This is a genomic window from Mucilaginibacter sp., assembly GCF_964263795.1.
Classification (GTDB): Bacteria; Bacteroidota; Bacteroidia; order Sphingobacteriales; family Sphingobacteriaceae; genus Mucilaginibacter.
In genome coordinates, this window is the sequence record NZ_CAXVWK010000055.1 from 57,672 (window position 1) to 107,254 (window position 49,583).

Annotated in this window: 34 protein-coding genes (1 of these 34 only partly in view); 29 read left to right on the forward strand and 5 right to left on the reverse strand. The window is 42.5% G+C overall.

The window, feature by feature from the left end:
- From ACE5CV_RS09375 to sprA, 12 genes are all read left to right on the forward strand, one after another.
- Positions 1-212, forward strand: the 3' portion of a protein-coding gene (locus ACE5CV_RS09375; protein ID WP_374949906.1) for an acylphosphatase. 70 nt of this gene lie to the left of the window's left edge; the window shows 212 of its 282 coding nt (coding positions 71-282); the start codon falls outside the window, past its left edge; the stop codon is at positions 210-212.
- Positions 213-232: 20 nt separating this feature from the next.
- The gene (locus tag ACE5CV_RS09380; RefSeq protein ID WP_374949907.1) at positions 233-1,735 is read left to right on the forward strand and encodes a lipopolysaccharide biosynthesis protein; all 1,503 of its coding nucleotides are present in this window, start codon (positions 233-235) and stop codon (positions 1,733-1,735) included.
- A gap of 37 nt (positions 1,736-1,772) precedes the next feature.
- Positions 1,773-3,509 (forward strand): tetratricopeptide repeat protein, encoded by a 1,737-nt coding sequence (locus ACE5CV_RS09385; protein ID WP_374949908.1) that lies wholly within the window; start codon positions 1,773-1,775, stop codon positions 3,507-3,509.
- Positions 3,487-4,281, forward strand: a complete 795-nt coding sequence (locus tag ACE5CV_RS09390) for a DUF4292 domain-containing protein (RefSeq protein ID WP_374949909.1) — start codon at positions 3,487-3,489, stop codon at positions 4,279-4,281. The genes ACE5CV_RS09385 and ACE5CV_RS09390 overlap by 23 nt, the downstream gene beginning before the upstream one ends.
- A 19-nt stretch (positions 4,282-4,300) precedes the next feature.
- Positions 4,301-5,611 carry a murein hydrolase activator EnvC family protein gene (locus ACE5CV_RS09395; RefSeq protein WP_374949910.1) on the forward strand — a complete coding sequence of 437 codons (1,311 nt, stop codon included), beginning with the start codon at positions 4,301-4,303 and terminating at the stop codon, positions 5,609-5,611.
- A gap of 54 nt (positions 5,612-5,665) precedes the next feature.
- A complete protein-coding gene (locus ACE5CV_RS09400; RefSeq protein ID WP_374949911.1) occupies positions 5,666-6,124 on the forward strand; it encodes a twin-arginine translocase TatA/TatE family subunit in 459 nt (152 codons plus the stop codon).
- A gap of 37 nt (positions 6,125-6,161) precedes the next feature.
- Positions 6,162-6,350 carry a twin-arginine translocase TatA/TatE family subunit gene (gene tatA, locus ACE5CV_RS09405; protein ID WP_374949912.1) on the forward strand — a complete coding sequence of 63 codons (189 nt, stop codon included), beginning with the start codon at positions 6,162-6,164 and terminating at the stop codon, positions 6,348-6,350.
- A gap of 98 nt (positions 6,351-6,448) precedes the next feature.
- Positions 6,449-7,873, forward strand: coding sequence for an Asp-tRNA(Asn)/Glu-tRNA(Gln) amidotransferase subunit GatA (gene gatA, locus ACE5CV_RS09410; RefSeq protein ID WP_374949913.1), 1,425 nt, complete (start codon positions 6,449-6,451; stop codon positions 7,871-7,873).
- Between the two features lie 59 nt (positions 7,874-7,932).
- Positions 7,933-9,195 carry a transglycosylase SLT domain-containing protein gene (locus ACE5CV_RS09415; protein WP_374949914.1) on the forward strand — a complete coding sequence of 421 codons (1,263 nt, stop codon included), beginning with the start codon at positions 7,933-7,935 and terminating at the stop codon, positions 9,193-9,195.
- A gap of 108 nt (positions 9,196-9,303) precedes the next feature.
- Positions 9,304-11,601, forward strand: coding sequence for an NADP-dependent malic enzyme (locus tag ACE5CV_RS09420; RefSeq protein WP_374949915.1), 2,298 nt, complete (start codon positions 9,304-9,306; stop codon positions 11,599-11,601).
- Positions 11,602-11,612: 11 nt separating this feature from the next.
- Positions 11,613-12,197, forward strand: coding sequence for a Holliday junction branch migration protein RuvA (gene ruvA / locus ACE5CV_RS09425; protein ID WP_374949916.1), 585 nt, complete (start codon positions 11,613-11,615; stop codon positions 12,195-12,197).
- A 21-nt stretch (positions 12,198-12,218) separates the two neighbouring features.
- A complete protein-coding gene (gene sprA / locus ACE5CV_RS09430) occupies positions 12,219-19,406 on the forward strand; it encodes a cell surface protein SprA (RefSeq protein ID WP_374949917.1) in 7,188 nt (2,395 codons plus the stop codon).
- 4 nt (positions 19,407-19,410) lie between these two features.
- On the opposite strand, the gene ACE5CV_RS09435 is transcribed toward sprA, so the two are convergent.
- Positions 19,411-21,249, reverse strand: coding sequence for a hypothetical protein (locus ACE5CV_RS09435; protein WP_374949918.1), 1,839 nt, complete (start codon positions 21,247-21,249; stop codon positions 19,411-19,413).
- Positions 21,250-21,403: 154 nt separating this feature from the next.
- Here ACE5CV_RS09435 and miaB point away from each other — a divergent pair, with 154 nt between their 5' ends.
- The 9 genes from miaB to ACE5CV_RS09480 all read left to right on the forward strand — a co-directional run bounded on the left by miaB (position 21,404) and on the right by ACE5CV_RS09480 (position 31,996).
- A complete protein-coding gene (miaB, locus tag ACE5CV_RS09440; RefSeq protein WP_374949919.1) occupies positions 21,404-22,885 on the forward strand; it encodes a tRNA (N6-isopentenyl adenosine(37)-C2)-methylthiotransferase MiaB in 1,482 nt (493 codons plus the stop codon).
- 72 nt (positions 22,886-22,957) lie between these two features.
- Positions 22,958-24,199 (forward strand): sigma-54 interaction domain-containing protein, encoded by a 1,242-nt coding sequence (locus ACE5CV_RS09445; RefSeq protein ID WP_374949920.1) that lies wholly within the window; start codon positions 22,958-22,960, stop codon positions 24,197-24,199.
- 6 nt (positions 24,200-24,205) lie between these two features.
- Entirely contained in the window at positions 24,206-24,733 is a 528-nt protein-coding gene (locus ACE5CV_RS09450; protein WP_374949921.1) for an LptE family protein, read from the forward strand.
- 22 nt (positions 24,734-24,755) lie between these two features.
- Positions 24,756-26,657, forward strand: a complete 1,902-nt coding sequence (locus tag ACE5CV_RS09455; protein ID WP_374949922.1) for a hypothetical protein — start codon at positions 24,756-24,758, stop codon at positions 26,655-26,657.
- A 12-nt stretch (positions 26,658-26,669) separates the two neighbouring features.
- Complete coding sequence (gene secG, locus ACE5CV_RS09460; RefSeq protein ID WP_374949923.1) at positions 26,670-27,017, forward strand: preprotein translocase subunit SecG; 348 nt, start codon at positions 26,670-26,672, stop codon at positions 27,015-27,017.
- A 239-nt stretch (positions 27,018-27,256) separates the two neighbouring features.
- Entirely contained in the window at positions 27,257-27,550 is a 294-nt protein-coding gene (groES, locus tag ACE5CV_RS09465; protein WP_374949924.1) for a co-chaperone GroES, read from the forward strand.
- A gap of 130 nt (positions 27,551-27,680) precedes the next feature.
- A complete protein-coding gene (gene groL, locus ACE5CV_RS09470; RefSeq protein WP_374949925.1) occupies positions 27,681-29,321 on the forward strand; it encodes a chaperonin GroEL in 1,641 nt (546 codons plus the stop codon).
- A gap of 352 nt (positions 29,322-29,673) precedes the next feature.
- Positions 29,674-30,459 (forward strand): mechanosensitive ion channel family protein, encoded by a 786-nt coding sequence (locus tag ACE5CV_RS09475; protein WP_374949926.1) that lies wholly within the window; start codon positions 29,674-29,676, stop codon positions 30,457-30,459.
- A gap of 109 nt (positions 30,460-30,568) precedes the next feature.
- Positions 30,569-31,996: an L-serine ammonia-lyase gene (locus tag ACE5CV_RS09480; RefSeq protein WP_374949927.1), complete on the forward strand. Its 1,428-nt coding sequence runs from the start codon at positions 30,569-30,571 to the stop codon at positions 31,994-31,996.
- A gap of 107 nt (positions 31,997-32,103) precedes the next feature.
- Here the strand turns inward: ACE5CV_RS09480 and ACE5CV_RS09485 are convergent, their stop codons facing one another.
- From ACE5CV_RS09485 to ACE5CV_RS09495, 3 genes are read right to left on the reverse strand one after another with little or no spacing between them, the layout of a single operon-like run.
- Positions 32,104-32,796, reverse strand: a complete 693-nt coding sequence (locus tag ACE5CV_RS09485) for an SGNH/GDSL hydrolase family protein (RefSeq protein ID WP_374949928.1) — start codon at positions 32,794-32,796, stop codon at positions 32,104-32,106.
- On the reverse strand, positions 32,793-33,527 hold the full coding sequence (gene lipB / locus ACE5CV_RS09490; protein ID WP_374949929.1) for a lipoyl(octanoyl) transferase LipB: 735 nt from the start codon (positions 33,525-33,527) through the stop codon (positions 32,793-32,795). Before lipB ends, ACE5CV_RS09485 begins: the two co-directional genes overlap by 4 nt.
- 1 nt (position 33,528) lies before the next feature.
- Complete coding sequence (locus tag ACE5CV_RS09495) at positions 33,529-34,167, reverse strand: 4'-phosphopantetheinyl transferase family protein (RefSeq protein ID WP_374949930.1); 639 nt, start codon at positions 34,165-34,167, stop codon at positions 33,529-33,531.
- A 443-nt stretch (positions 34,168-34,610) separates the two neighbouring features.
- Between ACE5CV_RS09495 and dcd the strand changes: the two genes are divergently transcribed.
- From dcd to ACE5CV_RS09510, 3 genes are all read left to right on the forward strand, one after another.
- A complete protein-coding gene (dcd, locus tag ACE5CV_RS09500) occupies positions 34,611-35,147 on the forward strand; it encodes a dCTP deaminase (protein ID WP_374949931.1) in 537 nt (178 codons plus the stop codon).
- 68 nt (positions 35,148-35,215) lie between these two features.
- Positions 35,216-37,642, forward strand: a complete 2,427-nt coding sequence (locus ACE5CV_RS09505) for a TonB-dependent receptor plug domain-containing protein (RefSeq protein ID WP_374949932.1) — start codon at positions 35,216-35,218, stop codon at positions 37,640-37,642.
- A gap of 63 nt (positions 37,643-37,705) precedes the next feature.
- Positions 37,706-37,987 carry an ATP-dependent Clp protease adaptor ClpS gene (locus ACE5CV_RS09510; protein ID WP_374949933.1) on the forward strand — a complete coding sequence of 94 codons (282 nt, stop codon included), beginning with the start codon at positions 37,706-37,708 and terminating at the stop codon, positions 37,985-37,987.
- A 162-nt stretch (positions 37,988-38,149) separates the two neighbouring features.
- Here ACE5CV_RS09510 and ACE5CV_RS09515 read toward each other — a convergent pair whose 3' ends face one another.
- The gene (locus tag ACE5CV_RS09515) at positions 38,150-38,812 is read right to left on the reverse strand and encodes a hypothetical protein (protein ID WP_374949934.1); all 663 of its coding nucleotides are present in this window, start codon (positions 38,810-38,812) and stop codon (positions 38,150-38,152) included.
- A gap of 594 nt (positions 38,813-39,406) precedes the next feature.
- Between ACE5CV_RS09515 and ACE5CV_RS09520 the strand changes: the two genes are divergently transcribed.
- The 5 genes from ACE5CV_RS09520 to ACE5CV_RS09540 form a co-directional block, all read left to right on the forward strand.
- Complete coding sequence (locus tag ACE5CV_RS09520) at positions 39,407-40,624, forward strand: phage integrase SAM-like domain-containing protein (RefSeq protein WP_374949935.1); 1,218 nt, start codon at positions 39,407-39,409, stop codon at positions 40,622-40,624.
- Between the two features lie 377 nt (positions 40,625-41,001).
- The gene (locus ACE5CV_RS09525; protein ID WP_374949936.1) at positions 41,002-41,385 is read left to right on the forward strand and encodes a hypothetical protein; all 384 of its coding nucleotides are present in this window, start codon (positions 41,002-41,004) and stop codon (positions 41,383-41,385) included.
- Between the two features lie 34 nt (positions 41,386-41,419).
- Entirely contained in the window at positions 41,420-42,544 is a 1,125-nt protein-coding gene (locus ACE5CV_RS09530) for a hypothetical protein (RefSeq protein ID WP_374949937.1), read from the forward strand.
- A gap of 167 nt (positions 42,545-42,711) precedes the next feature.
- Positions 42,712-46,011, forward strand: coding sequence for a hypothetical protein (locus tag ACE5CV_RS09535; RefSeq protein WP_374949938.1), 3,300 nt, complete (start codon positions 42,712-42,714; stop codon positions 46,009-46,011).
- A gap of 5 nt (positions 46,012-46,016) precedes the next feature.
- The coding region (locus ACE5CV_RS09540) for a DUF6443 domain-containing protein (RefSeq protein ID WP_374949939.1) at positions 46,017-49,583 on the forward strand (3,567 nt) is incomplete at its 3' end.

Here is a 49,583-nt window from a genome sequence, read left to right on the forward strand (position 1 = left end):
CCGTTGCCGACCAGTTAGGCGTTAAGGGCTTTGTAAAGAATGAGCCTAATGGCGACGTTTACATTGAAGCCGAAGCTGATGACACCTTTATGGAAATGTTTTTGGACTGGTGCCACGAAGGGGCAGAACATGCTGTAGTAACTGCTGTTGAAACCCATGAGGGCGAATTAAAAAACTATCGTAATTTTGAGGTTGTAAAAAAGAGTTTATAAGTACACTTAACTTTCTTTAATTGTCAACCGCTAAAAAATTCGCCGGGCAAACAGCTATATATGGTTTAAGTACTATAGCAGGCAGGGTGTTAAGCTTTTTCCTTACACCGGTATATACAAGGGCTTACTCCGCCAAAGTTTACGGTATTTTTGGTAACCTATACAGCTATGCATCTATGCTTAACGCACTCCTTGCATTCGGTATGGAAACCACCTTTTTTAGATACCTTAATAAAAAGCCCGAGAGTAAACAGCTTGTTTATAATAATACATTCGGCGCTATCCTTTGCATATCGGGATTGTTTTTTTTACTCACTTTTCCGTTCGCTAATTTTATCACCGGATTTTTGCGTATCGACTCCAGCACCCCATTTGCCGAATATGTGTTGTACACAAAATACTTCATAGGCATTTTAATTGTAGATGCTTTATGCGTTATCCCTTTTGCAAAGATCCGCGCTGATGGCCGGCCAGGTCGGTACAGCCTGGTTAAATTTTTAAATGTAGTAATTTTTGTAAGCTTAAACCTGTTTTTTATTTACGGGCTGCCTTTTTACATTAAGCATAATTTGCCTGGTACAGTGTGGGTAAACAGCTGGTATATCAAAGGCTGGTTAGGCTATGTGTTCATGTCTAACTTAATTACAAGTGTAATAACCCTGCTCATGCTCATGCCGGAGTTTATGAAACTGAGGCCCAATTTTAGTAAAGCCTTGTTTATGGAAATGCTGGTTTACAGTTGGCCTGTACTTGTTGCCAATTTTTCGTACCTCATAAATGAAAATCTTGATAAGATATTATTAGGAAAACTGCTGCCGGTAAATGAAAGTGCTACGCAGGTGGGCATTTATACCGCATGTGCAAAAATTTCTATTTTCCTCAGCATTTTTGTCAATGCATTCCGGTTGGGGGCCGAGCCTTTCTTTTTTAGTCATGCTAAAAATAAAAATGCTACGCAAACCTACGCCCGTATCATGAATTATTTTGTAATCGCTGTATGCCTGATCTTTGTAGCGCTTGTGGCTAATATTGAAATACTGAAGTATTTTATAAAGGGTAAAAATGCTGCACAAGCAGCTATATATTGGTCGGGTATTAATGTAATCCCTGTATTGTTGTTCGGGTATGTAAGTTTAGGAATCTACATGAATTTATCGGTATGGTATAAACTTACCGATCAAACTAAATACGGGTTATATATTTCTGGAGCGGGTGCCTTAGTTACCATAGTGCTTAATGTTATTTTTATTCCTCATTACGGCTACATCGCCTCCGCATGGATCTCATTGATCGCTTACTCCAGCATGATGGTGTTATCATACATCTGGGGACAAAAAAACTATCCCATCCCTTATAACATTAAAAAGAACAGCGCTTATATTATTATTTCGGTTGTGCTCGTTTATTTATCATTCAGCATATTTAAGCGCAATATTTTTATAGGGAATGGCCTGCTGATTTTATTTGGGTTAGGCGCATTGTATAGTGAACGGGTAGAACTCAGAGCGCTGTTAAAACGATAGTAATTATAGGCGCTTACTTTTCGCAGATACCATATATATGAAACGTATAGCACTAACATTTATAGGATTGAGTGTGTCACTTGCCGGCTTTGCCCAAAGCAAACCAGGTAAGGATAATGCTGCTATTGTTATTGCAGCCAGGCCGCTTACTTATGCCGATAGCGGATTGGTTAGGCAGCTGTTCTTTTCGGCCCTGCGCGAAAAAACTGTAGATAATTACAAATTAGCCACTGAATTTTTTAACCGGGTGCTGCAGATAGACCCTGCCAATGATGCTTCGATGTTTGAGCTGGCTAATCTGGAAAAAGCGCAGAATAACCCAAAAGCTTCACGCGTTTTGCTGGAACGGGCTGTTACCGTAAACCCCGATAACGAATGGTACTGGGTAGCACTTGCCGATAGCTACGAGAAAACGAATGATATTGCCAAGCTGGAGAATGTTTTTACCGAGTTGATTCAGATCAACCCAAATAAACCTGATTACTATTACGATAAGGCAAACGCTTACGCTATCCAGAAAAGATATGACGAAGCGCTTAAACTTTTTGACAAAGTGGAAGATTTGGCCGGCCCAAGCGACGACCTGCTTAGCAACCGTCAAAAAATTTATCTTAAACAGGGTGATATAAAAAAAGCAGCCGCTGATTTAGAGAAAGCTATCGCGAGCAACCCCGATCAGTTGCGTTATTACCTGATGCTAGCGGATATCTATAATTCAAATAATCTGAATGATAAAGCTACCGCTGTTTTAGAGCGTGCAAAAAAACTCGACCCTAATAACGGGACGCTGCACCTGGCCCTTGCCGATATGTATCGCGAGAAAAAAAATTATGAGGCTAGTTTTAATGAACTGAAAATTGCATTTGCTGTCCCCGATATTGATATCGAGCAAAAGATCAAGATCATAATGGGTTATTCGCCGCAATTTCCTGACCCTAACGCAAGACTGAGCGCACTGGAATTAGGTAAGATCATCGCGGCTACGCATCCAACAAATAATAAAGCGTTTGCCATTTACGGCGATATGCTGCTGCAAAACGAAAAATTTAAAGAAGCTAAAGAGGCTTATAAAAAATCAATTTATTTGAACAGCCAGGCTTACATTGTGCACGAGCAACTGGTAAGGTTAGAGTTGGGCGATAACGATTTTGAAAGTGCCATCCGCGATGGAGAGAACGCCCTTTCTTACTTTCCTAACCAGGCATGGATGAATTACCTGGTTGGTGTTGCCTGGATGCAAAAGAAAAATTTTAGCAAAGCGGTTGGATATCTTAAAAATGCGTCATCACTGGAGGTGCAGGACAATGAGTTGTTGTCGCAAACTTATTCTGCTTTGGGCGATAGCTATCATTCCCTGAATGATAACAAAAATTCGGACGTAGCTTATGACAAGGCGTTGAGCTATAATCCGGATAACGCATTTACACTCAACAATTACGCTTATTATTTGTCGTTAAGGAACGAGCAACTGGATAAAGCCGCCCGAATGTCTAAGCATAGTAACGATTTACTGCCTAACACCGCATCGTTTGAAGATACTTATGCGTGGATCCTGTTTAAACAAAAGGATTACGCGGGCGCTAAACTTTGGATAGAAAAATCGCTCTTACATGATAAAGAAGCCAGCGCTGTTAAAACAGAGCATTATGGCGATATCATGTACTTACTTGGCAACGCGGATGCTGCGCTTAAACAATGGACCAAGGCAAAAGCACAAGGTGGCGCATCGGCTGTTTTAGAACGAAAGATCAATGAGAAGAAATATTTGGAATAAAATTGCATGCATCGGATTGCTCATTATCGCATCCGGTTGCGCATCAAAAAAACTAATGGTAGTAAAGCGCCCAACGGCCGATTCTGCAGCGGTTGTTAAAACTAATGATTTGGCTGCCAGGGTAGCGGCCATCCGTTCAAAGCAAGTAAGCTTTAATACCTTCTCCGGCAAGGCCAAAGCAAAGCTGGTAGTTAATGGCAATGATAATGATGTTACGCTAAATATCCGCATCAACCGGGATCAAAAAATATGGATCTCTATTACTGCTATAGCTGGTATTGAGGTAGCGCGCGCGCAGATCACGCCGGATAGCTTATTGGTAGTAAACCGGCTGCAAAGCGTTTATCTTAAAAAGCCGTTCAGCTATATTTACGGTTACGCCAGCAAGCAGGTTAATTTTAAAACTGTACAGTCTTTGTTGGTAGGTAATGCCATTGGCGAGTTGGTTAACGAGAACGCCACTTACACACCAGAAGGTAACAATACGGCGGTTACCGGCAATTTGCAGGGTTTACTTTATAAGCTGCTTTTAGGTGCCGATTTAAAGGTTACCCAAACCAATCTATCCAACAACGCCGGCCGGCAATCATTACAGGTTGCTAATAACGTGTTTATACAGGCTACGAACCGGGTGATACCTTCACAAATAGATATTTTATCTACAGCAGGCAACAATAAGATACAGGCTAACTTACGTTATACCAAAGCCGATTTCGACTTGCCTTTAGAATATCCTTTTAGTATCCCAAAAAGTTACGAGCCCGCTAATTAAAAAATTATATTTTTGGTGGATGAAATTTTTTAGAACCGCCTTCTTTCTATTCTGCGTATTTGCGGCTACAGGTGTATTTGCACAAAGCAGCTCGGAGTTAAAACGCAGGCGCGATAAATATACAGAAGAGCTGGAGCAGCTTAACCGTGAATATCAGGAAACGGCCAGCAATAAAAAGGTTTCATTAAAGCAATTAAACATTCTAAAGGCGCAGATCAACCTTAGGGAAGAGAAGATAGCCAACATCAACTCCGAGGTACGTAATCTCGATAACCAGATCTCGCAAAGCAATAATACCGTACGTACCTTACAAAGCCAGTTAGACCAGCTTAAAAAAGAATATGCAGGTATGGTGCTGTTTGCCTATCGCAACCAAAGTGCCTACAACAAGCTGATGTTTATTTTTGCAGCAAAGGATTTTAACCAGGCCTACCGCCGTTTAAAATACCTGCAGCAATTTGGTACCTATCGCGAGCGCCAGGCAGGTTATATTCAGGGTACGCAAAAGGACCTGAACAATAAGATTGTTGAGCTCGACAGGAATAAAAAGCAAAAGAATAATCTGCTTACCGAGCAGGAAAAGGAAAAAGAAACGCTAGGTAAAGAGAAAACCAACCAGGTGAAGGTGATTGTAGACCTGTCTAAACATCAGGGCGAGATTAAAAAGCAACAGCGTGATGTGCAAAAACGGATAGCGCAAACCAGGCGCCAGATAGATATTGCCATCCGTAAAGAAATTGAGGATGCCCGGCGCGAGGCCGAAGCAAGGGCAGCTGCCGCGGCAAGAGCAGCGGCGGCAGCTGCCGCAAAAGCAAAGGCCGAGAACAAAGAAGTTGTTGGTCCGTCGGTCAGTAAGAAAACAATAACCAAAGCATCAACAAACAGCGAAGTGCTTAATGCAACGCCAGAGGCTACACGTCTTTCTAACGACTTTTTGGGTAACCGCGGCCGTTTACCATGGCCGGTAGCCAATGGCCAACTGGTGCATGGTTTTGGCACTTACACCGATAGCGAGGGCATCCGTAATGATAACCCGGGTTATGAAATAAGAACGGCTAACGGTGCCGCCGTAAGGGCCGTTTTTGAAGGCGAGGTGGTTAAAGTGATGGATGTGAGCGGTACTTATCTTATCATCATAAAACATGGCGAGTACTTTACTGCATACTCCAACCTACGGTCGGTAAATGTGGCTAAGGGGCAAAAGGTATCAACCAAGCAAAGTATCGGCACGGTTGCTACAGACCCAAGCAGCGGCGAGGCCGAGGTGATCTTTGCGCTTTATCAGGGTAAAACTGTTGTCAATCCTAAGCTTTGGCTGGCAGACAATTAGTAGAACTTTATAGCGTTGTAATTGTATATATTTGTAACTTTAATTATTACCGGAATGTTAGGTACAGTTTTTTTATTTTTGAATATAGGTGGCGGCGAAATGATATTGATCGTGTTTGCTGCACTGATGCTGTTTGGGGGCGAAAAACTTCCGGAACTTGCGCGTGGGTTAGGTAAGGGCATCCGTGATTTTAAGGATGCATCTGAAGATGTTAAGCGCGAGATCAACAACCAGATCAACAACTACGAGGAAAAGAAAACTGAACCGCAAAAAAGCTTAGAAGAAGAAAAGTTACAGGGATACGAACCGGTTGCCGGTACATTGCCTGCTTTTGAAGGCCATTCCGCCACAGATGCTATTGAGGAGACCGAGTTGCAAAATCCGGAAGCGCCTGAGACTTATGAGGACACACAATTAAAGCACCCGGTAACAGGCCATTATGATAGCCCGGCTGCGGAGCAGGTTACACAGGAAAAGCCGGAACAAAAAACCACCATTGAGCAATACAAGTAGTCATAAAATATTAACATAACATAAAATTTAAATCATCATGGGTGGATTAGGCGCACCAGAAATTATTCTGATCATCGTTGCAATATTAATTATGTTCGGCGGTAAAAAAATTCCTGAACTAATGAAAGGTTTGGGCAAAGGTGTAAAAGAATTCAAAGACGCGCAAAACGGTGAAACCAACACCGCCAGCACTACAACGTCTGCAGAAGATAAACCTAAGGTTTAGTCTTTACAATATTAATGCGGTCATAATGGCCGTATAGCTTATAAACTTATCTGTTGAAATATTTATGCTTCAACGGATAAGTTTTTTATTTTTAGCCCATGTCTATACATTATTCCTCTTATAGCGAGATTAAGAGCGGACTGCAAAATGGGGAGATCACGGCTGAAACCCTGGTACAGGGTTACCTGCAGCAAATTACAACACATACACGGTTAAATGTATTTAACGAAGTTTTTGATCAGGAAGCCACCGCCGCCGCAAAAGCTGTAGATGCTAAAATAAAAGCCGGTACCGCGGGTAAACTGGCGGGGATGGTTATCGCTATAAAAGATAACATCTGTTATAAAGATCATAAGGTTACAGCATCTTCAAAGATCCTGGAGAACTTTACTTCTATCTATTCATCAACAATAGTTGAGCGTTTACTTGCAGAAGATGCCATAATTATAGGCCGTTGTAATTGCGATGAATTTGCGATGGGTGCCGCTAACGAAAATTCGTATTTTGGTGCTGTTAAGAATTTTGCGGATGAAACAAGGGTATCGGGTGGCTCATCGGGCGGCTCGGCAGTGGCGGTACAGGCGCGTATGTGCCATGCAGCCATTGGTACAGATACCGGCGGCTCCGTTAGGCAGCCGGCAGCCTTTTGCGGCGTTGTAGGGCTTAAACCTACTTACGGGCGTATTTCCAGGTATGGTATAATCTCATACGCTTCCTCTTTTGATCAGGTGGGCACACTTACTCATTCAGTAGAAGATGCAGCCCTGCTTTTACAAGTAATGGCGGGTGCCGATGAATTCGACAGCACATTATCTCATCAGCCGGTTCCGGAATTCACAGTCGACGGTAAACAGCCAAGCAAAAAGAAAATTGCTTATCTGCAAAAGGCCTTGTCCAGCCCGGGAGTTGACGCTGAGGTGAAAAGCGGCCTTGTCGAAGCCATTGAAAAATTACGGGCAGATGGCCACGAGGTAAAACCGATCTCTTTCGATTATCTGGATTACCTGGTCCCTACTTATTACATTCTTGCAATGGCCGAGGCATCGTCAAATCTGGCACGTTATGATGGCGTACATTATGGCTATCGCAGCCCTAATGCAACTGATTTAGAGTCGACTTATAAGCTTTCCCGGTCAGAGGGGTTTGGTAAGGAAGTGAAGCGCCGGATTATGCTTGGTACCTTTGTGCTTAGCGCCGGCTATTACGATGCTTATTACGCCAAGGCCCAAAAGGTACGCCGTTTAATCCGTAATAAAACCAACGAGCTGTTAGAAGAGTTTGATTTTATACTAACCCCAACCGCTCCTGAGCCGGCGTTCAGTATCGGTAAAGAGGAGAAAGACCCGGTTGTTACTTACCTATACGATATTTTTACAGTGCAGGCGTCGCTGGCAGGTTTGCCGGCAATTTCTTTACCGGTAGGCAATAACAGCAAAGGTTTGCCGTTAGGTTTGCAGTTATTATCCAAAGCCTTTTCCGAAACCGAACTGTTAAATTTTTCAGAATATTTCCTGAAGCTATAGCAAATCAGTATTTTAGCGTAACCTATTGCCTCCTCGAAATTATTTTTTTGACGTAAAGTATGAAGAGACTGTTTACTTTTATTATTTGTATTCTTTTACTGCAAATAGTTAAAGCCAATGCTGCCACCACGTTTCAAAACGCAAAACCGCTGATCGACCTTGCCGATACTACAGTATTGTTACCTGTTGCACAGGTGCCGGTATCCATTTACCAGAACGTGATCTTTAAACGGCGGTTAGATTCTATCCAAAAGGATGTCCCTTTAGACTATAATGAGTTTGTACAGGGTTACATTGATAACTACATGGGCCGGCGTGACGAGATGAGCCGCATCCTGGGACTGACTAAATATTACTTCCCCATTTATGAAAAGGCGTTCCGCGAGGTTGGTATCCCTGACGAAATAAAGTATCTTTCGATAGTGGAATCGGCTTTAAACCCTAATGCTGTTTCAAGAGTTGGCGCTGCCGGCCCATGGCAATTTATGAGCGAAACAGCTAAGATCTACGGGCTTAAAATGAACGATTATGTGGATGAGCGCCGTGATCCGGTACAGGCAAGCTACGCTGCAGCGGCCTATTTAAAAGATGCTTACCAGCAATTTGGCGACTGGCTGTTAGCAATCGCCTCATATAATTGTGGTAAAAGCAATGTCGAAAAAGCGTTGGAACGCACAGGTGCGCACGATTACTGGTCTATCCGGCAGTACCTTCCTGCAGAGACTCGGGGCTATGTGCCAGCATACATCGCAGTAAGCTATGTAATGAATTATTATAAAAGACATAACCTGACAACCTACGCAAGCAGCATAAGCACCCAAACGGATACCGTTACGGTAAAAAAATATGTGCCGATGAGTAAAATTGCTCAGGCATTGGGCATCAGCCTTAAAGATATCAGCGTTTTAAACCCTTCTTACCGCATGTCCGTCATAAATGGCACTGATAAAGCGCCGCGTAAGTTGGTCATTCCCCAAACTATTAAAGAGCGTTACGCTGCACTTAATACTGTTTTAAATAATCCGGAAGGGCCGGTACCGGTAGTCAATGTTCCGGTTTACACTGCGTCTGTTCAGCAAAGGCAAATTGTTGCATCAGGGCAGGCTAATGGCGTTGGTTACACGCAGGGCAACCCAGCGGTACCCGGCGCGCCGCATTTTGTTCCAGCCTATCATACCACGCAAAAAGGCGATACATTTACCTCTATTGCAGCAAAGTATGGCGTTAATGTAGATGAACTGCTAAAACTAAATGTAGAATTTGGTAACAGCAAAACAGTTCACCTGCAACCCGGCCTAACAGTGAAAGTAACAAAGGGTTAAAGAGATATTTTACTAAGCCCGGTTTTGATGTAATTCGAAGCCGGGCTTTTTTATTGCCCGGTTTCGTAAAAAGTAATGTAATTTTGGGCGCTTGAATTTGAGAGAACCATGAATAAAACCAATCGTAAACAGGAAGCCTTAAATTACCACTCAAAAGGCCGCCCCGGTAAAATACAGGTAGTGCCAACCAAACCTACCAATTCACAACGCGATCTTACAATGGCTTACTCGCCTGGTGTGGCCGAGCCCTGCCTGCGTATAGCAGAAAATGTAGACGACGTGTATAAATATACTGCTAAGGGAAACTTAGTTGCAGTGATAAGTAATGGTACTGCGGTGTTGGGCCTGGGCAACATTGGCCCCGAGGCCAGTAAGCCGGTAATGGAAGGTAAAGGCCTGCTGTTTAAGATCTACGCGGATATTGATGTGTTCGATTTGGAGGTGAATGCTAAATCGGTAGATGAGTTTGTTAACATAGTTAAAGCGCTTGAGCCAACTTTTGGCGGCGTTAACCTGGAGGATATATCTGCACCAACCTGTTTCGAAATCGAGCGCAGGCTAAAGGCGGAGATGAAGATTCCCGTAATGCATGATGATCAGCATGGTACGGCTATAATATCCGGCGCTGCGCTGATGAACGCCTGCGAAATTCAGGGTAAAAAGCTGGACAAAATAAAAATGGTAGTGAACGGTGCAGGTGCTGCAGCTGTGTCATGTACTAAAATGTACCTTTCATTAGGGGTAAAAAAAGAGAACCTGGTAATGTTTGATATAAACGGCCTGCTTACACCAGACCGTACCGATCTTGACGAAATGCGCCTGCAATTTGCAACACATCGTACAGATATTACCACTTTGGCTGATGCCATGAAAAACGCCGATGTATTTGTTGGCCTGTCGGCAGGTAATGTGGTTACACCGGCAATGCTGGTAAGCATGGCTAAAAATCCAATTGTTTTTGCCATGGCTAATCCCGAGCCAGAGATCAACTACGACATTGCCATCGCTGCCCGTAAGGATATCATCATGGCAACCGGCCGTTCTGATTTCCCTAACCAGGTAAACAACGTTTTGGGTTTCCCGTACATATTCCGTGGTGCTCTGGATGTTAGGGCGACTGCAATTAACGAAGAGATGAAGATCGCAGCGGTACATGCCATCGCCGAAATGGCCAAAAGGCCTGTCCCAGAAGCTGTGAACATGGCTTACAACATCACCAACCTTAAATTTGGCCGCGATTACATCATCCCTAAACCGATGGATCAGCGGTTGATAACAGAAGTGTCATCGGCTGTGGCAAGGGCGGCAATGGAATCGGGCGTGGCGCGTAAAGCCATTACAGATTGGGATGCATATAACGAAGAACTTTTGTCGCGCTTGGGCAATAACAATAAGTTAATGCGCGATATTACCAATAAAGCCAAGCAGGAGCCAAAACGTGTGGTTTTTGCCGAGGCAGATACCTATAAGATATTGCGTGCCGCGCAGATTGTTAAAGATGAAGGCATCGCTATTCCTATTCTTTTAGGAAATATCCAAAAAATTAAACAGATCATCAAGGATAATGAATTGGAGCTTGATGATGTGGAAATGATTGATACCCGCGACGATTGCGAACGGTCGCATGAATTTGCAGAGTTTTTATTTAAAAAGCGCCAGCGCCGTGGTATTACCATGCTTGAGGCAAAAAAGCTCATCATTGACCGTAATTATTACGGCGCATGCATGGTTCAGTTTGGCGAAGCTGATGCACTGATCTCCGGCCTGACAAAAAATTATGTATCGACCATTAAACCTGCACTTCAGATCATCGGTACTGAAGAAGGCGTAAGCAGAGTGGCGGGTATGTATTTAATGATAACTGAAAAAGGCCCGGTATTTTTTGGAGATACCACCGTGAACGTAAACCCAACAACGCAGGAACTGGTAGATATAACCGTATTGGTGGAGCGTTCGGTTACCCGCTTCAATATTAAACCAAGGGTAGCGTTACTCTCATATTCTAATTTTGGTTCTAACGAAGGCGAGATCCCTGAAAAGACGCGCGAAGCAGTACGGATCTTACATGATAAATATCCTAATATGGTAGTAGATGGCGAGATGCAGGCAAACTTTGCTTTAAACTCATCATTACTGAAAGAGAATTTTGAATTCTCAACATTAAATGGCAGCCCGGCCAACACTTTGATTTTCCCTACGCTCGAGGCCGGTAACATTGCTTATAAGCTGTTGCAGGAAATTGGCGGTGCCGAGGCAGTTGGCCCTATCCTGTTAGGTTTAAAGAAACCGGTACATGTACTTCAATTAGGCAGTTCGGTACGCGAAATTGTAAACATGGTGACTATCGCCGTTATTGATGCGCAGGCCAAAGCCCGTGACGCGCAGGCAAAAACTAAAAAGAAATAAATCTTATATACATGTACGATTATATTGATGGTAAATTAGCATTTAAAAGCCCCGCCCATGTTGTTATAGATGCGGGTGGGGTTGGTTATTACATTAATATATCGCTTAACACCTACTCCCAAATAGCTGAGGGCGAGCACTGTAAGCTTTTTGTTTGGCTGCATGTGAAAGAGGATGCACACACCCTTTATGGTTTTGCTACAGAGGGCGAGCGCAGGCTTTTTCAGCATTTGATCTCCATATCCGGTATTGGCCCCAATACCGGCCGCATGATGCTCTCATCTATCACCCCTGCCGAGATCCAGGCGGCAATTGTACAGGGCAATGTTGCGCTTATTCAGCGCATAAAAGGCATTGGCCCTAAGTCGGCACAACGGATAATTTTAGAATTGCAGGATAAGCTCCGCAAAGAAGGCCCGGATACCCTTACCGTGATGCCTGCATCTGCGACTGTTAAGGACGAAGCATTAGCAGCACTGGTTATGTTGGGCTTTGTGCGCAACAATGCAGAGAAAGTTCTGGATCAGGAAATTGCAAAATATAGCGGCGTTTTAACCGTTGAACAGTTAATTAAGTTCGCGTTAAAAAGCTTATAATTACCTACAATTTTTTGCCCCTTGATTAGACTCTCTACTTATAGTATATGTATAGGTATTTTATTTATTGCTGCATTTTGCGGGGTAGGGAAGGTGTATGCACAACAAACGCCGGTTACCGGTACGTCCCCGGCAAACAAGCCAGGGCAAACTACGCAGCAACCGCTAAATAGTACACCGGGCAACAGATCGCTGCCGGGGATACGACCTGCCCTTACAAAGCAAGCCGCTGCGCCCGCAACATCAACGGTAAAACCGCAATCGGCGCGGGATACCCTGCCTCCTGTAAAAGCAACGCCTAAACTATCCAAAACAAAAAATCAGCAGATACGGGAAGGTAACTTTCTGTTCGACCCACCAGGGTTGATCCGAACGGTAGAATATGATCCGCTTACCAATATGTACATTTTGTATGAACGTGTAGGTAACTTATTATATCGTGCGCCGCAGTATTTAACATTTATGCAGTACCTGGAATTGCAGCAAAAAGGGTTAAAGCGCGATTATTTTAAACAACTGGCAGATAATTATGCGTATGATTCGCAGCAGGAAGGTTTTATTCCGCAGTTTAAGGTGCGCAGCAAAACGTTCGAGCAGATCTTCGGTAGCTCGGTGATCGATATCCGCCCGCAAGGCTCGGCAGAGGTGATTTTAGCCGGGCAGGTAAATAGCAATCAAAACCCGCTTTTTAATACCCGTCAGCGCAAACAGTTTAATTTTAATTTCGATCAGCGTATCCAGCTTAATGTAACAGGTAACATTGGCGATAAATTAAAAATCTCTACCAACTACAATACCGAAGCCCAATTCCAATTCGAGAACCAGATTAAACTGGACTATACCGGTCATCCGGACGAGATCATCCAGAAAATTGAGGCAGGTACGGTTAGTTTGCCGCTCAATACCACATTAATAAGCGGCAGCCAGGCACTATTTGGTGTAAAAACCAAATTGAAATTTGGCAAGCTGGATGTAACAAGTATATTTTCGCAGCAACGGTCACAGTCAAAAAATATTACCATTACAAATGGCTCGCAGCAGGGATACATCAATCTCACGCCGGCGGACTACGAATCTAACAAGCATTATTTTTTGTCGCAGTATTTCCGCAACAATTACAATCGGGCGCTGGCTAACATTCCTATTATAAGCTCCAATATCAATATTACTAAAATTGAAGTATGGACGACCAACCGTACCAATGTTACTACTGATTCGCGCGATATCATCGCATTTCTTGATCTCGGGGAAAACCGTCCTTATAATGGCACTTTGATACAGGGTGGTGCAGGCTTCAGCGGCTTACCCGCAGGTTTCCGGGGGCCAGGTTTTGTGCAGCAATCTAACTCGCTGCTACAAAATTTACCACCGGGAGCACGTGTGACAAATTCAAATGATGTGGCCAATTATTTCAGGGCAACAGGGGCAACAGACAACTATTCTAAATTAACCTACGCCCGCAAATTGGTGCAGGGTAAGGAGTACAATTTATCGCCACAGTTGGGATACATCTCGCTGAACTATCCGTTAAATAATGATGAAGTGCTGGCAGTGGCTTATCAGTACTCCTACAACGGGCAAACCTTCCAGGTTGGTGAGTTTAGCAGCGATGTTGCGGTTGACCCTGCAACACCAAAAGCGTTGTTTGTAAAATTGCTGAAGAATGAATTACTAAAAACCAATCTGCCCACCTGGGACCTGATGATGAAAAACATTTACACCACAGGTGCATTCCAGATCAGCCCGACTAATTTTAAGCTGAACATTAGCCGGCTGGATGATAAATCGGGGATCGAAAAAACGATAATGGACGAGGGGCAGAACACCAAAAGCAAGCGCTGGCTACAACTTACGGGGTTGGATAACCTGGATCAGCAAAATGCGAAAAATCCTGATGGTTATTTCGACTTTTTGGAAGGTATTACCATCGATTCGCAAAACGGGCGTATTATGTTCCCGGTGCTGGAGCCTTTTGGTAGCGATCTTGCCCGGCAGTTTACCACAGGCGAGGCAGACCTTGCTAATCGTTACGTGTATCAGCCCTTGTATGATTCTACAAAGACCATCGCCCAGCAATTTTTTCCTAAGCTTAACCGATACCTAATCAAAGGCACTTATACCTCGCAAGGTGGGTCAGAGTATCAGTTAAATGCCGTTAATATTCCGCAAGGCTCTGTTGTGGTAACTGCCGGTACGCTAAAACTACAGGAAGGTACCGATTATACTATCGATTACAGCGCCGGCCGTATCCGTGTGCTTAATCAGGCGTTGTTACAATCCGGGCAGCCCATCAACATCAAGCTGGAAAATAATGAGTTGTTCGGAGTGCAGCAAAAATCATTCTACGGCTCCAGGTTTGATTATCGGGTGAACCCCAAACTGGCACTTGGCGCAACTATCATGCACCTTACCGAACAACCCATCACCCAAAACGAAATTGTTGGCGAAGAGTCTATCTCCAATACCATCTGGGGGGCTGATGTCAATTACAGTTCCGAGTCGCGTTTCTTAACCAAATTGGTTGACAAAATCCCATTTATTAACACTAAAGCACCATCAACCGTAAACTTTAGCGGCGAGTTTGCCAAATTGATGCCGGGCAGCCCGGGTGCGCTCAACTTTGCCGGTTCAAAAAACGGAACCTCTTATTTAGATGATTTTGAAAACAGCCGATCTATCATCGATATCAAAAGCGCCATAAACTGGCAAATTGCTGGTACGCCGCAAATGTTCCCGGAGGCACAGTCTTTTAATGATCTGAGCTATGGCTTTAACCGCGCCCGTCTGGCTTTTTACAACATCGACCCTATTTTCTACACCAGCTCAAACTCTATTGGTATTAATCGCGCTGAACTATCTAACCATTACGTACGGCAAATTATTGAGCAGGAAGTGTTTCCATACAAGCAATCGGTTACCGGGCAGCCATTAAGCCTTCCTACATTAAACCTTGCTTTTTATCCAACCATACGCGGCCAGTATAACTATGCTACCACCGGTATAAATAGCGATGGTACACTGCAAAACCCGCGTAACCGCTGGGGAGGTATCTTCCGAAAATTAGAGACTAATGACTTTGAATCGCTAAATGTAGGCTACATCGAATTCTGGATGATGGATCCGTTCATTTACAAACCTGCATCCGCCGGAGGTGATCTGTATTTTAACCTTGGTAGTGTGTCTGAAGATATTTTGAAGGACGGGCGCAAAAGCCTGGAGAACAGCCTGCCGGTTGATGGCAGCACTGATAAAACAGATGAAACCGTTTGGGGCCGGGTATCCAAGCTGCAGCCGGTGATCAATGCTTTCGACAACAACCCGGATGCCCGCAGGCTGCAGGATGTAGGCTTGGATGGCTTAAACGATGTAGGTGAGAACACTAAATTCTCGGCCTTTGTAGCGCAGGCCAAAGCGGTACTAAGTCCATCGGCCGCTAGTACGCTTACAACCGATCCTTCGTCTGATAATTACCAGTATTACCAGGGTCCTGATCTGGATGCCTCCCGTGCGGGGATCCTTGACCGTTACGGCAGGTACAACGGTACCGAAGGCAACTCTAAAACGGCCGAGCAATCGCAGGCGGAGTTGGGGCTGCAAACCTCCGCATCAACATCACTGCCGGATGGCGAAGATATTAACCGCGACAACAACATGAGCCAAACGGACGAGTATTACCAATATCGCGTATCGGTGCGGCCGCAGGATATGGTTATCGGCCAAAATTTTATCAGCGATAAGGTAACATCGCAAGTTAAGCTCGCAAATGGCACCACCCAGGCTGTTACGTGGTACCAGTTCCGCATACCTATTAATGATTATCAGAGTAAAGTGGGCAACATCCAGGACTTTAAGGCTATCCGGTTTATGCGGATGTTTATGACCAATTTTGCCGATACATCGGTATTACGCTTTGCAACCCTGCAGTTAGTACGGAGCGAGTGGCGAACGTTTAACGCCGAAAATAACCCGGCTAACATAATAGTTGATCCGGCCATTGCCAACCCGGTTATAGATAACTCAAACCTGGATGTGCAGGCCGTAAATATTGAGGAGAATGGTAACCGTACGCCGATACCGTACGTGGTGCCACCAGGCATAAACCGCCAGCGTAACTACAATAACCTGCAAACCGATACCCGCTTAAACGAGCAATCTTTGTCGCTCAATGTAACCCAGCTGCGCGATGGATATTCGAGGGCTGCATTCCGTACTTTTTATAACGACCTGCGGTCATACAAAAAGATCCAGATGTTTATCCATGCTGAGGGTGACCAGTTGAGGGATAATGATTTAAATGCTTTTGTGCGTTTGGGGGTAGATTATCAGGATAACTATTACGAATACGAGGTTCCATTAAGTATTACCCAGCCCGGCACCCGCGACCCGGATGCCATTTGGCCCGCAAACAACGAGCTTAACCTTACACTATCCATTTTAACAGATGCCAAGCTGGCCCGTAACAATGCAAAACTCAACGGCCAGCCATGGCCCTTTACCGTACCTTTTACTTACACCGACGGCCAAAACAAAGTAACTATAAAGGGCCAGCCCGATTTAAGCCGCCTGCGTGCCATTATGCTGGGTGTGCGTAACCCATACCGCCCTAACCGGCCGGGCGATGATGGCTTAGATAAGTCTGGTACTGTTTGGTTTGATGAATTGCGCCTTACAGATTTTGACCAGCGCGGCGGATGGGCGGCAACGGCCAGGTTTGACGCCGCCCTGGCCGATTTTGGTAACGTAACCGTTGCCGGCAGTAAAAGTACTATTGGTTTTGGTACAATAGACTCAAGGGTAAGCGACCGCAGCCGCAGCGATAATCAGGTTATTGACGTAAGCGGTAGTTTAGAACTGGGTAAGTTTTTCCCGGAAAAGAGCGGTATCCGCATCCCGGCTTACGTAAATTATTCTACACAAAAAAGTACGCCCCAATATGATCCCGGCTCACCGGATGTTGAACTAAAAAAATCTTTAGCGGCAGCGCCCACCACCAAGGCTCGCGATTCAATTAAGAATGTTACGGTAGATTATACCGTGCGTAAAAGCATCAATTTTACCAACGTACATAAAGAGCGTACCAATCCTACAGCCAATAATCATATTTGGGACGTAGAAAATTTTAGCGCTACCTACGCCTATACGGAATATCAGCACCATGATTTTATTGTTGAAAATGATTTTTCGAAAACATATCGGGTAGCGCTGGCTTACAACTATGCTAATCAGCCTAAGTATTACACCCCTTTAGCCAAACGCATCAAGAGCAACTTATTAGCATTGGCACGTGATTTTAATTACAGCCTGCTGCCATCGCGCTTAAATTTCAGCATCAACTTTGATCGTTTTTATTCAGAAAATACCCTTCGCAATAACGATCCCAACAACTTTATACCTATACCAACCAGTTTTAACAAAAACTTTAATATTACCCGTGTTTATGGTATCGGCTGGAATTTATCCAAATCGCTGCAGATGGATATAGATGCCACCAACCTTTCAGTAGTGGATGAGCCGGCCGGCCGTATCAATGGCTTAAAGCGCGATACCCTTTGGGACAACTTAAAAAGGCTTGGCCGCACTACCAACTACAACCACACTATTAACTTTAACTATACTACTCCGATCAACAAGATACCCGGGCTGGATTGGACAGCACTATTGGCACGTTACAGCACCCACTTTAACTGGCAAACACAGCCTGAATTCGCCATTAATAATCCTGCGTATGATATAGGTAACAGCATCCAGAACTCGCGCAGTATACAGCTTAACCCAACACTTAATTTTAACGGCCTGTACAACAAATTCAGGGGATTGCGCAAAAACAGTAATACCGACCAGGGCGGCATAGGTAAATTTTTCTTGAGGATACTTACCGGTATAAAAAATATAAATGGTACCTATACCCGTACCGAAGGGACGTTTTTACCCGGCTATCTGCCGCAATCTAACCTGTTTGGGCAGGATCTTACGTATGATGCGCCCGGTATCGGTTTCTTGTTAGGCAGTCAGGCCGATCTGCGCAACAAGGCTATTGCCAATGGTTGGATAACTACCGATACGTTGCAAAATCAATTGTACGTTAAAACCTTTAATGAAGATATCCGGCTGCGCAGTATAATTGAACCCTTCAGGGACCTGCGGATAGAACTGATAGGCTTTCGTGCACAAGACAAAAATTACCAAACCAATTTTAAATACCTGTCCACAACTAACTCTATTGAAAACTCAAGCCCGGTTACATCTGGTACGTACAGCGTTTCCATACTATCTATTGCTACGGCCTTTTCAAAAAATACAGGCATTAATAATTCATCAGATGTTTTCCGTCAATTTTTAGCTAACAGGCAGGTTATTTCACAAAAACTCGGTCAAACCAATCCAAATTCAGGCGGGACAAACAGCGGTTATGCCGATGGGTACGGCCCTAATGCGCAAAATGTGCTGGTACCGGCTTTCCTGGCGGCGTACACCGGTAAAAGTGCGTCGTCATCCAGTTTAAATCAGTTTCCAAATATACCTATCCCCAACTGGCAGATCACTTATAACGGCCTCAGTAAGCTGCCATTTTTTAATGACCTGTTCGATTCTTTTGATGTAAAGCATGGCTACAGATCGTCCTACAATGTTAACAGCTACACTACATTGCTGCAGTATCAGGAAAACGCCGGTAAGGTAAGTTCAAGAGATATAAATAACGACTTTCTGCCGTTTTACCAATTTTCGCAAGTAAGCATCTTTGAGCAGTTTGTGCCGTTATTTGGTGCCGATGTGCGCTTTAAAAACAGCATGACGGCCAATTTTGAATACCGCAAAACCCGTGCGTTGAGCCTGAGTTTGCTTAACAGCCAACTGGCGCAGCAAAATGAAAATATTTTGGTGTTTGGATTTGGTTACCGGCCAAAAAACTTCCGGATGCCGTTTGGCTTATTTGGTACAGGGGCACGTACCAATAACGATGTGAATTTTAAACTGGATGTTGCTGTGCGGGATAACAAGACCCTTATATACCGGGCAGATATCGAAGCTGCCGAAATCTCATCCGGCGCTAAGAATATTACACTAAGGCCGGCTATAGATTATGTGATAAACCAGCGGTTTAATCTTAATTTGTTTTACGATAGCAATATCACTAAGCCTTACACCTCACAAACATTTAATACAGCGTTCACAAACTTTGGTATCAATTTAAAATTGCTGTTACAGTAATTTATCAACCATTCGGGTCGGACAATTTTTGACGTTGCTTGGCCATTTTTTTGTGTTTGCGGTTAGCTTGTCGTTCGGTACGTTTTTTTTGCCGGGCCACCTTCTCCACCTTTTTGCGGCTTTTCTTCAACTCCTGATCGGACATCTTTTTGATCACCTCTTTTTTCTTAGCTTTTCCCACCCCAACACAAGGCTTAATGCCGCTCAATAGCGCCTGCCATACCGTTTTAAAAAATGGATAGTTATAGGGGCGTGTGTAAACCACTGCCGACGACCGCGGGAATGTGCCGGGCTTATCAGGGTTGTTATGTTTTATCACCATCGAATTGGCAAAAAACGATGCGATTGTTTTTTTAGAAAACCCTTTTTTAGCAGTGTCGGCCCGCAGCAGATTTATATTTAAGTCGTTATAAAGCAAATTAACTGTGCCGCGGGTAACCTTGTTTGTAGCATGAAGATTGAAATCAAGGCTGTTTACGGTGCCCGATGTGATTTTAACCATAGCCAGCGGCATAGTAGCTTTGTTAATGCGGCCCAGATCAAAACTGCCCAGGTGGCCTTTGTAGCTATAACTGTTGGCCGCGTCGGTAAGATTAAATGTAAAGGCAAGATCAAGCCGGCCGCGTTCCATAAATAACGTGGTGAGGTTAACCTTTGCAACCGGATGCGATTTTAAAGAATCCTTATTGTTTGTGATGTTGTAAAACTTACCCCTGGTATTGTTAAAAGTAAGTACTCCTGTTTTACGGGAATTTTTGTTGAATTCATTATAAATGACATTTAGCTGCCTGATGGTGAGCGTGTCTATATTAAAAGCCGTTTTAACCGCTTTGATAGCCACATGCGGGAAAGTGATTACCCTGTCATCAGTCTTGGGTTTGGCATTTGGGTTACTGTAAACAGCTAAAACACCCTTGCTCAATAATACATTGGCAGCATTAAAGCTCCTGTATTTATGATAGCTAAGAAAATCGAAATTGTTGATCTGAAAGGTATCCAGCCGGAAGGTGAACCTATCTGCTTTGCTGTTATCAAAAAATGCAGCAGGTTTTACAGGTTGCAGAACTAAACCTTTTACACTTAGTTGTGATGCCTTGGTAGATAACTTTGCCGATTTAACCGTATAAGTATACAGGCCATTAGCTGACCGGCCGGTATAGTTATACAACTCGGTAGTGATATCGCTGCAATAAAGTAACCGGCTGCGATCGGTTTGGGTAGCCGAGTCTATAAGCAGATCAGTTGCCTTAAGGTTCATTTCTTTTAACTCTGAAACTGCCAGCTTTGGCCCCGAATAATCTTTGTACTTAAGCTTCACATCGTTCAAATAGATCTCGTCTACATGGATCAGCTTCAGTGTTTTAGAAATCTTTTGCCATAAGTTGCGGCTATCCTTTGCAACGGTATCTTTAGTATGATTTATCTGATAGCTTACCTGTAGGTCAGGCGCGCTTAGCGTAATGCGGCCGATATGCAGTTTCTTTTTAAAATAGAGGGTAAAGGGGTGGATGTTGGATAATACCAGCTTTTTAACATTTAGCTCGTACAAATTATTAGGGGCTAATCCCAGATTCTTTTTATTGCGGTATACAGTTGTATCCGGCCGCAGTTTAATATCGTAGAGTACTATTTTGCCTTGCAGTATATGTAGCTCGGCATTTGTAAAATCAACTTTGTAAAGGCCGTCTGTACTTTTGGTGAGTTCGGTTTTTACCTTGTCTGCCAATATGGGTGACCAATATCTGTTAAGCAGAAATGCCGGTATCAGCACCAATATAAACAGTGATAATAAAACTATAAATGAAATTTTTTGCCACTTGTGCTTTAGAAACTTTAACGGCATTCTATATTTTTTGGTTTGGATCCTTGACGCATCTGTTCCTGATTTACAACTTTTAAAAGTTATAACCACAAAAGACTCTTTTTGTTAAACGCTGACAAACTGTCATCCAATATATAAAAAATATGTATTTTTGCGATTCAATTTTTAGATGACTATGGATTTGCTTATTCAGGATAAAGTGCACGACGAAAGCAGGCAGGGTGAAGCTTTGGTGTTAGACCCGGTTATTGGTAAAAATAGCGGGCGAAAGCTTTATATAGAAAGTTACGGCTGCGCAATGAATTTTAGCGATAGCGAGATTGTAGCGTCAATTTTATCAGAACAAGGTTTTGAAACCACATCTGATTTCAGAAACGCCGACGTGGTGTTCATCAATACATGCTCTATCCGTGAGAATGCCGAAACCAGGGTACGCAACCGGTTAAAGGAATTTGCCGGCGCCAAGTTTAAAAATCCGGGTATGGTAGTTGGCGTACTGGGCTGTATGGCCGAGCGCTTAAAAGCGAAATTTTTAGAAGAAGAAAAACTGGTAGATGTTGTTGTAGGCCCTGATGCTTACCGCGACCTGCCAAACCTGATAGACAAGGTGGATGGCGGGCAACGGGCTGTAAACGTGTTATTAAGCCGCGAAGAAACCTATGCAGACATCAGCCCGGTAAGGTTGAACAGCAATGGTATTAACGCGTTTGTATCAATTATGCGTGGCTGCGATAATATGTGCTCATTTTGTGTGGTGCCGTTTACCCGTGGCCGTGAGCGGAGCCGGGATGCTTATTCGGTAGTTGCCGAATGTCAGGATCTTTTTGATAAAGGCTATCGTGAGGTTACTTTGCTGGGCCAGAATGTAGATTCTTACAAGTGGAGCCCTATCCAATCTACCCTGGCAGAGGCGAATTTAGAAGAAGCTCGCGTTTCCTCTACCGGCGTGAATGTAGAAGGGTCTGGTACAGTTAATTTTGCAAAATTACTGGAAATGGTTGCACTGGTTAGTCCTGATTTGCGGGTACGTTTTTCCACTTCACATCCAAAGGACATTACCGACGAGGTTTTGTACACCATTGCCAAATATGATAATATTTGCAACTATATACACCTGCCGGTACAAAGTGGTAACAGCCGCGTACTGGAGATGATGAACCGCACTTATGACCGTGAGTGGTATATGAACAGGATAGATGCCATCCGCAGCATTATCCCTGATTGCGCGGTATCTACAGATGTGATCACCGGGTTTTGCACAGAGACTGATGAAGAGCATAACGATACCGTAACCATGATGGATTACGTAAAGTATGACTATGCCTACATGTTTAAATATAGCGAGAGGCCGGGCACTTTAGCAGCCAAACGCTATGCCGATGATATACCCGAAGAAGTAAAGCAAAGCCGCTTGTCGCAAATAGTGGCTAAGCAACAGGAGTATTCGTTTTACCGGATGCAGGCACGTATCGGGAAGGTTGAGAAAGTGCTAATAGAAGGATTCTCAAAAAAATCAAACAGCGATTATTGCGGCCGCAGCGACCAAAACGCGATGGTAATTTTCCCGGTAAGCGATAAATACAAGCCGGGGCAGTATGTTCATGTTTTGGTAGAGCGCACAACCTCTGCAACGCTTATAGGAAGAATAATTGCTTAATTTGAGGATTTGAAGATTTGAAAATCCCTAAATTCTCAAATTTTCAAATTGCCAAATTTTCAAATTGAACAAATGGAAGTACAAGAAATCAAACAGCGCTTTGGCATCATTGGTAATTCACCGTTGCTTAACAGGGCTATAAATATTGCCAACCAGGTATCGCCAACAGACATTTCGGTATTGATAACCGGCGAGAGCGGTAGTGGTAAAGAGGTGTTTTCGCACATTATCCATCAAATGAGTCCGCGGAAACACGGGCCGTTCATCGCGGTAAACTGTGGTGCCATACCCGAGGGCACTATTGATTCCGAGCTTTTTGGGCACGAGAAAGGTGCCTATACCGGCGCCGTTGGCGAACGTAAAGGCTACTTTGAAACCGTTAATGGCGGCACCATATTTTTAGATGAGATTGCCGAAATGCCTTTGGGCACCCAGGCCCGCTTATTAAGGGTGCTGGAGTCCGGGCAGTATATCAGGGTGGGTTCATCTAAAGTAGAAAAAACTAACGTACGTGTAATTGCCGCAACCAATGTTGATGTTTATGACGCGGTTAAGGCAGGCCGTTTCCGGGAGGACCTTTACTATCGTTTGAACACCGTACCATTACGTATCCCACCGCTACGTGACAGGAAGGAAGATATTTTCCTGTTGTTTCGCAAATTTACATCAGATTTTACCGACAAATACCGTACTCCGCCCATCCAGCTGGACGACGAGGCGCAGCAGGTATTGATCAATTACTCGTGGCCGGGTAATGTACGGCAGCTGAAAAATATGGCAGAGCAGTTGGCCGTACTGGAACGCGACAGGGTGATAACCGCACCTACACTTTTAACGTATATACCGCACGAGGCCAGCCGCAGCAATTTACCTATGCGATTAGACAATCAGCCCAAAGAAGACTTTTCTGAAAGGGATATACTTTACAAGGTGCTGTTTGATATGAAGCGCGATATGGTAGAGCTTAAAAAGTTAGTGGCCGATATTATTGAGCATGGCGGCGTAAGTACAAATTATCCAAGCCAATCGCAGTTAACGCAGCTTTACAGAGATATAGAACTGCCGGTAACTAACAATCATACCGAGCCGCAATTCACCCTGCAGCAACCCGTTACAAATAACGTTAACAATGGTGATTACAACATCACTCACGAAGCCGAGGAGGTAGAAGAATCATTGTCGCTGGTAGAAAAGGAGTCGGACCTGATCCGCAAAGCACTAAAAAAGCACAAAGGCAAACGTAAGCTAGCTGCTAATGAACTGGGCATATCGGAAAGGACTTTATATCGTAAAATAAAAGAATTAGATTTATAACCATACATGGGCAAAAAGCTTTTAGTTAATATAGGAATGTTGGGCTTGGTAATTATGCTTTTCGCATCATGTACCTACAAGCTTACTCAAAGCGGCGCTTCTATCCCGTTGGGGCTCAAAACAATCGATATTCAGTATTTTGAAAATAATTCCCAGTTGGTGGTAAGTACGCTGAGCCAGCAATTTACCGAAGCGCTTAAAGACCGTATCCGTACACAAACCAGTTTGAGCATTGTGCGTGGCGAAAGCGCGGATGCAACTATGTCTGGCGCAATCACCAATTATACAATTGCACCGGTATCTATCCAGGCAACCAATTCTAATACAGCGCCTATTGCGGGAGCCAGCAGGCTTACAATTACTGTTACAGTAAAATATGTTTACAGTAAAGATAAAAAGTTTAATTTTGAAGAGTCGTTTACTAAATACAGGGAGTTTACGGGCGATTTGTCGACACAGGAGCCGGCCCTTATAAGGGATATCAATAAACAATTAACCGACGATATTTTTAACCGTGCCTTTGCAAATTGGTAAGCAATTGATAGTTTTATAACCAGTGGATCAATACATAGATAACAGGCATAAAGAAATTTTATACGATTTGCTGGCCAACCCGGCAGATACAGGCCGGTTACATGTAGCTACCCTGGAGCGAATGGTGCACGATAACCCGCAAAGCGGATTGCTGCAGGTTTTACTTGCCCGCGCCGGTGAAAACGACGATGTTAAAAAAGCGGCCGCTTACTTTAAGCCCGGCACCCTGCACAAGCTGCTTTACAATGCCGACAACCTGCCATTTGTGGCGCCGGGAAGGATTATTAACGCCGGTAGCAACCTTTCGCAAAGTTATTTTAGTGCTGCTCCGGTTGCCGAACAAGCAGAGCCTGCAAATGCAGATCAAGAACAAGACACCCCAGCAGCTGCCGACTCATACGATCCGGATACTGTTATTGTACCTCAGGACGATGAACAGCAACCTGCCTGGGTTGATCAACATCTATCAGAAGTTGATATACCTACCCTGGAGCAGGAAGAATTCGTAGCGAAAGCCGATCAGGAGGAAGAAATAGTTACAAGCGAAATCGAGCCGGCGACAGCTACTGAAATAGACGAAGAGGTACATGAAGAAATTCAAAGTGCCGATCATATAATACCTGAGCTTTATGCTTCATACAAAGAGCAGTTAGTACAGGCAGCGGCAGAACCCATACCTGCAGATGAACAATCTGCAGAAGAACCGGGTATTATTATTCCTGAACTTTACAATTCATATCAAGAACAGCTGGCGCACCCGGAGGCAGAACAAACCGCCACAGTGGAAGAACAACTTGCTGAACAGCCGGATACCATTGTGCCTGAGTTATACAATTCATACCAGGAGCAGATTGCCATTACGGACGAGGCAAAACAGGATGAAGTAGAGGGTGCTTTTTATGAAACCACACCTGCAGTTCATGCCCCGGTAAAGCAAGAGCCAGCGCCACGTGGTGAGGATATTGATGAGGAAGTTTACGACGAGATAGTGGGCATAGATGATATCGGCTTTACATCAACGGTAAATGTGCTGCATGAGTCTGAAGAACTGCAACCGCAGGATGCTGACACGGAGGGACAAACCTGGGAAAATACTTTCTCTGATGAGGATGATTACCCGGAGGATGAAGAAGAGGAAGACGAAAGGCCTTTGCAGCTATCTAAAGGTTTAACGGACAGAGATATTGCTATCGACGAAGAAAAACTGATCTTAGGGAATATTGTAAGCGCCGACTATTTGATGTTTGATAAAAAGCTGGATGAGTTGCGCAATTCCGAACCGGCAAATGATCAAGCTCAGGAGCAAGAGCCGGATGCTGCACAAACAGCGACGGCGCCAGAGCCTGTGAAAGAACAAGAAGTATTATCACGCTATAATGATGATACCATGCCATATAGCTTTATGTGGTGGCTGGATAAAACACGTAAGGAACATGCCGGCACTTTCCAGCCGTATGTGGCTAACCCGGTTCCTAAACAAGTAAACATACAGATTGACTCTGCCGTTCAGCCCGAACATCAGCGGGTAAAGCCGGTTAAACGCAAAGCGCCGGACGAATTGCAGCAGCAGTATTTCGAGAATATTTTTAGCCTGACATCGGTAAGCGGAATTGAACGCGACGATGAAGAAAAAGGTATTGCGTTTGATCATAACAGAAAAGAGGATGTGATCATCGAGCGGTTTATTCATAACGAGCCCCAGATCCGCGCGCCCGCCGCCGACAGGCTGGACAACGAGAATAAGGCAAAACGGAGTTCGGAAGACCAGGATGTAATGGTGACAGAGACACTGGCCCGCATCTATACCGACCAGATGTTATATCATAAAGCCATAGCCACTTATAAAAAATTGGTATTGAAATTCCCGGAAAAAAAGCTTTACTTTGCAGCCCAGATTGAACAGTTAGAAAAGAAAACCAATTGATATTATAAAGAAATGTATTTAGTAATAATGATCATCACAATTATCGCCTGTGTGCTTTTAGGCTTAATTGTATTAATTCAAAATCCCAAAGGCGGTGGTTTATCGTCAAATTTTTCGGGCTCTTCACAATTGATGGGCGTACAAAAAACCGGCGATTTTCTTGAAAAAGGTACCTGGGTATTAGCTATAAGCATCATGGTATTATCACTGATTATGAATGTTACCTTAAAGGGTGGCGCACAAAGATCTGATGATCCGCAACTGATGGAGCAAATCAAAAAGGCATCTAAGCCAACCGCTGCACCATCATCGGCACCGCTTAGCGTACCTGCTGCTCCGGCTCCTGCACCTAAAAAATAAGTATTTAATTAGCGATATTAAAAAGGCTTTGGATAACCATCCAAAGCCTTTTTTATGCTCCAGTATAACTGACACGATGACACCCGATGGTTAACTTAATATTTGCAGGCTGTTAACGCATGACTAAAAGGTGACAATAAAACAGTAAACATGCCAATTGTAATAATTTGTAGTGCTTGGCATAATTGATGTAAAAGCAAACTCGAAAACTAAAATTATAAATTCAAAATAGTATTACTATGTCATTAAACATTAATCCCCTTGCGGACAGGGTGGTTGTTGAAGCCGCTGCTGCCGAAACGAAAACTGCTTCCGGAATTTACATCCCTGAAACAGCACAGGAAAAACCACAAAAAGGAACTATAGTGGCTGTTGGCCCGGGTAAGTTTGCTGATGTATCTGGCGCCCTTATTCCAATGACCGTTAAGGTTGGCGACTCCGTTCTGTACGGTAAATATGCAGGTACCGAGATCAACGTTGACGGTAAAGAATACCTGATCATGCGCGAATCTGATATCTACGCTGTACTTTAATTATCTCTGAAATGTTGAATGACGGGATATACACCCGTGCAATCAGTAGTTCACACAAACATTAATTCAATAATTAAATATAAAATTTGAGCGGGTGGAAATCACCAACTTAATAATCAATAAATAAATCATGGCAAAACAAGTTAAATACAATGTTGAGGCACGTGACGCTTTAAAGCGCGGTGTTGATATTTTAGCTAATGCAGTTAAAGTAACATTAGGCCCCAAAGGCCGTCACGTAATTATCGATAAAAAATTCGGTTCGCCTGCGGTAACCAAAGATGGTGTTACAGTAGCAAAAGAAATTGAACTGAAAGATCCTATCGAAAACATGGGCGCACAAATGGTTAAAGAGGTTGCATCAAAAACTGCTGATATTGCAGGTGATGGTACTACCACTGCTACTGTTTTGGCACAAGCTATTGTTACAGCAGGTATTAAGAACGTTGCAGCCGGCGCTAACCCAATGGACCTTAAACGTGGTATCGATAAAGCGGTTACTGCAGTTGTTGCTAACCTTAAATCGCAATCACAAACAGTTGGCGAAGACAACAATAAGATCAAACAAGTAGCATCTATTTCTGCTAACAATGACGAGGTTATCGGTTCGTTAATTGCAGAGGCTATGGAAAAAGTTGGTACAAGCGGTGTTATCACTGTTGAAGAAGCAAAAGGTACCGAAACTGAAGTTAAAACAGTTGAAGGTATGCAGTTTGACCGTGGTTACCTGTCTCCGTACTTTGTAACCAACTCAGATAAAATGGAAGTGGAATTAGAAAACCCTTACATTTTGATCTATGATAAAAAGATCTCTTCAATGAAAGAGTTGTTGCCTATCCTTGAAAAACAGGTACAAACCGGCAAACCTTTACTAATCATTGCTGAAGATTTAGATGGTGAAGCTTTGGCTACTTTAGTAGTTAACAAGATCCGTGGTTCACTGAAAGTTGCTGCTGTTAAAGCACCAGGTTTTGGCGATCGCCGTAAAGCAATGTTAGAGGATATCGCAGTTTTAACTGGCGGTACTGTAATATCTGAAGAGCGTGGTTACAAACTAGAAAGCGCTGACCTATCTATGTTAGGCCAGGCAGAAAAGATCACTATCGATAAAGATAACACTACACTGGTTAACGGTGCTGGTGATGCTGATTTGATTAAAGGCCGTGTTGGTGAGATCCGCGCGCAGATCGAAACTACCACATCTGATTATGATAAAGAAAAATTACAGGAGCGTTTAGCTAAATTATCTGGCGGTGTTGCTGTTCTTTACATCGGTGCAGCTTCTGAAGTTGAGATGAAAGAGAAGAAAGACCGTGTTGACGATGCTTTACATGCAACCCGTGCAGCTGTTGAAGAAGGTATTGTTGCAGGTGGTGGTGTTGCCTTCATTCGTGCGGTAGCTGCTTTAGCTGACCTTAAAGGCGCTAACGAAGATGAGAACACTGGTATCCAGATCATCCGTCGTGCTATCGAAGAGCCATTGCGTCAAATTTGCGATAACGCAGGTATTGAAGGTTCGATAGTTGTGCAAAAAGTTAAAGAAGGCTCTGCCGACTTTGGTTACAATGCACGTACCGACAAATACGAAAATTTAATTGGTGCTGGTGTTATCGACCCTACTAAAGTAGGCCGTGTAGCATTAGAGAACGCAGCTTCTATCGCAGCGATGTTATTAACCACTGAGTGTGTGTTAGCTGACGAGCCGGATGACGATAAAGGTGGTGCGGGTATGCCTCCTATGGGTGGCGGCGGTATGGGCGGCATGATGTAATTATCGCTCTTGCATCGGTTACCCCCGGTAATTATAAACAAACCCTCTGTATATTTTTGTATACAGAGGGTTTTGTGTTTCGAGTGTGTTTGACCTAAGAAGGCAATGTTTAAAGCCTATTTAACAGTTGTTTAACACTATTACCACATCTATGATAAATGATTGTGCATAATTGGTAATATAAACGTTAACAGCCGTTTTAGGCACAGCGTTTGAACAGGTTATTATATGAAGCACATCAGAAATAAGAAACAAATACACAGCCGCCTGGTTGAGTGGGTCCTATTTAAAGGCCCCGAGTTATTTGTGACATTATACAGTTAAATAAAAAGTCGTTAATTTTGGCTTTCATATGGAGCTAAAAGAATTCTATCATAAATTTCATGTTTGGGCGGTAGATAAAGGGCCTAATTTCTTATTCGGTATATTACTGCTGCTTGCCGGGATCTGGTTCATTCGTTTTTTAAGATCGCGCCTGCGATTGCGGATGACCAAACGCAACGTACATTCTTCATTACAGCCCTTTGTATTAAGCCTTACCATTACCAGCTTATACGTTTTGCTGATCATTATGGTAATGAATATTGTCGGGCTGGAGCTTACCATATTCACAACTATAATTGGGGCGTTTAGCGTTGCAGCAGGTTTGGCGCTATCGGGTACTTTTCAGAATTTTGCCGGTGGTGTACTCATTTTACTTTTGAAACCTTTTGACATAGATGACAGCATAGTTGCCCAGGGCCAGAGTGGCAAGGTAACCTCCATCCAGATCTTTTATACCGTTTTAGTAACCGTGGATAACAAAACAGTAATTATTCCAAATGGCAAGCTTTTTAACGAGGTAATCGTAAACGAAACAAGGGAAGGCAAGCGCCGCCTGGATTTTGAATTAAAATTGGGCTACGCGATAGATGTAGACCAGGTAAAAGAAGTGATCACCAAAGCTATACTTGCTACCCCTAACCTGTTAAAAGAGCCTGCAACCCGCGTAGGTGTAGTGGCTTTGGAATTGGATGGTATCCGCTTTATAGTTAACGTTTGGGTAGATCCAGGTAATTTTTTAGTGGCTAAGATCGCATTGCAAGAGCGGATTATTAAAGACCTTGCAGCTGCTGGGGTAAAACTGCCGGGAATGTGATACACTAAGAGTAACATCATCACACTGAAAAAGCGCTATAGCGAGCAGCGCGGCTAAACTGATTACTGGCTTATTTCTGCAATCCAACTACTATCCGTAATTTTAGCCCATGCAACGGGAGCAAATATCTGTATTCGATATGTTTAAAATAGGGATAGGCCCGTCAAGCTCTCATACACTTGGGCCCTGGCGTGCGGCACAGCAATTTGTGCACTATTTGGAGCAAAAAGAAGTACTGCCCATGGTTGTGCAGATAAAAATATTACTGTACGGTTCGCTTGCTAAAACAGGTAAGGGGCACGGAACTGATATTGCCATCTTGCTGGGTCTTAGCGGAGATGACCCGGTGACATTCGCGGTCGATCAGATCGATACTAAAATCGACTACATCACAACCGGTCAAAAATTATGGCTGGGCGGTAAACATCAGATCAGTTTTTCTCCCGATGAGGATATGCTATTCCTGTTTACCGAGAGCTTGCCTTTTCATCCCAACGCGGTAACTTTCCAGGCATTATTAAATAACGAAACTGCGGTTTCGGGTACTTTTTATTCTATTGGTGGTGGTTTTGTGGTAAAAGAAGGCGAGCAAACGCAACAAAAAGCGGAAGTTGACCTGCCATTTCCCATCGACACCGCTAACGACCTATTACATTGGTGCCGCAAAACCGGGCTCAAAATATCTGAGGTTGTAATGGAGAATGAATTGGCCTGGCGCCCCGAGCAGAACACCCGGGAAGGGGTGCTAAATATTTATAAGGTAATGCAGGAATGTATGTATCGGGGCTGCCATACTGCAGGCTATTTGCCGGGCGGTTTAAATGTGGCCCGTCGTGCATCAGCATTAAATAAACGCCTTGTGAAGGGGCAAAGCTACAGCAATTATAATGAATGGTTGCTCACTATGCGCCAAACAGGCAGTAGTTTCCAAAATATTTTAGATTGGGTAAGCTGCTTTGCCCTTGCAATTAACGAAGAGAACGCATCTTTTGGCAGGGTGGTAACGGCGCCAACCAACGGCGCGGCGGGTGTGATACCGGCCGTACTCCAGTATTTTATTAGCTTTTGCGATGGCTTTGATGAGGAGCGAATTATCCAATTTTTGCTTACCGCATCAGAGGTAGGCAGTATATTTAAAAAAGGGGCCACTATATCCGCGGCTATGGGCGGTTGCCAGGCCGAGATAGGTGTATCATCGGCAATGGCTGCAGCTGCACTTACAGAGGTGTTAGGGGGCAGCCAGCGGCAGGTATTAATGGCCGCCGAAATTGCCATGGAGCATCACCTGGGTATGACCTGCGATCCCATAGGTGGCCTTGTGCAGGTGCCTTGCATCGAACGGAATACGATGGGTGCAATAAAGGCCATAACCGCAAGTCAATTAGCTTTGCAAAGTAACCCGGATAAAGCGAAGGTAAGTTTGGATGCGGTAGTGAAAACTATGTGGCAAACCGCGCTGGACATGAATTCCAAGTACAAGGAAACATCCGATGGTGGTCTGGCCATTAATATTCCGATTAGTTTGCCGGAGTGTTAACGTTGCGTTAATAGCTTTTGACTAAGCCATGGTTCGTACAAGAAGAGGAAGTCTGGAAAAATCCTTCGCAGCTGTTCTCCAACTGCAGCTAAGCATCATGGTAACGACTATTTCAAATTCGGGTTAACTACCGGAGCTAACGCTTTAACCCAAAGCCCATACATTTTTGCAGAAGGGTGCAAACCGTCATCCGCAGTTAAGGACGCATCATTGGTAGCTTGTTTTGAAATCGGAGTGATATCGACATAGTTTATTCCCGCCTTCTCTGTTTCAAGGCGATTGATGAGGTTAAAGTCCGCTATTTCCCTCGCAATTTGTGCCTTATCGCGCCCTGCTGCAAACGGAGTAACACCCCAGTCAGGTATTGAGAGTACAAATACATGTTTTTTGTTACCGCCGGCAAATTTTACAGCCGTATCCAGGAGTTGTATAAACTCTTGCCGGTAAGTATCCGGGCTTTGCCCGCGATATTGATTATTTACCCCAATTAGCAAAGTAACGATATCATACTGTTTACTCCTAAGATCGCTGTTGTTAATAGCTTCGATCAGTTCTCCGGTTGTCCACCCGGTTGTTGCAATAATTTTTGGCTCAGTAACGTCTGTTCCGCTTGCGGTTAGTTGGGCAGCAAGTTGATATGGAAATGAACTTTTTAAAGGAACCGCTTCCCCTATTGTGTAACTATCGCCAAGGGCAAGGTAGGTATATGCAGGCTTTTTAACACTGTTTGATATCATGATAGTTGTACAGCCACTAAAGGCCAGAAACCCGGCCAGCAATAGCATATTTAATTTGTTCATTCCACTATCTCCATACCAAAAAGTACGGAAATGTGATGTATAAGGATCTGCTTTACTTCATGGATATCAACCGTTCGGCCCAGTTCCTGTTGCATCGATGTAACTGCTTTATCATCAATACCGCAAGGCACAATGTTTTTAAAATAATCCAGATCAGGATTTACGTTAAAAGCTAAACCATGCATAGTTACCCAGCGGCTACAGCGCACACCCATGGCACAAATTTTACGGGCATTCTCGTTATCGGCATCAAACCATACGCCGGTATAACCAGGATAACGCCCGGCAGTTAAACCATAATGAGCAAGTGTTATTATCACTGCTTCTTCAAGCGTGCGCAGGTATAAGTGGATATCTGTAAAAAAGTTGTCCAGATCAAGTATGGGGTAGCTTACAATTTGTCCGGGGCCATGATAAGTAATATCCCCCCCGCGATTGATGGGGTAATAATCAGCCTGCTTTGCCTCCAATCCTGCATCGTCTAAAAGCAAATGTTCGGCTTTACCGCTTTTACCCAGCGTATATACGTGGGGGTGTTCGCAAAATATCAGGTAATTTGGGGTGATAATTTGCTCTTCAGGCTCTTCAGCACCAGCCAAAACGGCTACCTGCTGGTTGCGGATATGCGTTTTAAGCCTAACGGTTTCGGCAAAAAGGCTCTCCTGCCTGTCCCAGGCTTCTTTATAATCTGTAAGTCCCCAATCTTGTATAATTACTTTCTTGTTCTTCATACTATGCCTTCACGTACCCTATCATGTAATCTTCGTACTTAAGGTAACCTACAGTAAAGTTAAAGTTAATAGTACCGTTATCCAAAGTGGCGCGCAGATCCCCGCCGGGTTGATAGGCAAATGGTTGTAAAAATATATCATCGGCAAATGATACCTCTTTTTGTCCGTAACATTTGTAAACCGCCTCTTTGGCACACCAGCAAACGTACAAGTGGTCTATTTTATTTTGCTGATCTATAAACGCAAGTTCTTCGGGCCTTAAAAATTTGTGGGCAATCCGCTCAACCTTTTCCTTAACCTGTTCAATATCTATCCCTACCGGTCCGCTTTTGCTTATCATTACAGCGGCATAATCAAATGAGTGGCTTAAAGATATATGATAGGGAAGGGTAACCAGGTAAGGCTTGCCGTGTGCATCAACTTTGCAATCAATATATTCATCAGTACGCAGCATTTTGCGCAGCAATACGCGCGTGCCCAGCCAGTGCAGGTAACGTTTATTCTTACTCAGCTGTTTAGTATAGGCTTTCTCGTTGTCGTCCAGTTGCAGTTGGCTATACAATTCATCGGCAGTTTCTTCGATCTTCCAGAGGGCAAACTCTGTATCATCATCAACCTGTTGTCTGTACGCTATAGCCATAAGGGTAAAATTGCAAAAAGGATAGCAAAATAGTATCAGTTAAATTTAATATTAACAAAGTTATTTAGGTTGTAACACTTTGGGTGTAACTTACGTCAATACATTAATAATACCGAACCCAGCATTACGATTACGATGAAAAGGATTTACATAGCCGCAGCCATTTTAATAGCCGTTGCTTTAACAGAAAGCTGCATGAAACAGCGCCTGGTTGAGAAAGGGCCTGTTCGAAATAATATAAAGGCGTAACGCCTTTTAACAATACATCCAAAGCGGTGAGAATGTGAGTGGATGTAACTGCCTTTATGGTGGTTTAATTTGTGCCGCCGGTGTGTAAGCGCCGGCGGTTTTTTTATGCACCTGTTTTGTTAACGCTTGTTTACAAACTGCCGTTGGGTGTTATGCCAATTAATGATAATTTAGGCCTCCCGTAATAAAAGGCAATGATATTATCAGACAAACGCATACTTGAAGAAATAGATAAAGGATCCATTATAATTGAGCCGTTTAAGCGGGAATGCCTTGGGACAAACTCTTACGACGTACATTTGGGTAAGCACCTGGCCACCTATAAAGATCGCGTGCTTGATGCCAAATTACATAACGAGATCATTGGCTTTGAAATACCCAAAGATGGTTTCATACTACAACCTAACACACTTTACCTGGGTGTAACTGTTGAATATACGGAAACACACCAGCATGTGCCTTTTCTGGAGGGCAAATCAAGCACCGGAAGGTTAGGGATTGATATTCATGCTACTGCCGGCAAAGGCGATGTTGGCTTTTGTAATACATGGACACTGGAGATTTCCTGCGCGCAGCCTGTAAAAATTTACGCAGGTATGCCCATAGGCCAACTTATTTATTTTGTGGTTGAGGGCGATATCGAAACGCGTTACAACACTAAAAATAACGCCAAATACAACAACAAAACCACCCGCCCCGTTGAGAGTATGATGTGGAAGAACAAATTTTAGTGATTTGTAGTTGTATATATAAGTGATGCAGGCAATTAAGGTTGTTTACTGCACCGCTTGCATTCGCCATGGTTTACAAACGTGTACTTTTCGGATTAATAGCAGCAATGGCTTTAAGCGGCCTGTCGGGCTTTGCTGTTTACGATGATCCTATCGATAAATTAATACAGCAATTAAATAAATGGGCCGCAACACAGCCGGTAGAAAAGGTTTATATTCATCTGGATAAACCTTATTACGCTGCCGGTGATGATATCTGGTTTAAGGCTTACGTAACCGGCGGAGCTGAAAATAAGTTGACTACCATAAGCAGTGTAGTAAATGTAGACCTATTGGATTTGAATGGAACCATCAAACAATCTGTTAAACTACAGTTAAGGGATGGCGTTGCCGCCGGCGATTTTGCCTTACCTGATACTCTGACCGGCGGTAATTACCGCATCCGGGCTTATACTAATTACATGCGTAACGCCGGTAGCGAATATTTTTTTGACAGGCCGGTTAGTATCATTAATAACATCTTAACCAACAGGGGCAACAATGGTTCGCCTGTTGCGCCTACGGCCAGTATTGTCACTAATAGAACTGATAAAACAGATGTTCAATTTTTTCCGGAAAGCGGTAGCCTGGTAGCCGGCATTCCTACTAAAGTTGCGTTTAAAGCAGTTGGCACCGACGGACTTGGTGTTGATGTTAAAGGATTGATTATTAATAACGCCGGTAGGCAGGTGGCCCAGTTTGCAAGTAGCCATTTAGGTATGGGGATCTTTGAACTGACGCCTGTTCAAGGCGTTAGCTATTCGGCAAAAATTACAACTGCCGATGGTATGGTGCAAACCGTTGCTTTACCGCAGGTAGCCGACAAAGGGTATGTTTTAAGCGTATCTAACAGCGACGATCAGAATCTGCAGATAAAAATTGCCGGGCGTAGTCAAACTGATAATCTGTTGCTGGTAGCGCAAAACAGTGGTAAAGTTTATTACAGTAATAAAATACGGGTGGGAGTAACTAACATAGATAAAAAATTTATTCCTGCGGGCATATTACAGTTAACGTTATTCTCAGCAGCCGGCACGCCTGTCAATGAGCGGCTGGTATTTGTCCATCATCCCGAAAATTTAAAATTAGGCATAACCGGTAATATGCAAACATCAGCACCACGCCAGAAAGTACAGTTTACTATAAGTGCTGATAACGGCAAGCCAACAACAGGTAATTTCTCTGTAGCGGTGATAGACGAAAATAAAGTACCTTTTAACGATGATGACGATAATAACATCATGTCGTCCCTGTTGCTTACTTCGGATATAAAAGGGTATGTAGAGCAACCCGCTTATTACTTTAACAACATCAATGATAAAACACGTGCAGATTTGGATGTGCTTATGCTTACACAGGGCTATCGCCGTTTTGAATGGAACGAAATATTAAATGATCGCTTTACGCCAACAATTTACCAGGCGGAAAAATCCTTACAGGTAACCGGATCAGTAAAGACAGCCGGAGGAAAGCCTGTTGCAAACGGCAAAGTTAAGTTGATCGACTTAGACAATATCGACTACACCATGGATACTGTTACCGACGCACGCGGGCGATTTGCCTTTACTAACATGACGTTTCAGGACAGCCTTCGATTTATTATACAGGCACGTACTGATAAAAATAAACGTGATGTAGAGGTGCAGATCGATTCCATCGGCCCTCCAAACGGTCATTTAAGATACGCAATCAGCGCCCGGCGGCAAGACTTATCAGTTTATGCCAGGAGCAGTAAAGACCTTTACCAGGCGCAAATGCGCTTCGGGGTGGGCAACCACGTGATTCCCTTAAGCGAGGTGATCATTCGGGAAAAGAAACAGGCGCTGAAATATTCTGCTAATCTTAACGGCCCGGGCAATGCCGACCAGGTGATTTTAGCACGCGACCTGCAGTTTGGGTGCATCCGAATTGCAGATTGTTTGCAGGGCAGGCTGGTAGGGGTAACGTTCCGTAATGGTGTACCTTACTCCACAAGATCGTTCAACAGACCTATGCAGATAATATTGGATGGCGTTTACGTAGAGCCGGGATTTATAAACAGCATCAACTATAACGATATCCAGGCGATAGAAGTGCTGCGCAATGCAGGGTCAACCAGTATTTATGGTGGCCGTGGCGGAGCGGGCGTAATGCTTATAACTACTAAAAGGGGCGGTGATAATGAACCATATGACGGCCCGGTAAGTGGCCGCGGTATTAAAGTTATCTACCCTAAAGGATATTTACAGGCACGTACATTCTATTCGCCTCGTTATGATAATCCTAAAGAAAATAAACAACTGGCTGATCTGCGCAGTACAATTTTTTGGAAACCAGATGTTGTGACCGGTGCCGATGGTAAGGCCACCTTCGAATACTTTAATGCTGGCACCAAAGGAAATTACAAGATGATTATCGAAGGCATCGATAGTCAGGGGAATATTGGCAGGCAGGTGCTTAAATACCAGGTGGAATAGATTAGCCTTTGCAAAAACTTCAATGTAATTATATCCCTGTTTTTAAGTATTTTTGCCCATATTATGCCAACCGAAGTACAGGAAGAAACGCTCACGCTTGAAGAGATACTGGCCGGGCTTAAAGAAATGCACCGCCTTATCTTATGGAACGATGACCATAACACGTTTGAACATGTGATCCACTGCATGATGAAGTACCTGGATTATACCGAATCGCAAGGAGAGAAGATAGCATGGAAGGTGCATAATGAAGGGAAATGCGCTGTTCTGGAAGGCTCTTTCACCGAAATGGAGGTTTACCGGAAAATACTTCAGCAAGAAGGTTTAACAGTTACTGTTGAATAGCTACTACCGTTAGCTAAGTTGCTGGGTTGACAGTGCTTTCAAGTATTTAGAATTTCCAGAACTGCTGTACTGCCCAATCATAGTTAACATTCAATCAGCATGCTCATTTTTTGTAGCAGGCTTCAGACGTTGCTTAACAAGAGTAAATCATAAGGGCATGAGCTATTGTTTTAAACCCCAGTGCGACACAATGTGGAATATATTATTAGCCTGCCCCTTGTAATCTTTCTCGCTGCAGGAGGCTTTTAATACATAATAGCTTGTGCCTCTATGCACTCCCGTAAATCTGCTAATTACCTTTTCTCCGTTACCAATTGTTTTAGATGTTAATACATCAACATTTTTTTGCCCGTCAGGATAGGTTATAGGGCTTTGGTTCAAAACGGTTTCGCCCGTTATGCGGATTTTATTTAAAAGCCATTCAACAGGGTTTTGGTTTGATTTTAAATTTTCATAAGCAACCCAAACCTCAATATAGGGAAGAGATTTATCAATAGTGTTATAAACGCCAATGTTAGTAAGGCCAACCTTTTCCAATTTTTGCGGCTCTATCTGGGTAGGCTTTATAGTATTTGGTAATATCACCCAATAAGCATTTTCAGGGCCGGCAGAGTTGTAATTACACTTCCAAAATGTGGCTTTAAGGTATTGATCAGTAAATCCGGTTTGCATCGGGAAAGGCATTTTGGATTGTGCCGGTTCGCTATTATTTGCAGCCGAAATATTTGTAGTATCCTTATCGTTACTCATCTCTTTTGTTGGTTTTCCATTTGATTGGCAGCTTGCAAAAGCTATAAGCAATAATCCTAATAATTTAATTTTCATGACTGTGTTATCTAGATTCTTTTTTGTACCACACCCTTAGACCATTAATGCTGAGCCCAAGAACCGAACGACAATCGCTTAAGATATCCTGTTTTAAATAAAAATTAATCGGGTGCCTGTACGCAGCAATTCCCTAAGTTAACTAAGTTTGTTTAGATAGGTTACCTTATTGAGGTGGTATTTGTTTTTAAGCGCATTTCGGAAATGTTTTCAGTCTCGGAAAAACTCGTCGTTGTGAGCGGATTCGTGATTTAATAGTATTTCATAAAATCGCCCTAAAACCTCATGGTTTAATCATCAACCCGTTTGAGTTGCTAAAATCTGTAACACATTGCACGCACTTGAAGGTAAAGAAAGTTAAGAGAAACAAAAAGCCTCTTAGATTATCTCTAAGAGGCTTTTATTAAGTGGGAGTTACTGGGTTCGAACCAGTGACCCTCTGCTTGTAAGGCAATGGATTATTGGTTTCATATGGTTTGATGTAGTTATCTACTAGCTTATTTTCAGCTTATTATAATTAAACAGCTACGTTAAAGTCCATATTAATTCAGTTTTCTTGTGCAAATCTTGTGCAAATTATTTGTACCTTTAATCATGATGAATACTAATATTGTTATCTCGCTTGACGAACGCCGCGAAAAAAAGGATGGCTCTTATCCTTTGGTAATGCGACTTGGCCATAATAAACGAACGACAGCTATTCCGTTAGATATAAGCCTTCAAAAAAAAGACTGGGATAATGAAGCGCGAATTGTGAAAAAGTCCTATCAAGGAACCAATTCGGTTACCCGGTTGAACAACTTGATACAGAAAGCCAAATCCGAGGCAATGGATATTATCTTGACGCTGAACGAAACAGGGCGTTTGCAAAGCTTAACTATCGTTGAAATCAGAAATTTGCTTGTCAAAAAGAATACATCTACTTCATTCTACGAATACACTAATCAACAAATACAGGAACTAATATCGGCAAACCGAATAGGTACAGCACGATCTTACAAAGGTGTGGTTGCTGTTCTAAAAACTTTCACAAAAGATAAGGAACTTTATTTCAAAGATGTTACTTATGGCTTTTTGAAAAAATTTGAAATTGCTCACTTGGGCAAGGGTAATTCTTATAACGGACTGTCGGTATATGTGCGCGCTATCAGAGCCATTTTTAACAAGGCAATTAAAGACGGGATTATCGAGAAAGAGAGTTACCCGTTTTCTGATTATAAGATTAAATCAGTACCAACAGAGAAGCGTGCACTAGATATAACCCTGCTGCAAGTTATTATCAATAAACAGATAGAAAAGGATCACATTTGCTTTAATGCTCGTAATTATTTTGTTGCCAGCTATATGATGTATGGGATGAATTTTACGGATATGGCTTTTTTAAAGAAATCCAATATCGTTGACGGTCGTATCCAATACCGGCGCAGAAAAACCAGCAAATTGTATGATATTAAGATCGTGCCGAATTTGAATACAATCTTGCAGTACTACATCTCTTTAGATAAGGAATCGCCATATGTGTTTCCTATTATAAAACGAGATAGCGCATTCCTCATGGATAAGGATATTCAATGGGCAAGGAAACGCTATAACGCAAAATTGAAAGAGCTGGCAAAGCTATGCGATATTGAGCAAAATCTAACCAGTTATGTGAGCAGACATTCTTTTGCCACCCAGGCGATGTTGCAACAGGTACCATTAAATGCGATTAGTGCCATGCTAGGTCATTCAAGTCTAAAGACAACGGAGGTTTATTTGAAAAGTCTGCCAAGCAATATTTTAGATGATTATAACGCTAAATTAATGCAATAATTCATTGCAATGATAGAGAGTGAATTTAAATTATCAAGCGAACCTCTGACGTGTAGAACCTCTTTATATCTAATAACTTTGCTGATGCTGGAAGAGATTTTTAAACTTTTCAAGCGTTAAAAGTTCGCAGATGTGTTATTTTTTCAATAAACAATCGAGTTAATCCAATAGTCTCCGATCTATTCTACAGCTAATGATTTACGAAGCGACATTAAGTGTCTATGCATACATAATATTTGTATTACAATTAGTAGGGTGATATATACCTAGCTTTACTTTCTGAGTAATAATTTTTTATTAAAAAAATATTACAATGGTTTTTTTGAATGATATTATTTATATATTAGACATTAAAATATCACTAACCTGACTTTATCATGAAAATCTTCTTTGCAAGCTTATTGAGCTTGTTTTTACTTGTGTCGGCTGCTCGTGCCCAAGATACTCTTCTTGTAAAAAAAAATTATTCCACAGGTGTTATTATGAAGGTTGCAGATGTATCATCTGTAATTAATTTGACAGTCGAGCGAAAACTCCAGTTTGCTGCTTTTTTCGATAAGGAGAATAATCTTCTTCAGGCCGCGTCCGCAAATGAGGAATCCAGTAAGAATGTGGCGGCTCTTAAAGATCGGCTGTTCGCGGAGTTTGCATCGCTTTTGTCTGCCACTGAGCTTAATGTCTATTCGACGAAAAAAAAGGGATCAACTTATGCCAGACCGGCCACTGCTGTTACCAGTAGTCCTGTCACCTCGCGCCCTTAAAATACACCGTACTTTTAACTTATAACCTTATTTCATGAAACACCTTTACCTTACATTTATTTTAAGCTGCTTTGTGTGCAGTGTGTTTGCCCAAATTCCGACGCTGCAACAGGTTACTAACGCGGGAAATGTCACTAATGCCGACCTTGTTGTCACTGGTAATTTAAAAATATCTCCAACGAACGGGACAAATGGATTTGAGACTGGAAATGCAGATAATGCGACGTACACCGGAAATAATTTCTATATGCGCGGATGGTACGGAATGGGCATGCGGTCGTACGATAATGCAGTCAATGGTTTTTATAATTTCAGGACCGGAACATGGGATGTAAAAAATGGTTACTGGATCAATGGTGGGCAATCTGCACTTTATTCTGATGCGACAAACACGACATTATATGCGACTACTGGCGCAGGGCTTCTTTTTGCTACAGACGGCAACCAGAAGATGATGATTAAAAAGACAGGGGAAGTTGGTATTGGTACATCTACTCCAAATGCCAGATTAGAAGTTGCTCCACCATCAAGCGGTGCTAACGCGGGTCTTTTTCATCTAACAGGCGGGCAGGCCTGGGGCCATGTGGTGACTCTGGCAACAGACAACCCTACCGGTGATGATGCGCGTTTGCTGTTATCTTATCGTGGCGGGAATAAAAAATGGGCCATCGGCGGCTTTGCGAACACCAATTCGACCAACGCAAGATTCAGCATTTGGGAAGATGCAGGAGACGGCAACTATGGTACGGGCTTCGGAGACGAACGTTTTACAGTAATGCCAGGCGGAAACGTAGGTATAGGGACGGGAACCCCCGGGACGTTCAAGCTGGCTGTAAACGGAACCATCAGGGCTAAAGAAATAAAAGTAGAAACAGGTTGGTCTGACTATGTTTTTTACAAAAACTATAACCTATTGCCACTATCTAAAGTCTCCTCGTTTATCAATGCAAACAAGCATCTGCCGGATGTTCCATCAGCAGCAGAAGTGGAAGCAAACGGGATTGATCTTGGAAAGACGAACGCTTTACTTTTGAAAAAAATCGAAGAGTTGACCCTGTACCTTATTGACCAAAATAAGGAGCTTGCTAATCTCAAAAAACGAATGGCGTCCCAAGAACGGCTTAATAAGCGTCTGTTCAAAAAAATAGCAAGGCCTTAATTGGGCAATATGTAGTTTCTCACGGCCTTAAATATTGTGCCCATTGATAGGCTATATTCAATATATGAATCTCACAAAATTCCTAGAATAATATTAATTCCACCGCTACTAAGTTGCTAACTAAACATTCACATGTAGTGGTTATTATATGCTAATTTTATATTGAAATGAAATTAAAATATTTCTTGCTTATAACTGCACTTATATTTTCAAACTATATCAAAGCTCAATCGCCAGCCCTTCAAAGCTATGTGCCACTTTCCCCTAATGCGTCCGGCCTAGGGGTGTATGGAAATATTCCTGTAAGCCTATACACAGGGACACCGAACATCTCAGTTCCGATATATGACATGAAAAGCAAAGACTTGGATTTTCCAATCTCACTTAATTATCATGCTGACGGTCTTAAAATCTTAGGCGAGGCGACATTTGTTGGATTAGATTGGACATTGAGTAATACAGGAGTCATTACACGATCAGTGAATTTCTTAGATGATTTTTCAGATGTTGGATTTTTTCGCCATCCACCATCCGATAAAAAGGCCGGGAATGGAATTGATGCTGCACCAGATATTTTTTGCTATAATTTCAATGGTCGCACAGGAAAATTTATAATCGATTATCCTGGCACGATCAGATTTTTAAGGAAAGAAGATGACATTCGAATAGCTTTGGATGCCAACGGGAACTTCTTAGTAACAATGGAGGATGGCGCCATATATTCTTTTCAAAAACGAGAAAATCAAGTCCAAACGATTGTTATAAATTCTATAAGCGGAACTCAGACTGTTAATAGAAATTACGTGACGGCATGGTACCTTTCGTCAATAACCTCAGCGAGAGGTGAGGTTGCAACTTTTAATTATGCTTCGTTCATTCCGAAAGTTATTCAAGATCTCACGACGTCTACCGGATCAAAATCGACTTCTTTATCTTTTTATCCGCAGACACAATGTTTCATGCAGAATTACTACCAAGTCTATAATCAATATTATCAGCAATATAATAATACGACCACGGTAAATACACACGTTGTTACGGAAGAAGTACTTCTAGACAATATTGTTTATACAGGAGGTAGAGTACAGTTTAATTATAATGATAGAATTGACCTTCAAAATGACCTTTCAGGTGGGAATATTTTATCAAAAAAGCTTACTGAAATTATTATTTTCAATAGTCGAAGCGACCAGGTAAAAAAGCTTGTTTTCTCATACGATTACTTTGATGCTTTGAATGGCATGCCAGATTATAAAGCCAAACGATTGCGCCTACAAGGAATTAAGGAAATTAATTATACAGGCACATTAACGACTAATCCATATTCTTTCGTATACAATCTTGACGAAAACTCCGTGTTCCCGCCAAAAGTGGATAATGTGGAAGCTTACGGTTATTATTCCAACGACCCAACTATTGGCATGCTGTCAAAAATAAAATATCCTACAGCGGGTTCGACAACATTTTTTTATGAAAAACATGATCTTAACGGAGTATATGGTGCCAGAATTCAAAAAACTGAAACCAGGGATTCACATGATGAACTCCTTTCGGTAAAAAAGTACGATTATACGATGCTGAATGAAAACGGCCAAATCGTATCTAGTGGAAAAGCCATGGGGAATCGAATTTATTCTATTAATACGGTAGGAGGTGGAATTTACACTTGCACAAATTCCGGGGAAAGCTGGTCATCTAATACAAACATTACCGTCAACTATAAATTATTCAGTAGTCAGAATTTTCTTCCACTTGGAAATTCCGCGACTGGATCTCCATATGGATACGATCAAGTTTCCGTACTTGACGGATTAAACGGCGAAAACGGCAAGTCGACTTATTATTATTACAATGTTCCAGATCTAACTGCGGGTGATATAAATATACCCAGTACGCATGATCAAAATGATGGGCTTTTGTTACGAGAGGAGCATTATTTGAACACAGGGAGTTCAACTTTTTCCCTTCAGAAAAAAGTTGTATATACGTTACTTACTAGAGATCAAGTATCAATTTCAGCAGCTGCATGGTCTACACTAAACCGATTACAATACGCCATATATAATATTTTTACACAAAATATTGTAAATACTAAAGAGGAAACTTGGATATATGAAGGAAATGGCACGTTGAGTAATATTGTAAATTACACCTATAATTCCGGCTATCTTCAGCCCACGTCCAAAGAAATCATTTCTAGCGAAGGAAAATCGTTAAAAACGATCAAGCGATTTGCATATGATATGGTGGCTCTTGGACAGACGACGCCATATCAAAATATGGTTTCGAAAAATATGCTTAATCAAATCATTGAAGAAGAAAACCAAGTTAATGGAGTAAAAGTATCAAAGACAGTAAATGAATATAGTCAAAATTGGTCGAATCCTAGCCTAATATTGCCTAAATATATTAAAACTCAAAAGTACGCTGGGCCTTTGGAAACGCGCGTTCAGTACGTTTATTATGATTACTTTGGAAATCCTATAACCCTTTCATTTTTCGGAGGACCGTTGATCGGCTACCGATGGGGCTACAATAACACATATGCCATTGCGCAATGTAAAAACGCTGGCGGTGATGAGTTTTACTATGAAGGGTTTGAAGAAAGCTCGCTGCCAGGCGTTACAATAGGGACATTTGTGGGTGGCTCTGGCTCTGGACCGCACACGGGACGGTTCTACATGAGTCAGCCTTTTACTATCTCTTGGTCTCCTCCTACTAACAGAAATTTTGTTCTGAGTTATTGGTACAAAAGTAGTGGTAGCAATTGGACGTACTCTGGTGAGCTTCCTTATACTGGTAATAGTTTCGCGCTTCCAAATGGTATTAATTATGATGATATCAGAATTTATCCTAAAGATTCCGAAATGAGTACGTTTACCTACCAACAAGGGGTCGGTCTGTCAAGCTCAACAGACAGTAAGGGCAAAACTGCATATTTTGAATACGACGACTTTAAAAGGCTCCTTGCAATCAAAGATCAATACGGCAACATAGTCAAAGCATATCAATATAACCTCATAGATCAATCTCAAATTTGGCAAGACGTTTCAGGCGAAACTAGATGCGCAATAGACGGCTTTGGAAATAGCACCGGAGAACAGTTGCAAAAACAAGTCGATGTAAATCCGGTAAGTGCTACTTACAACAAATTTCAATGGAGGTCGCTTGGAATGACGGGAACGTGTCCAATCACGTTTAAAATGCTTAATAATAGTAATAGCGGTTTTACGGTAACCTTTACGGGCAACGGATCCAATATAAATTTCGCCTTTCCTGCGGGCGCTGACACAAGCGGCTTAATACCACCAGGTACATATAATTTAGTCGTAAGCCCTTCTGGCAATGCTGTAAGTAAAACAATGTATTTAGGTCAGCGAAACGCGGTCACAGCGCCTGGGCAAATCTTTAACAACGTTATCGTTTCAATGGGCAGTACAGACCTATCTCTAAAAATCCAAAACTAACATAAATGAAGAGTAAAAATCGCGGGAAAATTAAGTTCAGCTTATTCCTTGTTTTTGTGATGGTACGTGGTTTAGCGTTTAGTCAAAATTATGTTAGCCAAGGATTGATGACAGGTACACCCGCCTCAGGTGAATATTATCACATTAGCAGCGTCACGATAACACCAACCTTTAACTTCTCTTCCACTCCCGGAAGTTCACTTCATCTTTTTATTGATCCTGGTTGTTACCCCTTGAATCTGAATTTAAGTCAAGGCCAAAACTATGTTTTGACAATGGCATCGAAGGTTCCCGGCGTGTATTCGATTGGTGATTTAATGGCTAAAAATAATACTTGCGAAGTCAGCCAAAAAATTCAATATATGGATGGGTTAGGACGTGAATCTCAATCAATTTTAGTTAGAGGGAGTTCTCTTGGCAACGACGTAATTCAAGCAAATAAATACGACCTTTACGGCAGGCAGCCGGTACAATATTTACCATTCGTTATCAGTGGTTCTGGGGGAAATGACGGCAGTTATAAAATTAATCCTGAAACAGCACTAATAAATTTTTACAATCCAGTCGGAGCAACTGGCGCGCAACTACCAGGCGGCATTGCTCATATTTCTGACCCCATTAAAGGAACCCTTTTTGAGTCGTCTGATTTCGGACGGGTATTGGAGCAAGGTGATGCCGGTTCACCATGGCAGTTATCAACCACTGGAATTTCTGGAAGTGGACATACCGATAAAACTAGTTATGGAGTTAATTCTTCAAACGAAGTACTGCTTTGGAGTGTAAATACTGCAGGCAATGGAGCAAACAATTCAGCCTATTATACTTCAGGGCAGCTTAAATCGACACAGTTTACTGATGAAAATGGCTATATCACTATTGAGTTTAAAAACAAATCCGATCTTTTAATTTGTAGAAAAGTTCAAAACTCTTCGTCTCCGGTTTCTTATCTATCAACATATTATATTTATGATGATTTAAATAACTTAACCTATGTTATTCCGCCTATCCCAACAAGTGAAGCTTACCCAAGTTCCTTTCTTGAGGCGGATCCACTATTCGAGAAATACTTTTTTGGATATCACTTTGATTATCGTAATCGTGTAATTGGTAAAAAAACGCCTGGGCGAGGGTGGGAAAACCTAGTTTATAACAATTTAGATCAGGTTGTCGCAGTCCAGGACGCAAATCAATTTGCTCAAAACCAGTGGCTCTTTAATAAATATGATGCCCAGGGAAGAATTATAATTACTGGATTATGGAATAATGGAGGGGTGAGCATATCTCAAAACAGTTTGCAATCACTTATTAACAACAACTTCAGTACGTATTACTGGGAAAATTATTCTGGCGGGTATAGTAACTTGGCATGGCCTGTTGCCAATGTCGTAACTACGCTATCGATTAATTATTACGACAGCTACGATAATGTTCCTGGCCTTCCTGCCATTTATTCTGCTCCTGTAAATGCCACGTTGAACATGACTAAAGGTTTGCTGGTGGCAAGTAAAAAAAATGTCTTAGGTACAAACAATATGCTTTGGACCATACATTATTACGACGAATTAGGCCATGTTTTACAAACGTATCAGCAACATTATCTAGGCGGTACACTAACTGATTTCAATTATGATTTAACAACCAACACTTATAATTTTGATGAGGCAATTTCTTCAATAGTACGAATTCACTTCGTCAAAGACGGAAGTTTGTCTGCAAGCAAACTGATAGTTAAGACGTCTTTAAACCAATTTTATGATGGTCTTGGTAGGAAAACAAAGACAGTTGAACAGATAAATCAAGAGCCACCGGTAGTATTAAACAGCAGAGTATATAATGAAATTGGACAGCTAATTAAGAAAAAATTGCATTCTATTAACAACGGCTTGTCTTTTCTGCAAACCTTAGATTTTAGATATAACAGTCGGGGATGGCTTACTAACATTAATAACGCTGCACTAATAAATGATAATGGTTTAACTAATGAAGATACCAATGATTTATTTGGTTTAGACGTCAATTACGAAAACGCTGCGAGTAATTTGGCTCAATTCAATGGAAATGTTAGTGGTATAAAGTGGAAGGTCGCTCCAACGACTTCATTTTCTCCACCATTATTAGGTTATGACTTCCGCTACGATTCTATGAATAGACTTAAAGAATCGGTTTCGCTAACTAATGGAGTTAAAGATGGGAATTACAGCGAATTTCTAAACTACGACAATCTGGGCAACGTCCTTTCTATCGGCCGGTATGCACCAACAGCGAGCGGAGCCAAAAATCAGATCGACAGTTTGATTTATAGTTATAACGGTAACCAACAAACTCGAATTGATGACTACACAAATAATTCTCTTGGTTTTAATGATGCAATAAAGACGGGGGCCGAGTATACTTATGATACAAATGGAAATCAAAACAAAGATCTTAATAAAGGTATCAGCAATGTAGGCTATAACCTGCTGAATCTACCTCAGAACATAAACATTGGTGCTGGTGTATTAACTTACGTTTATCAAGCCGACGGAAAAAAACTACGGAAACAGTTTTCTTCAGGTAATTCCTTGTCAGAATATGTTGATGGAATAGAATATCGACAGGGCGTACTCAGTTCAATTGCTACGGAGGAAGGTAGGGCCCGGTATGACGGAAGTAGATACGTTTATGAGTATGATCTTCAGGATAACCAAGGTAATACCCGAGTTACTGTTACCTCTGATCCCGTCGATCCTTACCAACTGACACCTAAAATTATACAAATTGATAGCTATTATCCTTATGGCTTTAACATGCCAAATCAAGGATATGTTTATGGCACGAAAAACAATTATCTATATAATCATAAAGAATTTCAGGATGAGACAAATCTTTATGATTACGGTGCTAGATTTTATGATGCAGCAACAGCTAGGTGGACAACACCGGATCCAATGGCTGATAAAATGCGCAGATGGACTACCTACAATTATGCGTTTGATAATCCTGTTAAATATACCGATCCAGATGGCATGATACCTAGCCCTTTTGCGGTATTATGGGACTGGATGTATCGTAAATTTACATCGAATACAACGTCAAGTTTTATTCAGGCGGCTGCCGCAAATGGAGTATTTCAATCTGGTGGCGGAATTACAAGGGTAGGAAGAATTTATGAAAACGCCGTTTTAAATTCGCTCGCCGAGCCTAAAAACAATACTAAGTTTAATGTGCCAAACCCTGGTCTTGGGCGTAGAAGTGTTATCCCAGACAAGGTTGGGGATAGTGGTTTTAAAGTTGTAACTTTCACTGATGGTGAAAAGGAAAAAGTAATGTTCCCTAATTCCTCATTTACTGAGGTAAAATTTAAAGCAAGTGTGTCTTTGACCGATCCAAACAACCCGGGACAACTTAAAGGTATGATCGATGTTTTAAGTAATATGAAAGGTGGCTATGTGAATGGAAAATGGAATAGCGAAATTAAGGCGTCCGATTATGGTGCTGCAATACTTACGATAGTTACACCCTCAAATTCAAAGATTGGAGCAGACTTGATAGACTATGCAACGTCTAAAAATGTAAAGTTGTATCAACGAACG

What these genes read in the sequence shown, in the direction of transcription:
- ACE5CV_RS09385 (WP_374949908.1), top strand. Translation starts at nt 1,773, where the DNA reads ATGAAACGTATAGCACTAACATTTATAGGATTGAGTGTGTCACTTGCC.
- ACE5CV_RS09390 (WP_374949909.1), top strand. Translation starts at nt 3,487, where the DNA reads ATGAGAAGAAATATTTGGAATAAAATTGCATGCATCGGATTGCTCATT.
- ACE5CV_RS09395 (WP_374949910.1), top strand. Translation starts at nt 4,301, where the DNA reads ATGAAATTTTTTAGAACCGCCTTCTTTCTATTCTGCGTATTTGCGGCT.
- ACE5CV_RS09400 (WP_374949911.1), top strand. Translation starts at nt 5,666, where the DNA reads ATGTTAGGTACAGTTTTTTTATTTTTGAATATAGGTGGCGGCGAAATG.
- tatA (WP_374949912.1), top strand. Translation starts at nt 6,162, where the DNA reads ATGGGTGGATTAGGCGCACCAGAAATTATTCTGATCATCGTTGCAATA.
- gatA (WP_374949913.1), top strand. Translation starts at nt 6,449, where the DNA reads ATGTCTATACATTATTCCTCTTATAGCGAGATTAAGAGCGGACTGCAA.
- ACE5CV_RS09415 (WP_374949914.1), top strand. Translation starts at nt 7,933, where the DNA reads ATGAAGAGACTGTTTACTTTTATTATTTGTATTCTTTTACTGCAAATA.
- ACE5CV_RS09420 (WP_374949915.1), top strand. Translation starts at nt 9,304, where the DNA reads ATGAATAAAACCAATCGTAAACAGGAAGCCTTAAATTACCACTCAAAA.
- ruvA (WP_374949916.1), top strand. Translation starts at nt 11,613, where the DNA reads ATGTACGATTATATTGATGGTAAATTAGCATTTAAAAGCCCCGCCCAT.
- ACE5CV_RS09435 (WP_374949918.1), bottom strand. Translation starts at nt 21,249, where the DNA reads ATGCCGTTAAAGTTTCTAAAGCACAAGTGGCAAAAAATTTCATTTATA.
- miaB (WP_374949919.1), top strand. Translation starts at nt 21,404, where the DNA reads ATGGATTTGCTTATTCAGGATAAAGTGCACGACGAAAGCAGGCAGGGT.
- ACE5CV_RS09445 (WP_374949920.1), top strand. Translation starts at nt 22,958, where the DNA reads ATGGAAGTACAAGAAATCAAACAGCGCTTTGGCATCATTGGTAATTCA.
- ACE5CV_RS09450 (WP_374949921.1), top strand. Translation starts at nt 24,206, where the DNA reads ATGGGCAAAAAGCTTTTAGTTAATATAGGAATGTTGGGCTTGGTAATT.
- secG (WP_374949923.1), top strand. Translation starts at nt 26,670, where the DNA reads ATGTATTTAGTAATAATGATCATCACAATTATCGCCTGTGTGCTTTTA.
- groES (WP_374949924.1), top strand. Translation starts at nt 27,257, where the DNA reads ATGTCATTAAACATTAATCCCCTTGCGGACAGGGTGGTTGTTGAAGCC.
- groL (WP_374949925.1), top strand. Translation starts at nt 27,681, where the DNA reads ATGGCAAAACAAGTTAAATACAATGTTGAGGCACGTGACGCTTTAAAG.
- ACE5CV_RS09475 (WP_374949926.1), top strand. Translation starts at nt 29,674, where the DNA reads ATGGAGCTAAAAGAATTCTATCATAAATTTCATGTTTGGGCGGTAGAT.
- ACE5CV_RS09480 (WP_374949927.1), top strand. Translation starts at nt 30,569, where the DNA reads ATGCAACGGGAGCAAATATCTGTATTCGATATGTTTAAAATAGGGATA.
- ACE5CV_RS09485 (WP_374949928.1), bottom strand. Translation starts at nt 32,796, where the DNA reads ATGAACAAATTAAATATGCTATTGCTGGCCGGGTTTCTGGCCTTTAGT.
- lipB (WP_374949929.1), bottom strand. Translation starts at nt 33,527, where the DNA reads ATGAAGAACAAGAAAGTAATTATACAAGATTGGGGACTTACAGATTAT.
- ACE5CV_RS09495 (WP_374949930.1), bottom strand. Translation starts at nt 34,167, where the DNA reads ATGGCTATAGCGTACAGACAACAGGTTGATGATGATACAGAGTTTGCC.
- dcd (WP_374949931.1), top strand. Translation starts at nt 34,611, where the DNA reads ATGATATTATCAGACAAACGCATACTTGAAGAAATAGATAAAGGATCC.
- ACE5CV_RS09505 (WP_374949932.1), top strand. Translation starts at nt 35,216, where the DNA reads ATGGTTTACAAACGTGTACTTTTCGGATTAATAGCAGCAATGGCTTTA.
- ACE5CV_RS09510 (WP_374949933.1), top strand. Translation starts at nt 37,706, where the DNA reads ATGCCAACCGAAGTACAGGAAGAAACGCTCACGCTTGAAGAGATACTG.
- ACE5CV_RS09515 (WP_374949934.1), bottom strand. Translation starts at nt 38,812, where the DNA reads ATGAAAATTAAATTATTAGGATTATTGCTTATAGCTTTTGCAAGCTGC.
- ACE5CV_RS09520 (WP_374949935.1), top strand. Translation starts at nt 39,407, where the DNA reads ATGATGAATACTAATATTGTTATCTCGCTTGACGAACGCCGCGAAAAA.
- ACE5CV_RS09525 (WP_374949936.1), top strand. Translation starts at nt 41,002, where the DNA reads ATGAAAATCTTCTTTGCAAGCTTATTGAGCTTGTTTTTACTTGTGTCG.
- ACE5CV_RS09530 (WP_374949937.1), top strand. Translation starts at nt 41,420, where the DNA reads ATGAAACACCTTTACCTTACATTTATTTTAAGCTGCTTTGTGTGCAGT.
- ACE5CV_RS09535 (WP_374949938.1), top strand. Translation starts at nt 42,712, where the DNA reads ATGAAATTAAAATATTTCTTGCTTATAACTGCACTTATATTTTCAAAC.